Origin of the sequence: Ruthenibacterium lactatiformans (assembly GCF_000949455.1) — a bacterium.
Lineage (GTDB): Bacteria > Bacillota > Clostridia > Oscillospirales > Ruminococcaceae > Ruthenibacterium > Ruthenibacterium lactatiformans.
In genome coordinates, this window is record NZ_JXXK01000012.1 from 55467 (window position 1) to 102066 (window position 46600).

At 62.2% G+C, this 46600-nt stretch carries 43 protein-coding genes (1 of these 43 running past the window's edge); 5 read left to right on the plus strand and 38 right to left on the minus strand.

What is annotated here, in order from left to right:
- From TQ39_RS09840 to TQ39_RS09885, 10 genes are all read right to left on the minus strand, one after another.
- Positions 1 to 681 carry the 5' portion of a Gfo/Idh/MocA family protein gene (locus TQ39_RS09840; RefSeq protein ID WP_050005412.1) on the minus strand. It extends 531 nt beyond the left edge of the window, so the window shows 681 of its 1212 coding nt (coding positions 1-681); it begins with the start codon at positions 679 to 681; its stop codon lies off the left edge, out of view.
- 149 nt (positions 682 to 830) lie between these two features.
- Positions 831 to 1688 carry a 16S rRNA (adenine(1518)-N(6)/adenine(1519)-N(6))-dimethyltransferase RsmA gene (gene rsmA / locus TQ39_RS09845; RefSeq protein WP_050005413.1) on the minus strand — a complete coding sequence of 286 codons (858 nt, stop codon included), beginning with the start codon at positions 1686 to 1688 and terminating at the stop codon, positions 831 to 833.
- A gap of 139 nt (positions 1689 to 1827) precedes the next feature.
- Positions 1828 to 3171: a S41 family peptidase gene (locus TQ39_RS09850; RefSeq protein ID WP_009322510.1), complete on the minus strand. Its 1344-nt coding sequence runs from the start codon at positions 3169 to 3171 to the stop codon at positions 1828 to 1830.
- 42 nt (positions 3172 to 3213) lie between these two features.
- Positions 3214 to 4371 carry a murein hydrolase activator EnvC family protein gene (locus TQ39_RS09855; protein ID WP_050005414.1) on the minus strand — a complete coding sequence of 386 codons (1158 nt, stop codon included), beginning with the start codon at positions 4369 to 4371 and terminating at the stop codon, positions 3214 to 3216.
- A gap of 25 nt (positions 4372 to 4396) precedes the next feature.
- The gene (locus TQ39_RS09860; protein ID WP_050005415.1) at positions 4397 to 5359 is read right to left on the minus strand and encodes a permease-like cell division protein FtsX; all 963 of its coding nucleotides are present in this window, start codon (positions 5357 to 5359) and stop codon (positions 4397 to 4399) included.
- Positions 5356 to 6081, minus strand: coding sequence for a cell division ATP-binding protein FtsE (ftsE, locus tag TQ39_RS09865; protein WP_009322507.1), 726 nt, complete (start codon positions 6079 to 6081; stop codon positions 5356 to 5358). Before ftsE ends, TQ39_RS09860 begins: the two co-directional genes overlap by 4 nt.
- A gap of 162 nt (positions 6082 to 6243) precedes the next feature.
- Positions 6244 to 7329, minus strand: a complete 1086-nt coding sequence (locus tag TQ39_RS09870; RefSeq protein ID WP_009322506.1) for a PucR family transcriptional regulator — start codon at positions 7327 to 7329, stop codon at positions 6244 to 6246.
- 275 nt (positions 7330 to 7604) lie between these two features.
- Positions 7605 to 8309, minus strand: coding sequence for a pseudouridine synthase (locus tag TQ39_RS09875; RefSeq protein ID WP_050005416.1), 705 nt, complete (start codon positions 8307 to 8309; stop codon positions 7605 to 7607).
- 140 nt (positions 8310 to 8449) lie between these two features.
- Positions 8450 to 10831 carry a trypsin-like peptidase domain-containing protein gene (locus TQ39_RS09880; RefSeq protein ID WP_050005417.1) on the minus strand — a complete coding sequence of 794 codons (2382 nt, stop codon included), beginning with the start codon at positions 10829 to 10831 and terminating at the stop codon, positions 8450 to 8452.
- A 313-nt stretch (positions 10832 to 11144) separates the two neighbouring features.
- The gene (locus TQ39_RS09885; protein WP_050005418.1) at positions 11145 to 11870 is read right to left on the minus strand and encodes a DUF4830 domain-containing protein; all 726 of its coding nucleotides are present in this window, start codon (positions 11868 to 11870) and stop codon (positions 11145 to 11147) included.
- Positions 11871 to 12100: 230 nt separating this feature from the next.
- Here TQ39_RS09885 and TQ39_RS09890 point away from each other — a divergent pair, with 230 nt between their 5' ends.
- The gene (locus tag TQ39_RS09890; RefSeq protein WP_040909799.1) at positions 12101 to 12874 is read left to right on the plus strand and encodes a type III pantothenate kinase; all 774 of its coding nucleotides are present in this window, start codon (positions 12101 to 12103) and stop codon (positions 12872 to 12874) included.
- A 129-nt stretch (positions 12875 to 13003) separates the two neighbouring features.
- Here TQ39_RS09890 and TQ39_RS09895 read toward each other — a convergent pair whose 3' ends face one another.
- From TQ39_RS09895 to TQ39_RS10020, 26 genes are all read right to left on the minus strand, one after another.
- Positions 13004 to 13453, minus strand: a complete 450-nt coding sequence (locus tag TQ39_RS09895; RefSeq protein WP_009322497.1) for a CD1247 N-terminal domain-containing protein — start codon at positions 13451 to 13453, stop codon at positions 13004 to 13006.
- A gap of 149 nt (positions 13454 to 13602) precedes the next feature.
- On the minus strand, positions 13603 to 14160 hold the full coding sequence (gene efp, locus TQ39_RS09900; protein WP_009322496.1) for an elongation factor P: 558 nt from the start codon (positions 14158 to 14160) through the stop codon (positions 13603 to 13605).
- Between the two features lie 186 nt (positions 14161 to 14346).
- On the minus strand, positions 14347 to 15417 hold the full coding sequence (locus TQ39_RS09905; RefSeq protein WP_069955731.1) for a M24 family metallopeptidase: 1071 nt from the start codon (positions 15415 to 15417) through the stop codon (positions 14347 to 14349).
- Between the two features lie 44 nt (positions 15418 to 15461).
- The gene (locus TQ39_RS09910; RefSeq protein ID WP_050005420.1) at positions 15462 to 16001 is read right to left on the minus strand and encodes a YqeG family HAD IIIA-type phosphatase; all 540 of its coding nucleotides are present in this window, start codon (positions 15999 to 16001) and stop codon (positions 15462 to 15464) included.
- A 158-nt stretch (positions 16002 to 16159) separates the two neighbouring features.
- Positions 16160 to 16336, minus strand: coding sequence for a 30S ribosomal protein S21 (gene rpsU, locus TQ39_RS09915; RefSeq protein ID WP_009322493.1), 177 nt, complete (start codon positions 16334 to 16336; stop codon positions 16160 to 16162).
- A gap of 119 nt (positions 16337 to 16455) precedes the next feature.
- Positions 16456 to 18861, minus strand: a complete 2406-nt coding sequence (leuS, locus tag TQ39_RS09920; RefSeq protein ID WP_050005437.1) for a leucine--tRNA ligase — start codon at positions 18859 to 18861, stop codon at positions 16456 to 16458.
- Positions 18862 to 18912: 51 nt separating this feature from the next.
- Entirely contained in the window at positions 18913 to 19266 is a 354-nt protein-coding gene (gene rsfS / locus TQ39_RS09925; RefSeq protein ID WP_009322491.1) for a ribosome silencing factor, read from the minus strand.
- A 48-nt stretch (positions 19267 to 19314) separates the two neighbouring features.
- Positions 19315 to 20712: an LCP family protein gene (locus TQ39_RS09930; protein WP_050005421.1), complete on the minus strand. Its 1398-nt coding sequence runs from the start codon at positions 20710 to 20712 to the stop codon at positions 19315 to 19317.
- A gap of 112 nt (positions 20713 to 20824) precedes the next feature.
- Positions 20825 to 22168: an LCP family protein gene (locus tag TQ39_RS09935; RefSeq protein WP_050005422.1), complete on the minus strand. Its 1344-nt coding sequence runs from the start codon at positions 22166 to 22168 to the stop codon at positions 20825 to 20827.
- Positions 22143 to 22739, minus strand: coding sequence for a bis(5'-nucleosyl)-tetraphosphatase (symmetrical) YqeK (yqeK, locus tag TQ39_RS09940; RefSeq protein WP_242853482.1), 597 nt, complete (start codon positions 22737 to 22739; stop codon positions 22143 to 22145). The genes TQ39_RS09935 and yqeK overlap by 26 nt, the downstream gene beginning before the upstream one ends.
- Before the next feature lie 84 nt (positions 22740 to 22823).
- Positions 22824 to 23444, minus strand: coding sequence for a nicotinate (nicotinamide) nucleotide adenylyltransferase (gene nadD / locus TQ39_RS09945; protein WP_050005423.1), 621 nt, complete (start codon positions 23442 to 23444; stop codon positions 22824 to 22826).
- A gap of 14 nt (positions 23445 to 23458) precedes the next feature.
- Positions 23459 to 23755, minus strand: a complete 297-nt coding sequence (locus tag TQ39_RS09950) for a YhbY family RNA-binding protein (protein WP_009322484.1) — start codon at positions 23753 to 23755, stop codon at positions 23459 to 23461.
- Positions 23756 to 23850: 95 nt separating this feature from the next.
- Positions 23851 to 24549 carry an RdgB/HAM1 family non-canonical purine NTP pyrophosphatase gene (gene rdgB, locus TQ39_RS09955; protein ID WP_050005424.1) on the minus strand — a complete coding sequence of 233 codons (699 nt, stop codon included), beginning with the start codon at positions 24547 to 24549 and terminating at the stop codon, positions 23851 to 23853.
- A gap of 13 nt (positions 24550 to 24562) precedes the next feature.
- Positions 24563 to 25474, minus strand: a complete 912-nt coding sequence (gene ftsY, locus TQ39_RS09960) for a signal recognition particle-docking protein FtsY (RefSeq protein ID WP_050005425.1) — start codon at positions 25472 to 25474, stop codon at positions 24563 to 24565.
- 47 nt (positions 25475 to 25521) lie between these two features.
- Complete coding sequence (gene smc, locus TQ39_RS09965) at positions 25522 to 29079, minus strand: chromosome segregation protein SMC (RefSeq protein ID WP_050005426.1); 3558 nt, start codon at positions 29077 to 29079, stop codon at positions 25522 to 25524.
- Positions 29080 to 29137: 58 nt separating this feature from the next.
- A complete protein-coding gene (gene rnc / locus TQ39_RS09970) occupies positions 29138 to 29812 on the minus strand; it encodes a ribonuclease III (RefSeq protein WP_009322480.1) in 675 nt (224 codons plus the stop codon).
- A gap of 89 nt (positions 29813 to 29901) precedes the next feature.
- Complete coding sequence (plsX, locus tag TQ39_RS09975) at positions 29902 to 30918, minus strand: phosphate acyltransferase PlsX (RefSeq protein ID WP_009322479.1); 1017 nt, start codon at positions 30916 to 30918, stop codon at positions 29902 to 29904.
- 103 nt (positions 30919 to 31021) lie between these two features.
- The gene (trmFO, locus tag TQ39_RS09980; RefSeq protein WP_009322478.1) at positions 31022 to 32326 is read right to left on the minus strand and encodes a methylenetetrahydrofolate--tRNA-(uracil(54)-C(5))-methyltransferase (FADH(2)-oxidizing) TrmFO; all 1305 of its coding nucleotides are present in this window, start codon (positions 32324 to 32326) and stop codon (positions 31022 to 31024) included.
- A gap of 4 nt (positions 32327 to 32330) precedes the next feature.
- Entirely contained in the window at positions 32331 to 34433 is a 2103-nt protein-coding gene (gene topA, locus TQ39_RS09985; RefSeq protein WP_050005438.1) for a type I DNA topoisomerase, read from the minus strand.
- Between the two features lie 268 nt (positions 34434 to 34701).
- Positions 34702 to 35811: a DNA-processing protein DprA gene (gene dprA / locus TQ39_RS09990; protein ID WP_050005427.1), complete on the minus strand. Its 1110-nt coding sequence runs from the start codon at positions 35809 to 35811 to the stop codon at positions 34702 to 34704.
- Positions 35812 to 35813: 2 nt separating this feature from the next.
- Positions 35814 to 36590: a TrmH family RNA methyltransferase gene (locus TQ39_RS09995; RefSeq protein ID WP_009322475.1), complete on the minus strand. Its 777-nt coding sequence runs from the start codon at positions 36588 to 36590 to the stop codon at positions 35814 to 35816.
- Between the two features lie 157 nt (positions 36591 to 36747).
- Positions 36748 to 37104 (minus strand): 50S ribosomal protein L20, encoded by a 357-nt coding sequence (gene rplT / locus TQ39_RS10000; RefSeq protein ID WP_009322474.1) that lies wholly within the window; start codon positions 37102 to 37104, stop codon positions 36748 to 36750.
- A 60-nt stretch (positions 37105 to 37164) separates the two neighbouring features.
- The gene (gene rpmI, locus TQ39_RS10005; RefSeq protein WP_009322473.1) at positions 37165 to 37368 is read right to left on the minus strand and encodes a 50S ribosomal protein L35; all 204 of its coding nucleotides are present in this window, start codon (positions 37366 to 37368) and stop codon (positions 37165 to 37167) included.
- A 14-nt stretch (positions 37369 to 37382) separates the two neighbouring features.
- Positions 37383 to 37889 carry a translation initiation factor IF-3 gene (gene infC / locus TQ39_RS20865; protein ID WP_040909792.1) on the minus strand — a complete coding sequence of 169 codons (507 nt, stop codon included), beginning with the start codon at positions 37887 to 37889 and terminating at the stop codon, positions 37383 to 37385.
- A 349-nt stretch (positions 37890 to 38238) separates the two neighbouring features.
- Positions 38239 to 40524: a glycoside hydrolase family 2 protein gene (locus TQ39_RS10015; protein ID WP_009322471.1), complete on the minus strand. Its 2286-nt coding sequence runs from the start codon at positions 40522 to 40524 to the stop codon at positions 38239 to 38241.
- Between the two features lie 100 nt (positions 40525 to 40624).
- Positions 40625 to 42043, minus strand: a complete 1419-nt coding sequence (locus tag TQ39_RS10020) for an MFS transporter (RefSeq protein ID WP_050005428.1) — start codon at positions 42041 to 42043, stop codon at positions 40625 to 40627.
- Positions 42044 to 42171: 128 nt separating this feature from the next.
- Here TQ39_RS10020 and TQ39_RS10025 point away from each other — a divergent pair, with 128 nt between their 5' ends.
- Genes TQ39_RS10025 through TQ39_RS10035 form a run of 3 tightly spaced genes read left to right on the plus strand, consistent with a single transcriptional unit; the run spans position 42172 to position 44861 of the window.
- Positions 42172 to 43383: a helix-turn-helix domain-containing protein gene (locus tag TQ39_RS10025; RefSeq protein ID WP_050005429.1), complete on the plus strand. Its 1212-nt coding sequence runs from the start codon at positions 42172 to 42174 to the stop codon at positions 43381 to 43383.
- A 48-nt stretch (positions 43384 to 43431) separates the two neighbouring features.
- A complete protein-coding gene (locus tag TQ39_RS10030; RefSeq protein WP_050005430.1) occupies positions 43432 to 44010 on the plus strand; it encodes an FUSC family protein in 579 nt (192 codons plus the stop codon).
- Positions 44011 to 44066: 56 nt separating this feature from the next.
- Positions 44067 to 44861, plus strand: coding sequence for a DUF134 domain-containing protein (locus tag TQ39_RS10035; protein ID WP_050005431.1), 795 nt, complete (start codon positions 44067 to 44069; stop codon positions 44859 to 44861).
- A gap of 73 nt (positions 44862 to 44934) precedes the next feature.
- On the opposite strand, the gene TQ39_RS10040 is transcribed toward TQ39_RS10035, so the two are convergent.
- Both TQ39_RS10040 and TQ39_RS10045 read right to left on the minus strand, forming a co-directional pair.
- Entirely contained in the window at positions 44935 to 45537 is a 603-nt protein-coding gene (locus tag TQ39_RS10040) for a DNA-3-methyladenine glycosylase I (protein ID WP_050005432.1), read from the minus strand.
- 45 nt (positions 45538 to 45582) lie between these two features.
- Positions 45583 to 46017, minus strand: coding sequence for a cytidine deaminase (locus TQ39_RS10045; protein ID WP_050005433.1), 435 nt, complete (start codon positions 46015 to 46017; stop codon positions 45583 to 45585).
- A 150-nt stretch (positions 46018 to 46167) separates the two neighbouring features.
- Here TQ39_RS10045 and TQ39_RS10050 point away from each other — a divergent pair, with 150 nt between their 5' ends.
- Positions 46168 to 46569: a hypothetical protein gene (locus TQ39_RS10050; RefSeq protein ID WP_050005434.1), complete on the plus strand. Its 402-nt coding sequence runs from the start codon at positions 46168 to 46170 to the stop codon at positions 46567 to 46569.
- Positions 46570 to 46600 lie beyond the last annotated feature (31 nt).

Below are 46600 nucleotides of genomic sequence, written 5' to 3' on the forward strand. Positions count from 1 at the left end.
CAGATATTCGTGCAGCCCCGCGGCCTTGGACGCCACTGAAACAAGCGTCAGCATGCGGTTGCCGCGGTTGATGTCCAGCACGTTTGCAATGGGGCCCAGCTCGTGGGTGGGGTAGTTTTCGCAGTTCCGGTACAGGTAGTTGCGGAAGCGGTAGTGCCGCATCTCGCGCCCGGTGGAGACCTCCTCCCGCAGGTCGTGGCGGTAACCTCCCTGGCAGTGCACCACCTCGCCGAACAGGCCCTGGCGCACCATATTCAGCACCATCAGCTCGTCGCGGCCGAAACAGCAGTTTTCCAGCATCATGCAGGGTACGCCCGTTTCCTCGTGGGTGCGCACCAGCTTCCAGCAGTCCTCCACAGAATATGCGCCCGCCACCTCCACGGCCGTATACTTGCCTGCGCGCATGGCGTCGCAGGCAAGGTTCAGATGGGATTCCCACGACGCCATAATGACCACAGCGTCGATTTCCGGCATGGCCAGTACCTCGCGGTAATCCGCCGCAGCGCGGGGCGCGGGCTGGCCCGCTGCCGTCACAAGCTGCACGCCCTTCTCCCGGCGGTCCTCATAATTGTCGCACACGGCCAGCACACGAACGCCCGGCTGGGGCAGGATACAGTTTTCCAGCAGGTTGGAGCCGCGGTTGCCCAGGCCGATAACACCTACATTCAATACTTCTTTCATAAATGGATACTCCCTTTCCGTTTCAAAAGCGGCCCGCACAGGCTCTGGGCCGTTATTTCCTTCGTCTGCACAGGTATTCGGAGCCTGATATTTCATATCATAGTACCAGTATACAAAGAAGAACAGCAGTTTTCAACAGGGCAAACCGGTCACCGAAACGCAAACAGCGCGTCGGAAACGTCGGCGTAATTCTGCAGCGTCAGCTGCTCGGGCCGGGCCGTGGGCGGCACGCCTGCCGCAGCCAGCGCCTCGGCCACCGCCTCCTTGGGCAGATGCAGCCCCGCGCTGGCCGCGTTGGCCGCCGTCTTGCGCCGCTGGCTGAACGCGGCGCGGATGACACGGAACATCGCTTCCGCGCTGCGGGGCGTGACCGGCGGCGCTTCGTGCAGACGCAGCTGAATGACGGCGCTCGTTACCTTGGGCGGGGGATAAAAGCTGCCCGGCTGTACGGTAAACAGCGTGCGGGGCGCGGCGTAATAATGCACCGCATATGTGACAGCGCCCGCCGCGCGGGTGCCGGGCGCGGCGGAAAGGCGATCCGCCGCCTCTTTCTGCACCATTACCGTGATATGCTCGATGGGCAGCCGCTCCTCCAGCAGCTTCATGACGATAGGGCTGGTAATATAATAGGGCAGGTTTGCACATACGGCCACACGCAGGCCCGGGAACTCGTCCCGGATGAGCGCCGCAAGGTCCACCTTCAGCACGTCGCCCTCCACGACCGTCACGTTTTCATATTCTGCCAGAGTTTCCGCCAGCAGCGGCGGCAGACGCTTGTCCACCTCCACCGCCACTACTTTTTTTGCGCGCCGCGCCAGCTCCTTGGTCAGCACCCCCATGCCGGGGCCGACCTCCAGCACGCCGAAGTGCTCGTCAATCCCCGCCGCCTCGGCGATCTTGGGGCAGATGCCCGGGTTGACGATAAAATTCTGCCCGAATTCCTTGGAGAGCGAAAAGCCGTGCGCCGCGCACAGCGTTTTGATGGTGGAAATATCCGTCAGATTCACGCGCTGCCTCCTCTTTTTTCTTGGCGGAACAAAAACGCACCGCGCCCGCCGGGCTGTGCGCCCCGCAGCGCGGTGTGCGTTGTTCCGCCGCCCCGGATACAGGGGCGAGACTCCATTTACAAACAGTTCCGGCCCGCGCTTATGCCGCAGGCTCGGCGGCCGACGAAGCGTCCGTTCCGGCCGGTTCGCTCTGTAAAGAGGAACCCGCGCCGCCCGCCTCCGAAGCCGAGCTGCTCTGTGACGGCTCCAGGCTGGCCTGGATGTCGTTGCGGCCCGTAAGCGTATCCACCACTTCAAACGCGCGCAGGATCTGCGGATCGGTATCCACGGTGAAGTTGTAGAAATTCGCCTCCTCCTCGGCGGAGAGAGACGCCTCCACATCCGGTGAAATGCCTGTCCCGTTGAAGGTGGCTCCGTTCTTGCTCAGCAGCAGGCCCACCGTATACGAAAATGCCGAGCCGTCTGAAAGAGCCACCGGACGGCACTGGATGGTGCCCTTGCCCGCTGTGCGCGTACCGACGACGCGTCCTTTTTCAAATTCCCGAATGGATGTGGCAAACAGCTCCGCCGCGTAGGACGTGTTGCCGTTCACCAGCACCACCATGGGCAGCTCCACCTCGCTGGCGTCGGAGGTCTCCAGCGTGGTGACGGTTCCGTCCTTGTTCTGCTGGCTTGCGATAGGGCCTACCGGGCACAGGTAATCGATCACATGCATGGCGTTCGTCAGGTTTCCGCCCGTGTTGTTGCGCACGTCGAACACCACGCCGTCCACGGCGACGCCCTCCTCCTGCCAGCGTTCAAAATATGCTTTCAGCTCGTCCACTGTCTTGGAATTGAAAGCGTTGATCCAGAAATATGCGGTCGTGGTACCCTCCGGCACCTGGCCCTCCACGGAGGGCACGTCGAACTCGCGGCGCTGGATCTCCACCGTGTGCTCGTCCTCGCCCGTGGCGTTCACCACCGTGAGCAGCACCGACGTGCCGGATTCGCCCAGCAGCTGGCTGTTCACCTGCGAGAGGGAAAGCGTTTTAACGTCCAGCTCCCCGACCTTGGTGATGTAGAAATTCTTCTGCAGGCCGGATTCCTCCGCCGGGCTGTTGGGGTACACCTTAACAATGCGCGCATAGCCGTTGGCGTCCTTGATCACATCCGCGCCCACGCCCATGACCACGCCGTTCTGCTGGTTGAGATATTCCAGATACTGCTTTGCGGTATAATAGCGCGCGTCCTTGTCGCCCATGCCGGTAACGTAGCCCGCCGCGATATAATCGTACAGGGTGTCGTCCACGATCTCGCCGTAATAATTCTCCCGGGCGCTCTTGTCCATCTCCGAGAGCTTGTTGTACATGATCTCTTTTTCGCGCACGCCGCTGACGGTCCGGTTGAACAGCTGCATGCTCAGAATCATCGTCACAACGAAGGTGACCGTCATGGCAATGATGGCGATGGCCACCGCCAGATTTACGGTGATCTTTTTATTCATAGCTTCGTCTCACTTTCCTTGCGCGGGTGCCGAAACCGCTGTTCAGCCCCACGGCGGCCCCAGATACGGCCGCGAGCTCACCGCCGCGCCGTTAAGAGTCGTCTCAAAATGCAGGTGGTTGCCCGTACTGTTGCCCGTGCTCCCCACATAACCGATGAGCTGGCCCTGCGTCACGTAATCGCCGTCGTTTACAGCGCGCGCCGACATATGGCCGTAAATGGTAGCAAGGCCGGAGCCGTGGGATATCTTTACGGAAATTCCGTAGGTCCAGTGGTTGTTGGTGCTCACCACGCCGTCCGCAGCCGCATAGATGGGCGTGCCCGCCGGGGCCGGCACATCCATGCCGCGGTGCACGTCCCACTTGCCGTAGATCCAGCGTCCCACGCCGAAATCGGAGGAAAGGTTCGTATACCCCGGGATAGGCCAGGCAAAGCCGCCCTGATTGTACTCGAAATCCACGTTGTTTGCCGCCGTCCACTGCCGCCATTCTTCCTGCGCCTGCTCGTACTGCCTCTGGGTTTCCGCCAGAGCCTCTTCATTTGCGGCAAGGTCCGCCTCAGCCGCGCTGATGGCTGCATCCGCCTGCTGGATGGCATTGGAATACGCCACGGCGGTGTCTGTCAGCTCCTGCTCGCGGGCGGCAAGGTCCGCAAGCTGCTGCTCCAGCTCGGCGCGCTGGGCCTCCAGGGCCGCCTGCTCGTCCCGCAGCTGCTGTACGAGCTGGGTATCATGCTCCGATATCTGCTGCAGGTTTTCGGCAAACAGCAGGATCTGGGAAACGTCGTCGATGCCCAGAAGAATTGCAAGGTTCGACTGCCGGCTCATCTCGTACATGCCCTTGAGGCGGGATTCGAACATGCTCTTATTATACGCCACATTGGCCGCTTTTTCCGCCACCTCGGCATTTTTCAGCTCAATGCTCTGCTGTTGGGCCGCGATGTCCTCCTTGATGGCGGCAAGCTGCGCCTTCAGGTTATTGGCCTGTGCCTGATAATACTGCTTGGTCTGCTCGGATTTTTCCTTGCTGTTCTCCACGGCGCTGATGTTGGATTTGATGTCCTCCAGCTCCTTGCGCAGACGCTCCAGCTTCTCCGCCGGCGTTTCGGCATAGGCAAAGATCAGCGGCACGCCGATGGTCATCACCATCAGTGCGGCAAGCACCAGACATACGACGCGGACCAGTTTTTTATGCTTTTCCATAGAAAACTCCTGTGTTCAAAAAAGATCACACCTTCAGGTGCTTGCGGATGCTGGACGCGCAGCCCACGCCGCCGATGGCGACGCCGAACAGCACAAACCCGCCCAGCAGCGGCCAGATGATATCCATGAACGGCCACATGCATTTGGTGAACTCGTTCAGCCAAAGCGCCTCCGGCTGCAGCAGCGCCTGCTCCAGCCCGTAATACGCACCGCCCACAACGACCGTGGCCAGCACGCCCGAGATAGCGCCCACCGTCATGCCCTCCACAAAGAACGGCAGCCGGATGAACGCATTCGTCGCGCCCACGAATTTCATGATATTGATCTCCTTGCGGCGGGCAAATACCGTCAGGCGGATGGTGTTGCTGATGACCACCACGCTCACCACGCCCAGCACGGCCACAAGGCCCCAGCCGATGTAGTTGACGATGCGCTTCAGGTTCACCAATGTACTGGAAAGCTCGGAGGGCGAATTCACTTTGTAAAACACGTTCGCATCGCTGGCGGTGCCGTCCTCGGCCGTGGCCGTATACGCGCCCATGGCCTTGATGCGCTCCACTGTGGGCGCAAGGTCCGCAACGTCTGTCACCGACACGCGGAACGAAGCGGGCAGCGGATTTTCGGTGTTCCCTTCTCCGGCATAATCGTTCATGATATCGCCGTAGTCGCCCAGATACTCCCGCATTTCCTCCACGGCCGCAGCCTTGGGGACGTATTCGCAGGCAGCCACGTTCCCGTCGGCGGGGATCTGCGTTTTCAGCGCCTCCACGGTCTCGGCGGGGGCGGCGTCATCGATGAAAAAGACGATCTCGTTGAGCGTTTCAAGATAATCCACATAGCTTGTCACGTTGACGGACAGCAGCGCCGCCACGCCCGTGATCATCAGGCATGCCACCAGCACGCCGATGGATGCCAGCGTCATCAGCCGGTTGGCCACCATGCTGTGCCATCCCTGCTTGACAAGATACTTAAAGCTGGACCATTTCATACCTGCGCGGCCTCCCTCCCGTACCGGCCGAGGCCGTCGTCGACCACCTCGCCGTGGTCGATCATGATGGTGCGCTTGCGGAACCGCGCGGCCAGCTCGCGTTCATGGGTGACGACCACGACCGTGGTGCCCACGCTGTTGATGGCCTGCAGCAGCTCCATGATCTCCACAGACAGCTCCGGGTCGATATTGCCGGTGGGCTCGTCCGCAATGATGATGGGCGGGGAATGAACCAAAGCCCGCGCCAGCGCAATGCGCTGCTGCTCGCCGCCGGAAAGCTCCTGCGGCAGGCTGTGCGCCTTGCCCGCGAGCCCCACCAGGTTCAGCACATAGGGCACGCGCCGCTTGATCTGCCGCTCGGGGATATTCGTCACACGCATGGCAAAGGCCACGTTCTCGTAGGCCGTCATCGTGGGAATAAGGCGGAAATCCTGGAACACCACGCCCAGCCCGCGGCGCAGGTAGGGAATTTCCCGCTGACGGATGCTGGAAAGGTCGCGCCCGTTGACGAAAACCTTGCCCTCGGTGGCTGCCTCCTCGCGCAGGATCAGCTTGAGGAACGTGCTTTTGCCCGCGCCGGAATGGCCCAGAACGAACACGAATTCGCCTTTTTTGATGGAGAGATTCACGTTGTGGAGCGCCACGATGTCCTTGCTTTTGGCGTCCAGCCCGGTGTATATCTTCTTCACGTTTTCAAAACGGATCATATCGGTAGTTGCCATATCATTCTCCTATGGGGGTCACGGTTGAGTGCGTGCGCGCAAAGCACCGCCCTGCGCAGGGAATACGCGCCTGCCGCCCGCGATATTGCACCGCGGGCACGGCATATTCCAAAAAGGCGCCGCTGCGGCGAAAGCAGGCTTTGCCGCAACGGCTCTTTTTTCTTAATACTTCGCGGGGTTGGCGCTCAGGTATTTCTTGACCATCAGCGCCACCTTGAACACAATGGCGTCGTCGAATTCCCGCAGGTCCAGGCCCGTCAGCTTTTTGATTTTTTCCAGACGGTACACCAGTGTGTTGCGGTGCACGAACAGGCCGCGGCTCGTCTCCGAAACGTTGAGGTTGTTTTCAAAGAAGCGCTGGATGGTGAACAGCGTCTCGGCGTCCAGGCTCTCGATGCTGCCCTGTTTAAACACTTCTTTCAGGAACATCTCGCACAGCGTGGTGGGCAGCTGATAGATCAGGCGGGCGATGCCCAGATGGTCGTAGCTGACGATCGCCTGCTCGGTGTCGAACACCTTGCCCACCTCCATGGCGATCTGTGCCTCCTTGAAGCTCTGGGCCAGGTCCTTCACATTGGCAATGGGCGTGCCGATGCCCACAACGGCCTTGATGTAATGCTCGCCGTTGAGGGTGTCCACAATGCTGGCGGCCAGCTTTTCGATGTCGTGCTGGTCGATGCCGCGCTTGATCTCCTTGACGAGGACGGTGTCGTTCTCGCTGATGTTGAACACGAAGTCCTTCTGCTTATCGGGGAACAGGCCGCTTACGACGTCGTAGGCGGAAATGTCCGCGCCCGAGGTAACGCGGATGAGCAGCACCACGCGGGACACGTCCGTTGCGAAATGCAGCTCGCGCGCCTTGGCATAGATATCGCCGGGCAGGATATTGTCCAGCACCACATTCTTGATAAAGTTCGCCTTGTCGAACTTCTCGTCGTGGTACTGCTTGATGTTCTGCAGGCTGATGGCCAGCAGCGCCGCATAGCGCAGGGCGGGCTCGTCGGTTCCCTCCACCAGAACGGCATAATCGTTGCGCTTGTTCGAACTGAACAGATGATAGGTGTAGCCGTCCCGCACGAACGCGTCGCCGGCTGTCAGCCGGTCGGACGCGATGCCGTCCCGCACCTCGCCGATGCGGTTCAAGTCAGAACAGGAGATGATGGTGCCCGTTTCATCGACAACGCCCACCATGCGGTCGATCGCATCTTTCATCTGATAGACAACGCCCTGAAAAACTCTGTTCGCCATAATACCCTTTTCCCTTCTGTGCTGCGGCGCTCTGCATGCGCTCAGTTGTGAATTTTAACAATAAGGTGTCGCTTTAGTCTCTATTTTACACAATAGTTCTGACTTTTGCAACATATTTCAACAAAATAAACGTCATTTTATTGTGTAATTTGGGAAACAGGGCGCAAACACTGCATTTATCGTACATTTTTCATGTGAAAAATGTTTTAAAAACCTGTGAACAGCGCGCCGAAAATGCAGTTTCCAGCATTTGGCCCGGAATTTTTTCCTGTTTTCTAGCCGCCGAGGATACGCGCCACCTCTGCGGGCGAAAGCTCGCGGAAGCCGCCCGGCCCCAGCGCGGCGTCCAGCGCCAGGCCGCCGATGGCCGTGCGCCGCAGCTCGTTCACGCCCGCGCCGTATACGCCGAACATGCGCTTGATCTGATGATACACGCCCTGGCGCAGCACCACACGCGCGCTGCACGGGCCGTCCGGCCCCGGCGAAAGCTCCGCGGGCTGCAGCCGCTGCCCGTCCGCCAGCCGGACGCCCGCCGCAAAACCAGCCGCCATCTCCGGCGTGAGGGGCGTGTCCAGCAGCACCTCGTAGGTTTTTGGCACATGCCGCCTGGGCGCGAGGATATCATGGGCGAATGCGCCGTCATCCGTCACCAGCACAAAGCCCGTGCTGGTCTTGTCCAGCCGCCCGGCGGGGAACAGGCTGCGGCGGGGGTAGGCCCTGCCCACAAGGTCCACCACAGTCACGTCGTTTTTGTCCGCGGACGCACTCACCACACCCTTGGGTTTGTCCAGCATGATGTACACATACTGCTGCAGGACGAGCGGCTGCCCGTTCAGCGTGACAGCCGCGCCGGCCGGCACCTGAGCGTCCGCGCTGCGGCACACCGCGCCGTTCACGCACACCAGCCCTTTCTGAATGGCCCGCCGTACGTCCGAGCGGCTCTGCTGGGCCGCGCCCGCCACATACTTATCCAGACGCATGCCGCGTCCCCTCCCCCCGCGCCGGGCCCGGACCCGGCTTTTTCTTATCAATTATTATACGGTCCAGTATAGCACAAAAAAGGCCGAAACAGGTAGTGTTTCCCGTTTCGGCCCTGGGGGAGCGGAGGCCGCCGCTCCGCTCATTGGCGGTAATAGTGATAGCTGCGGCCGTCGCTTTCAAATGTGATCACTATTTCGTTGTAAGAAATATAGTCCCATGCGGCAAACCGTGTGCCACTGGAAGCATAGTACATGCCATCGCTCTCAAAATTGTATTTACCGCTCGGAACATAACGATACCAGAAATCAAACTCGTTGTTTTCCATTGCATATTCAAAAACATCGCCATCCACCGCGACCCATGTTCCATCCAAAAAGTAGTCTATAAGATATCTGTCCATACATATAGGTTCCACATCAATATACTGGTCGCTCCATTCGAGCATCTCCAATGCATTTTGGACTTCCCGTGTCATTTTATAATAGTTTTCAGATAAAACAGTGTGCGCCTTACACGCTTCCACATAAACAAAAGCGTCTTCGTAGTTTTCATAATCCGGTATGATCTCCAGCCACTCCATTGCCGCACTGAAACGATTTTCCCCGTAGTGCTCCAATGCCGTGTCGTAAATTTCCGGTATCTGCGCCTGCGCCTGCCGGCTGCTGTCTAAAAAGCCGCCCAGATTGTTGTACAATTTGTATTTCGTAAAAGGCGAGCCCACCGTCTGCGCACGGATATATGTGTTGCACTTTTCCGCCAGCTCCCCGCTGTCCGCGTAATCCCCAAGCTCCCGGAACGCCTGCGCCGCCTCGCTCAGCTCCCCGCGCTCCACCAGCACCCAGGCCGCCGTATATTGCCCCCGCTGCTCGTCCAGTTCCCACAGCCACGGCGCGCGCTCGTACCATTCGTAAGCCTGTGTATACTGTTCGTAAGCCTGCGCGGTTTCAATTTCGTTCCACGCATACAGCGAGTACCCCAAAAAGCCGCCGCCCAGCAGCACCAGCGGCAGCCCCACGGCCAGCGCAATTTTCCATCCGCGCTTTTTCCGGCGCGGGGCCTGCGGTGTGCAAACGGCAGAGGGCGCATATCCCGTACCCGGCGTACCGCCGCTCCCCTGCGGGGCAAACGGCCCAAGCGGCGCAGCTTCCTGCAGGGCCGCGCGCTGCGCCTGCGGCAGCTCCTGTGCAGGCACTGTCTGCGCCGGCTGTGCGGCGGCAAGCTGTGCTTCCACCTGCGCCAGCTCCTGTGCAAGCTGCGCCGGGGCGGCAATGCGGTAAGCCTCGTTCAGCGCCATGGCCCGGTTCAGCAGCGGGACAAGCGGCGTTTGCTCCTCAAACACCAGCTCCGCGCCGCCCGCACGCGCGATCACGTCCTGCGGGGCGCGGCCCTCTGTAAGCGCATACAGCACGGCCCCCAGAAAATAGACTGCAGCGGCCATACCCGCGCTTCCGTTGTAACATTCCGGTGCGGAATACCCGGCGCACACGGAGGCGCCGGGCCTTTTGCCCGCGCCGTGCGCACGCTTCAGCTCCAGCGTACCGCTCCGCACAAGGATATTTTCCGGATGCAGCGCCCGCGAGACCTCCGGCATCGAAGCCAGCCGTTGCGCCAGCTCCCGCACCGCCCGCGTTGCCCGGAGCCTGTCCATCCGTCCGCCGCCGGCCAAAAACACAGGCAGCGGAACAGCCTTTTCCCGCATGGGCTTCCCGGACGCCGCTCCCCGGCGGCGCAGCCGCAAAAGCAGCGCCGCACACACGCCCAGCGCCGCCGCCACAGCCAGTACAACCAGCAGCACGCCCGCAAAACCGGGCGCCGCCTTGCGGTACGGGATATCGTTTTGCTGCAGAACGGTGAGCAGCTCCCGCACATGAATGCTGCCGTTCACATTCTGGCCCTTCAACATTATAAACGTATTGATCCCGACAAGCCTGCCGCCCGCATCCACAAGCGGCCCGCCGGAGTTGCCGGGGCTGATGGGCGCGTTCGTCTGGATCGCCCACGTGGTTTGAAGACCCTCCGCCCTGCTTTGCCGCACCGCGCTCACGATGCCGTCCGTCACCGTGATGCTGTCCACGCCGGTGGCAAATTCCCGGCTGAAATCATCCGCCGCGCCCGGATATCCCAGCGCGTATACCGCCAGCCCTGTTTCAACCGCGTCCGAGCGGAGCGGCAGCCCGGGCATGCCGCGCAGGGGCTTGTCTGTTTTTAAGATACAGATGTCCTTTCCGGGCAGATCTACGTAGACCCGGGCCGTCGTCCACCTTGTATCGTCCACTATGACCTCAATCGTTTCCGCGCCTTCGATCACATGGTGGTTCGTCACCACATAGACGGAATTTTCGGACAACGCAAAGCCGCTGCCCATCGCCCCTTCCGTCATAATGCGCACCACGCTCTCACGCGCGTTCAGCACCGCCTTCGGCACATCCGACGCGGCAAGCGCGCACACGCCCAGCGCCGCCGCCAGCAGCATTGTGCCCAAAACGGCCCACAGCCGCCTGCGTCCCCGTTTTTTCAACATCACAGTTCCCCCGCTTCTTCTGCTCTGGTTTCATTGCACCATATTTCTTAGCTTGCACCCGCTGACCGGACATAGTACACCATGACGCCGCCGCAGGCGGCTTCAACAAAACTTTGGCCGCCAGGATTTTGTATGCCTTGAGGTTCTCACGCTCATGCGCGGCAGAGCGTCGGTGCATGAAGCATGCACGGCCGCACAAGCGGCTGTCCAAATCAATTATACCAGAAGCAGCCGCTGAAAAGAAGCCCGTCAAACAAAGCGGCATGCCGAAAAAGGGCATGCCGCTTTGTACAGAATCAACTGCGTTTTGCGCTTATTCCGTGGGAAACGCCCCTGGCTCGATCTGCGCGTCGGCGTCCGCCTGGGCCTGCGCTTCGGCGGCCGCGTCCTCCGTCGGCCCGGCCGTATCCGCACCTGCCTGGACGTCTGCAGCCGCGTTTGCACCGCTCACGCCCGCGCCCGCGGCGGCTGCGGAATCATCCGCCGGAAAGGCGGCGCCAAAGCCCGCGTTTGCCGCCACTTCTTCGTCTGTCAGCGCAAGGCTTGCCCCCGTGGGCGCCGCCGCTTTCAGCGGAAGCACCTCGCCGGAGGGCTTTTGCAGGATATACGCGCCCCTGGCCTCGTTTTTGTACACGAGCACCACGCCGTAGGATTTCTGTGTTTCGGTGCTCTGCGCAGGAATGAGCACCACCCATTTGTCTACCTTTTTATTTTTGACGCGGGAGAGGTCCAGCCCGCTTTCCTTGATCACTTCATTGAACGCCTTGAAGTTATCGTCCCACTTGCGCGGCACGGTGACGGTGCTCACCTCCGCGGTAGTGGGGTCCACTTCGACGCCATACCCCTGCAGGAACGTCGCCACGTCCTGCGCGCCGGTGATCTGCTGCGAAAGCGCGCCGCCCTGCGCGGCCGCATCCACTGCGTCGCCCTTGTTGCGCACCACGCCCACGGTAATGGCCGCGCCTGCCAGCACCACGCCGCAGACGGCCACCACAGCCAGTTTCCGCAGCCCGCCCTTGCGTAAAGTACATACAAACATTGCACGTTTCCCTCCTTACGATTTTCGGGGCGGTGTGCCGCCCCAACCCCTTCCGCGCGGCACGCGTTCCGGGCCGGCTGAACTGGTTTCTACTGAAATTCTATGAGGGGGAGCGTATGTTTAGCACAGACGTTTGCGGCGGACATGCCGTGAATTTTTCTATTGACAAAACCCGCGCGGACGGGGCATCATATATTTATAACAACAAACCGGAAGAAAGGGCTGCACGTATGGTACTGACAATAGACATCGGCAACACCAACATCGTTTTGGGCGGATACGAAAACGGGGCGCTGGGATTCTGCACCCGCATCTCCACGGACAAAAGCCTGGAGGCGGACCAGTACGCGCTGGAGCTGTCCGGCATCCTGAACCTTTACAAGGTGGCGGGGGAAAACATCGAAGGCGCCATCATTTCCAGCGTGGTGCCGCAGATCACCGACACAGTGGCGCGGGCGCTGCGCATGTTTGCGGGCGTGGAACCGCTGAAGCTCACGCAGGAGCTGCCCACAGGCGTAGGGGTGAACATCGACACACCCTCGGAGCTGGGGGCCGACCTGCTGGCCGGAGCCATCGCCGCAAAAGCGCTGTATCCGCTGCCGGCTATCGTCATCGACATGGGCACGGCCACAAAGATCACGGCCGTGGACGAGCAGGGCACGGTGCAGGGCGTGAGCATCATGCCGGGTGTTTTCATCAGCCTGGACGCGCTGGTGAACGGCACGAGCCTGCTGAAGGGCATCGCCACCAACGCGCCCGTGCGGGCCATCGGCAAAAACACCGTGGAAAGCATGCAGAGCGGCGTGGTATTTGGTGCGGCAAGTATGCTGGATGGCATGGTCGAGCGCTTCGAAGCCGAGCTCGGCCCCGCAAAAACGCTGGTGGCTACCGGCGGTGCGGCGGGCATTGTTGTGCCGCACTGCCGGCACAGCGTGCAATATGTGCCCACACTCATTCTGGACGGCCTTTATGCCGTGTACTGCCGCACACACGCGGCCCTGTAAAAAACGGGCGTAAAAAGCACGGGCGCGCCTTCTCCCTTTTGCGCCTCCCCCTGCATGCCCACAAAACAGAAAAGCCCCTCTGCGCGGCGCGCAGAGGGGCTTTTCCGGCGTTTTGTACCGGGGATACGTTTATTCTTCGTCCTTGCCGCCGCAGCAGCCTTCACAGCCTTCGCAGGCGTCGTCGTCCTCGCTGAAGTCGACCTCAAACTTCGTGCCGCAGTTGGGGCAGGCCAGATCGTCATTGGCCAGCATATCCTCATCCACGCACACAACCTCGCCGCACTGCGGGCAGGTGATCTCATACAGGCCCGCCTCGTACTCCTCGTCGTAGTCGTCCTCGTCTTCGTCCCCGCCGTCCTCGTCGAACAGGAAGTTTTCCACGTCCTCCAGGTCCTCGCTCATGGCGTCGACCTCATCGTACAGCGTATCCACATCCTCGTCGATGTTGGTGACCTCCTTGGCCATCTCCTCCAGCACATCCACAACAGCGGCAAGCAGCTTGCCCTCCTTGGTGGCAGTGTCAAATTCCATGCCCTCCATCATCCCTTTGATGTAGGCGACTTTTTCTTTCAGTTCCATGGGTCATACCCTCCTATGCTTTTATTCTTTCATTGCAATGCAATGAAAAGCGTCTTCAGGCGGCATCCGCCGCGTTCCGGCCCGGAGGCCGTTTTTTAGTATCAAACAGGCAAGGCCGTACCTTGCAGCCTTGCCTGTTTTTGCAAAAGTTATGCGCGCTCCATATACTCGCCGGTGCGGGTGTCGATGCGGATCATATCGCCCTCGTTGATGAACAGGGGCACACGGATCTCCGCGCCGGTCTCCAGCGTGGCGGGCTTGAGCGTGTTGGTGGCAGTGTTGCCCTTGAAGCCCGGGTCCGTCTTGGTGACCTCCAGGACCACAAAGTTCGGAGCCTCGACGCCGAACACCTTGCCCTTATAACTCAGCACCTTGCAGACCTCGTTCTCCTTCACGAATTTGAAGGCGTCGCCCAGCTCGCTCTCATTGAGGGGAATCTGCTCGAACGTTTCATTGTCCATGAAGTAGTACAGGTCGCCGTCCTGATAGGAATACGTCATTTCGCGGCGCTCGATATACGCGGTGGGGAACTTGGCGGTGGGGTTGTAGGTGCGCTCCACCACAGAACCCGAGATGACGTTGCGGATCTTGGTGCGCACGAAGGCCGCGCCCTTGCCCGGCTTTACATGCTGAAATTCAACGATCTGGAAGACGTTGCCGTCCTCTTCAAACGTGATGCCATTGCGGAAATCGCCAGCAGAAACCATAGAATGAATCCTCCAATATTATCCCGGCCGCCCCGGCCTTTGGCCGCCGGGCATACCAGTTCATTTTATCTATTCTGATTTTACACAATATGCGCCTGTTTTGCAAGGGTTTTCGGCCATTTTAAGCCATTTTCCCCCAAGACGGCCGCGCTTTCCCCGCCGGGCGGGCAGCTGCCCGCCCACGCGTCACAGCACGATCAGCTCCTTCGGGCTTTTTCCCACGATCTCGCAGCCGTCCGGCCGCACGAAGGTGGTGTCCTCAATGCGCACGCCGAATTTTCCCGGCAGGTAGATGCCCGGCTCGATGGTCATGACCATGCCGGACTGTATGATGTCGCTGCAGGTGGGGCTGTAACGGGGGTTTTCATGGATCTCGATGCCCACGGCGTGGCCCAGCCCGTGGCCGAAGCAGCCCTCGTAGCCCGCGCCGTAGATGATATCCCGGGCAACCTTGTCCACCTCGCAGCCTTTGTAGCCCGCTTTGGCGAATCCGCAGCAGGCGAGCTGCGCCTTCAAAACGGTATCATACACCTTTTTCTGCTCGTCGGACACATGGCCCACCGCCACCGTGCGCGTCATATCGGTGCAGTATCCGTCCACGTTCGCGCCGAAGTCCATGGTGACGAAGTCCCCCGCCTCGATGCGTTTGTCGCCGGGCACGCCGTGCGGCAGGCTCGTTTTTGCCCCCGAGACAAAGATCGTGTCGAACGCCAGCTTGCCCGCGCCGTGGCTCTTCATAAACACTTCCATCTCCAGCGCGGCGTCGATTTCCCGCACGCCGGGCTTGATGTAGCCCAGCATGTGCTCGAAGCAGGCGTCGGTGATGACCTGTGCGCGGCGGATGGCGTCGAATTCTTCCTCGGACTTGACGGCCCGGATGCCGTCGATGGCGTCAGAGAGCACGGCGCCAGTGTCCACCTCCACGCCCGGCAGCGCGGCGCGCACACGGTCCGCATAAGCCAGTGTGGCCTTGTTTTCCAGATACAGATGCTTAACGCCGTGCGCGGCCAGGATGTCCCGCACCTGCTCCAGTGCCTTTCCCTCTAAGATGACCTCGGCTTCCTTTACCGTCGCTTCGGCGATCTCGATGTAGCGGGAATCGATGATGAAGTAGGTTTTATCCGGCAAAATGAGCACGGTGCCCGCGTCCCCGGAGTCAAAGCCCAGAAAATAAAAGCGGTTCACATCCGTGGAGACAAGCGCCGCTTCAAAGCCCCCGGGCATGGCGGCAAGCAGTTTATCGGTACGTTGTTTCATATCGGTCCAACCTTCTTATTCCAGTATTGGCGGCCGGGACGCTTCTATGCGTCCGGTGGTTTGCGGTCTTCCTCTTTTCCGTGGACACGCCCGCCTTTTTTATAATACCGCGCCAGCACGGGTTTTTCAAGCGCGCGTTTCAGGCGTATGGTCGCTTTGGTGTCCTGCCGCATGGGCTGCACCAGCAGAACCGGGATGCCGTACAGGTTCGCGCCCAGCGCGTCCGTAAAGATCTGGTCGCCCACCAGCGCCACCTCGCGGCGGGATACGCCCATGGCCCGGCGCGCCCGGCGCAGGCCAAACGGCGACGGCTTACAGCAGAACGCCTGATACTCCAGCCCCACGCGCTTTGCAAAGGGAGCCACGCGGCCGGGCATATTGTTGGAGGCGATGGTGAGCTTCACGCCTGCGGCGCGCATGGTATCCAGCCACGTGGCCACGTCCGGCGGCAGCTCCTGGCTGCCGTGGGCCGTGAGCGTGTTGTCCACGTCCAGAATGAGCGCGCGAAGCCCCCGCGCGCCCAAAAACTCCGGCGTGATGCAGGTGATGCGCTCAAAAACGATCGTCGGTGTAAACAGGGGCATTTTCGGTTCCTCACTTTATCAGTTGTGCTCCGTGCGGACGTGCATGTCCGGCGGGCACGGCAGCCGCCGGGCCGCCTTTTCCCCCGCCCTCTTTTGGTGCAAAAAAAGCGGGCCGTAAAGGCCCGCCTGTTCGCTTACTTGCCGCGTGTCCGCTATTCTTATTTGAACTTGCGCTTGCGGGCAGCTTCGGACTTCTTCTTGCGCCTGACAGAAGGCTTTTCGTAAGCCTCGCGTTTACGCACTTCAGCAAGCACACCGGAGCGTGCGCAGGAACGTTTGAAACGACGCAGCGCGCTGTCCAGCGATTCATTGTCTTTCACTCTGATTTCCGACATCTTTGTCCCTCCCTTAAACCTGAGGTAGGCGCCGGCCCCCCTCTATGCGGGAAACTGACTATATTTGATTATACAATGCAGACGGCTCGTCTGTCAACAGATAATTGTGAACATCTTTCCTACCTTACAGCAATATTTACAAGTTTGCCCGGCACGTAGATCTCCTTGCAGATGGTTTTGCCCTCCAACGCTTTCGCAACATTGGGCTCCGCCTTTGCGGCGGCAATGGCGTCCTCTTTGGCCGCGCCCGTGGCCACCGTCAGCTTGGCGCGCAGCTTGCCGTTCACCTGCACGGCGATCTCCACCGTGTCCTCCACGCATTTCGCCTCGTCGAATTCCGGCCACTTCGCGTGGGCAAGCTGCCCCTCGTAGCCGCACTGCTGCCAAAGCTCCTCGGTGATGTGCGGGGCAAACGGGTTCAGCAGGATCAGCAGCGTTTTGAACTCGCCGCGGGTGATGGATTTTTTGTCATAGATCTCGTTGAGCAGGCTCATCATGGCGGCGATGGCGGTGTTCATTTTGAGCACCTCGATATCCTCCGTCACCTTCTTGATGGTGCGGTGCATCGCGCCTTCCAATTCCGCCGAATAGCCGTCGCCGTCCACAAGAATATCCGCCAGGCTCCACACGCGCTCCAAAAAGCGGCGGCAGCCCTTGATGGACGCGGTGTTCCACGGCGCGCTCTTTTCAAAATCGCCGATGAACATCTCATACAGGCGCATGGTGTCCGCGCCGTAGTCCCGCACGATATCGTCCGGGTTCACCACGTTGCCGCGGCTCTTGGACATCTTCTCGCCGTTTTCGCCCAGGATCATGCCGTGGCTGGTGCGCTTCTGGTACGGCTCCCTGGTGGGCACCACGCCGATGTCGTACAGGAACTTGTGCCAGAACCGGCTGTACAGCAGATGCAGCGTGGTGTGCTCCATGCCGCCGTTGTACCAGTCCACAGGGCTCCAGTATTCCAGCGCCTCCCGGCTGGCCAGCGCGTCGTTGTTGTGCGGGTCCATATAGCGCAGGAAGTACCAGGACGAGCCCGCCCATTGGGGCATGGTGTCCGTCTCCCGTTTGGCGGGGCCGCCGCAGCACGGGCAGGTGGTGTTCACCCATTCGGTATGGCGTGCCAGCGGGCTTTCGCCGTCGCCGGTGGGCTCAAAATCCTTGATTTCCGGCAGCACCAGCGGCAGCTCGCTCTCAGGCAGAGGCACCCAGCCGCATTTTTCGCAATTCACCATAGGGATCGGCTCGCCCCAATAGCGCTGGCGGCTGAACACCCAATCCCGCAGCTTGAAGTTTGTCTTGGGCGTGCCCAGGCCCTTTTCGGCCAGCCATTCGGTGATGGCCTTTTTCGCCTCGTCCACGCTCATGCCGTCCAAAAAGCCGCTGTTCACCATCACGCCCGTGGCACAATCGGTGAAAGCCTCCTTCGTCACATCGCCGCCCTTGACGACCTCGACGATGGGCAGATCGAATTTTTTCGCGAAATCATAGTCGCGCTCGTCGTGGGCGGGCACGGCCATGATGGCGCCCGTGCCGTAGCTGATAAGCACATAGTCGGAGATGAAGATGGGGATCTCTTTGCCGTTCACGGGGTTCACGGCGCGCACGCCCTCCAGCCTTACGCCTGTTTTGTCCTTTGCAAGCTCGGTGCGCTCGAAGTCGCTCTTCTTCGCAGCAGCCTCCTGGTATTCCCGCACGGCGTCCAGGTTGGTGATCTTGTCCGCCCATTTTTCAATGCAGGGATGCTCGGGCGAGATGACCATATAAGTCGCGCCAAACAGCGTGTCCGGGCGGGTGGTGTAGATGAGCAGCTCGTCGCCCGCCGTGGTGGAGAACTTTACCTCCGCGCCGTGGCTGCGGCCGATCCAGTTCTTCTGCTGCGTCACCACGCGGTCGATGAAGTCCAGGTCCTCCAGATCATCGATGAGCCGGTCCGCGTAAGCGGTGATCTTCAGCATCCACTGGCTTTTGACGCGGTGCACCACCTCGCCGCCGCAGCGTTCGCACACACCGCCCACAACTTCCTCGTTGGCCAGCACCACCTTGCAGGAGGTGCACCAGTTGACGCTCATCTCTTTTTTGTAGGCAAGGCCCTTTTTATACAGCTGCAGAAAGATCCACTGGGTCCATTTGTAATAGCTGGGGTCCGTGGTGTTGATCTCCCGCGTCCAGTCGAAGGAAAGGCCCAGGCTCTTGAGCTGGCTTTTGAAGCGCGCCACGTTGTTTGCCGTCACCACCTCGGGGTGGATGTGGTTTTTCATGGCGTAGTTTTCCGTGGGCAGGCCGAAAGCGTCCCAGCCCATGGGATACAGCACGTTATAGCCGCACAGGCGCTTCTTGCGCGCCACGATGTCCAGCGCGGTATAGCTGCGCGGATGGCCCACGTGCAGGCCCTGGCCGGAGGGGTACGGGAACTCCACCAGCGCATAGTACTTGGGCAGCGAAAAATCCTGCTTGGCCGCAAAGGTATTCTCCGCATCCCAAATGTCCTGCCACTTTTTCTCGATCGCTTTGTAATCGTACTTCATTTTATATGTCACATCCAAAAAAGATTTGCAGATTCCGGGCGGCGCGCCGCCTTATTCCTCGATGAAATCCATGGGCACGTCTTCGCCGTCGGCCCACAAATGGTCCAGATCGTAATAGTCCCGCGCGTCGGGGCTGAACACATGGACGATGACGTTGGCATAATCCAGGATAAACCAGTTCTGGGTGTTGAAGCCCTCTGTACGGATGGGCGCGACACCCTTTTCCTTGAACTGGAACTCCACCTCCTCGGCCAGGCTTTTCACATGGGTGGAGGACGTGCCGCTGGCGATGACGAAATAATCCGCCAGCACCGTCAGGTCGCGCACCTTCAGCACCTTGACGCGGGTAGCCTTCTTGCTGTCGAGCAGCTTGGCGATCTGCATCGCCAGTTCTTTTGATTCCATGAACACTCTCCTGTTTCAAATAGGGTAAAAACGTTCTTTCTTCCACTATTATGCCGCGGGCTGCTGCACGGATGCAGCGTTTGCCTGCTGGGCGGCCTGCTGGGCGTCTGCGGGCGCGTTTGCATCGCTGCCGCCCACGGCGTCCACCTCGCCCATGCGGCGCACCTCCGCGCCGATAACCTCGCTGCGTGTGCCCCAGTCCGGCGTGCCGATCTGCTGTGCCGCCAGCGGGTCGTCCGCCGGGCGGAAATATTCGTTCAGAAATTCAGCGGTCTCCGCCTTGGCGCACACCATCACGTCCTGGCCGTTGTACAGCTCGCCTCGGGCCACGGGCAGGCGGCCGATGATGATATTTTCGCTGGGGATGCTCAGCACGCTCATGCCCAGCTGAACGAGCTCCATAAAATTGAGGCTGGTGTTGATGTATTTCTGCACCACGGGCGTCAGCTTGATGATATCGCCCACCGTGGCCGTCCGAACGCGGCGGAACAGCGCCGAGTAGAAATACTGCTGGTTGGCCAGGCGGTCGATGTCGCCGCGCGGCGTGGCCGAGGTGTCCTTGCGCTGGCGCAGGAAAAATTCGCACTCCGCGCCCATCAAAACGCGCCAGCCCTGTTCCAGCCGGCTGCCGTCATATTCCATGGTCACGGGCACATACACCTCGATGCCGCCGAACACGTCCACGATCTCCCGCAGGGAGTCCATATCAATGGTGACATAATCATCAATGGGCAGGCCGAACACCTTTGTGATGTACTGGGCCAATGTATTGACGCGGTTTTCCTTATCGGCCGAATTGGCGAAAATGCCGTTGATCTTGCCCGCCGAGCCGCCGATCTCGCCCACCAGCGTGTCGCGGGGGATCTGCAGCATGGTCATCGTATGGTCCGAACCATTCACCCGTACATACAGGATCATATCCGTCTGGCCGATGGGGTCGCGCTTGACGGCGTCCTCGGTGCTGTAATCGATGCCCAGCACAAGGATGTTCATGGTGCCGGACAGCTCGTCGGGCACCAATGCGTCCGCACCGCTCTCCGGCGGCGCCAGGCTGCCCATCTCACCGGTGTTGAAGATACTGCCCACATACCAGTATATCCCGCCGAAAGCAAGGCCCAGCACCAGCACGATGCACAAAAGCACCTTGGCGGCGGTTTTACCCGTGTTTTTCTTTCTGCGCCTGCGCGCGGAGGTTCCATATCCCGGCGCGGAGGAATGCCCCGCCGCACCGTTTCTGCCGCCCTGGGCGGGCCTGCGCGCCGCACCCTGCCGGGAGGCGGCGGCCCCGCGCGCCACGGAGGTACCGGATGAGCGCCCGTGCACCGGCGCGCGCTGTGCGCCGCCGCGTACGGCCGCGCCCCCCGCCTGCCTGGGCTGCGCCGTGCGCCGCCCTGCCGGGCGCGCGCGGGAAATATCAATATCACGGGGTCCTCGCTGTCTGTTCAAATCGTGTACCTCCGGTGTCTTTCACTTTCCGGGGCGTCCCGAAAGCCGCCCTTCCCTTGCAGGCGCACGGCTCCGCCGCAGCCCGTGCCCGGAGCACGGCCGTAAAAACCGCTCATTTCCGGGGCTCCTCTGCACCCACGGCTTCCACGTCGCCCATGGTGCTCATCTCGGCGCTTGCCGCACCGCCTGTGGTGGGCCATTCCGGCGTGCCGATGTCCGCGGCGGCAATGGGGTCGTCCGCCGGGCGGAAATATTCATTCAAAAGCGCGGCGGTCTCCTCTTTGGCCGTCACCACAACGCTGTGCTCGCCCGCATAGAGCTGGCCCGACCCGTAGACCGGGAGCCTGCCGATGGAAATATCCGCGCTGTCCATGCCGCTCACCTCAATGGCAATGCTCATCAGCTCCAGCGTGGAAATATCCGTTTTGATATACTTCTGCGCCACGGGCAGCAGCTTAACGATGTCGCCCACAGACGCCGTTTTGAGGCGGCGGAACAAGCCTGCATAGAACTGCCGCTGCATCACGAGACGGTCAAGGTCCGAGCGGGGCAGGCCCTGCCGGTAGCGCAGGAAAAATTCGCAGTCGCCGCCCAGCAGCGTGCGCCAGCCCTGCAGAAGCTCGCCCTCCAAAGCGCCCGTCTTTTCGTTGTAATACCGCATATTCTGCGGCACATAGACCTCCACGCCGCCAAAAGCGTCCACCATTTCCGTCAATGCATCCATATCGATGGTGACATAATCGTCGATGGGCAGCCCGAAATTCGTTTCGATGTACGTTTTCACCGCACCCAGGCCGTTTCCGTCCCCAATGTCCACATTTTTGGCCAGGATGCCGTTGATCTTGCCTGCGGCGCCGCCCGCCTCCCCCACAAACACATCCCGGGGGATCTGCAGCATGGTCATGGAATGGGCGTTTCCGTCCAGGCGGACATATAAGATCATATCCGTATTTGGATGCTTTTCGTCACGGGCAACAGGGCCCTCCGCCTCGTAATCCAGCCCCAGCACCAGAAGGTTGCGCACGCCCGCGAAATCCGGCGGGACAATGCTGGGTTCCGCACTGGTGCTGACGGGGGACGAAACATCGTCAAAGCTGCCCAGGTCGCTGCGGTCGATCAGGCTGTCCACATACAGGTACGCGCCGCCTGCCAGGGCCGCAAGCACCAGCAGTACGGCGAGCGCCGCGATACCGGCTCTGCGCCGGCCTGTCCGTTTGCCGCGCGCTCCGGCAGGCCGGGTTCCTGCTTGTCCCCCCGCACCGGCATGCGCTTTCGCGCCGCCGGGCCGCGCAGACGATGCGCGCGCTGTGCCGTGCTGCTTTTGCGCGTCCTGCTGTCCCGCGTGTTCTCCCACCCCATGAGGGACCGGCTGCGAGCCCTGCGGCGCCGGGGCCGCTCCCTTTTTCGGGCGGGCGCGGGTGATGTCGATCTCACGGTTCTCCTGCGGTCTGCTCACTGGTCCTACCTCCGTAATACCGCGCGCGCAAATCCGCGTAGGCAAGGAGGGATTCCTCGTCCACGGGCTTGCCCCCGGCCTTGAGCCATGCAATGGAAAGGCCGAGCCCCTCGATGGCGGTGCGGTCCAGGTCCGCCAGCGCGTGGCGCCGCAGCTGCTCCGCCTCGGGATAGGTGCGCTCGTAGCTTGCCATGTCGGCAAGGTAGATGATTTTATCCAGCTTCGTCATGCCGGGCCTTCCGGTGGTATGGCAGCGGATGGCGGAGAGGATCTCCCCGTCGTCCACGCCGTACTGCGTCTGTGCAAGGATCGCTGCGGCCGCGCCGTGCCACACCGGGGCGGGGCGCTGGGCTGCATTACCAGCTATTATAGCATTTTCTGTAAATATCTGCAATAATCTGTCCCGCGGCAGCTCCTTTGCGATATCGTGCAGCAGCGCGGCCAGCGCTGCTTTCTTTTCGTCCGCGCCGTGGGCCTTCGCCAGCTTCACGGCCAGCTTGCGCACATTGCAGGTGTGCTCATACCGCTTTGGGGAAAGATTTTTCTTTGCAAGGCGTTTCGCCTCGTCCACGGAAATCAAAATCAGGTCGCCTCGATTTGCGCCCGCAGCGGCCCGGCCGAAGCGTGCGCTTCAAATGTCCTGCAGCCGGGCGCGTCAGGCCTCCCCGGCCGCGGGCGTATAAAGATGGTGCCGCGCAATGTACGCCGCCACGCTTTCGGGCACAAGGCCGTCCAACGGCCTGCCCTTTGCCGCCAGCGCGCGCACCTCGGTGGAGGACACGGGAAACACGGGCGCTTTGGCAAACAGCACCGTGCCGCCCTCGGCCGCAAGCCCGGCCGCGTATTCCCGCACCGGAGCCGCGTCCTCGCCCGTGCGCAGGTGCGCCACAAGAACGACGCGGCGCAGCAGCTCCCTGTACGCCGCCCAGTTGCGGAACCAGAGCAGCATATCGCTGCCCATGGGAAAATAAAGCTGTGCGCCGGGATACCGCACGTTCATCTGCCGCACGGTATCAATGGTATAGCTTTTGCCGCCGCGCGCGATCTCCGTGGTATCCAGCACCAGCTCCGGAAACAGCGGGCGGAAGCACTCGCACATGGCGAGACGGTGGGCGGCGGATGTGCCGCCCGCGCGCTTATGGGGCGGCGTACCCGCCGGCTCCACCAGCACAAGGTCCGGCCGCACCGCTTCGATGGCCCCGGCCAGCAGCGTCATATGGCCGTTGTGGGGCGGGTCGAACGTGCCGCCGAACAGAATGATCTTCTGCGGTCCCATGGCTCGCCCCTATCTTATTTCAGCAGATCGGCATATTTGCTTTCCTTTTGCTTCTGCTTGTACAGCACAAATTTGGAGCCGATGGCCTGTACGCAGTCGCTGCCCGTTCTCTCGGCCAGGATGGCGGCGGCTTCCTTTGCAGAATAGGCGCTGTTTTCCAGCACCTTCATTTTGATGAGCTCCCGCGCGGCGAGGCAGTCCGCCGTGCTTTTCACCAGAGCGTCGTCGATCTCGCCCTTGCCCACCTGGAACACGACGTCGAGGCCGTTGGCCTGTGCGCGCAGGATCGCGCGCTGTTTGCTTGTCAACATATACTTTATCCCTTTTCTGTATCAGATTTGCAGCGAACGGTTCACGACTTGCCGCGCGCGTGTTGGAAAAGCCCGGCGCGCCCGGCATTTACGCGTCAGCCCTCCGCCTTGTCCGCCACCGTGATGCATGCGTTCCCGCACGTCATGCCGATGACGCTCCCATCCGCAAGGAAACGCGCCAGCTCTGCTTCCATGCGCTCCATGGCGCGGCCCCGGTGGCTGATGGCGTCTTTTTCCGCGGCCGAAAGCTCGGCGTAGGAGCGGCCCTGCGTGTTTTCCGCCGTTCCCCCGCCGCCCGGCACGCCCACCTCGTCCGGGATGAACAGCGGGTCGTACCCAAAGCCGTTCGTCCCTCTGCGCACAAAGCCCACGCGGCCCGGGCACACGCCCTCAAACACGGCGCAGCGCCCGCCGGGCAGGCACACGCAGATGCTGCTGACGAACCGCGCGGCCCGTTTTCCCTCGGGCACGCCCGCCAGTTCCTCCAGCAGTTTGTCGTTGTTGGCCTCGTCGTCGCCGTGGCGGCCGCAGTAGCGCGCGGAATACACGCCCGGCGCGCCGTCCAGCGCGTCCACGCACAGGCCGGAATCGTCCGCGATGGTGGCTGTGCCCGCAGCCTCGCAGATGGCCCGGGCCTTGATGCGCGCGTTTTCGGCAAACGTTGTGCCGTTCTCCTCGGGTTCCAGCGTCACGCCGGCCTCGCGCTGGCTCCGGACGGTGTGGCCCATGCGCTCCAGAATGCGGCGCATCTCGGCCATCTTTCCGGGATTGTTGGTCGCTGCAATGAATTCCATGCTCCGTCCTCCCTCATTCCTCGCGCAGGAACAGCGCGTCCACAAAGGCGTCCGGGTCGAATTCCATCAGGTCGTCCATGCCCTCGCCCACGCCCACAAAGCGCACGGGCAGGCCCAGCTTCGCCTTGATGCTGATGACCGCGCCGCCCTTGGCCGTGCCGTCCAGCTTCGTAAGCACGATGCCCGTGGCCCCGGCCGCGTCGATAAACTGGCTGGCCTGGCTGATGGCGTTCTGCCCCGTGATGGCGTCCAGAACCAGCAGCGTCTCCACGCTGGCGGTGCCGCATGCCTTGTGCACCACACGGCTGATTTTGGAAAGCTCGTCCATCAGATTTTTTTTGTTGTGCAGGCGGCCCGCGGTGTCGCAGATGACCATGTCGTACCCCCGGGCGGCGGCACTCTGCACCGCGTCGAAAAGAACGGCGGCGGGGTCCGCCCCTTCATTGTGCTTCACGACAGGCACGTCCGCGCGTTCGGCCCAAACGCACAGCTGCTCGGCGGCAGCGGCACGGAAGGTGTCGCCTGCGGCCAGCATCACGCGCTTGCCCTGCTGCTTGTACAGATGAGCCAGCTTTGCGATGGAGGTCGTTTTTCCCACGCCGTTGACGCCGATGACCAGCACCACCGCGGGCCTGCCGGAAAGCTGCATCTCCCCGTCGGCGCGCAGCATCTCGCGGATGATGCCCTTGAGGGCCTCCAGCGCGTCCGCGCCTGTCTTGAGGTGCTTGCGGCGCACCTCCTGGCGCAGCTCCTCCACCAGCCGCATGGCCACATCCGCGCCCGTATCCGCCAGGATGAGCTGCTCCTCCAGGTCGTCGTACAGCTCGTCGGTGATCTCGCCCGCATTCACAAGGCCCGCGATGGAGCCGAAGATGGAATCCCGCGTTTTGCGCAGTCCCTCGCCCAGTTTTTCAAAAAAGCCCAATCGTATCCACTCCGTTCATAAATATCCGCAAGGATTGCCCCGCTCCGTCAGGAAACAAGGCTCGCGTCCACATGCTCCAGGTCCAGCTTGAGCACCTTGGACACGCCGTCCTCCTGCATCGTCACACCGTACAGCACGTCGGCCTCTTCCATGGTGCCGCGGCGGTGGGTGATGACGATGAACTGTGTCTCGCTTGAAATGCGCCGCAGATACTGTGCAAAGCGCGTGACGTTCACGTCGTCCAGCGCGGCCTCGATCTCGTCCAGCACACAGAAGGGCGCGGGATTCACACCGAAAATGGCGAAATAAATGGAGATGGCCACCAGCGCCTGTTCGCCGCCCGACAGCGCCGACAGGTTGCGGATGATCTTGCCCGGAGGCGCCACCTCGATGCTGATGCCGCTGCCCAGCACATCGGCCTCGTCCTCCAGATACAGCCGCGCCGTGCCGCCGCCGAACAGCTCGGCAAAAATACGGCCGAAGTTGCGGTTGATGGCCGCAAAGCTCTCGCTGAACATGGCGCGCATCTCGTCCGAAAGGCCCGCGATGAGCTTTTGCAGCTCGGCCTTGCTGGTTTCCACATCGCCCACCTGGGCGCGCAGGAACTCGTACCGCTGGCTTACCTCGGCATATTCCTCGATGGCGCTCACGTTCACATTGCCCAGAGCCTTGATTTTGCCGCGCACCTCGGACACCTGGCGGCGCAGCTCGGCCCCGCTCTCAAACGGCACGCACAGCTCCTGCGCGGCGGAGAGCGTCAGCTCGTATTCTTCCCAGAGCTTTGCCACCGTCTGCTCGTACTCGGCGTCCTTCTGCTCCTTCTGCTCGGTCAGGCGGGCGATCTCACGTCCCAGCGCCTCGCGCTCGTCCGTGATCTTGCGCACCCGCGCCGTCTGCTGGGTGATGCCGCCTTCCTTTTCCATGCGGCGGCGCACCGCTCCGGCCTTGGCCTCTTCCCGCTTTTCGATCTCGTTCCGGCTGCCCGCAATGGCTGCGCGGATGGTCTCGATCTGCGCGGCGCGCTCGGCGTTCTGGGCCGTCAGCGTCTCGATGTTTGCGGCAAGCTGTCTTGCCCGCGCGTCGCTCTCATCCGTGCGGCTCTCCAGCTGGGCAATGGCCGCGCGGTGGCTCTCGATATCCTTTTGAGCGGCCAGCGCCTTCAATTTCAAGTCGGAAAGCTCGTCCGCAAGGCGCGTGCGCGTTTCCAGGAAGGTGTCGTCGCTGCCGGAGATGGCGCGCAGTTCCTCCTCCAGCGCGGCGCTGTCCCGTGTAAGCACCTCCATCTCGGCAGCGGCGTCCGCCCCCGCCTTTTCGCTCGCCGCGATCTGCGCGGCAAGCTGGGCGCGCTCGGCGGAAAGCATTTCCCCCGCGGCCCGCGCCTGGGACAGCGCGGCGGCGATGCGCCCGCTTTCCACCTCGCCGCGGATCTTGTCGCCCCCCGCGGTGATGGCCTCGCTCTCGGTGGCGGTCAGCTCGGCGGAAAGCGCGTCCACCTCAGCCTTCGCCCTGTCGGTTTTTTCCTCCGCGGCGTCCCGCTGCTTTTCCAGCGTCTCCACCTTTTTCTTCAGCTCGTCGATCTCCTGCTTGCGGCTGAACAGCCCGGCGGAGCGGGAAACGCTGCCGCCCGTGAACGAGCCGCCCGCGTTGACGACCTGGCCGTCCACCGTCACCACACGGTTGCGGTAATCCAGCGCGCGGGCCGTGCGCGACGCCTCGTTGATGTCGTCCACCACGACGATGCGTCCCAGCAGGCTGGAAACGATATTTGCATATTTTTCGTCATACGTCACAAGGCTGCTGGCCAGCACCGCGCCCTCGGGCAAACGGCCGTTGAAGCTGCCGGGCTTGACGGTGTCCAGCGGCAAAAATGTGGCGCGCCCCGCGCGCTCGTCCCGCAAAAAGGCCATGGCCGCCTTGGCCGCCGTCTCGTTTTCCACAACGATGTTCTGCAAAGCAAAGCCCAGCGCCGTTTCAATGGCCACCTCGTACCCCGGCTTGACGGAAAGGATGGTGGACACCGGCCCTGTGATCCCGCGCAGACGGCGGTTCGCCGCCGCCTTCATCACGGCCTTGACGCTGCTCTGGAAGCCGTCCATATTGCGCTCCAGATCCTTCAGCATGGCGATGCGCTGCCGGGCGGCCTCGATGGCGCGCAGGAGCTTCTGTTCGTTCTCGTCCGCCTGCGCCAGCGCGCCGCGGCGGCTTTCCACCTTGAGCGTCAGGCCGCCCTTGATGTTCTCAAGCCGTGTCAGCCGCTCCACCGCGTCCTGCAGAAAAGCGTCCGTCTCTGCCTTCTGCTCCTCCAGGTCCCGCGTCAGGGCGGCGTTGGCCGCGCCCTCGCTCTCGGCGGCGGCAAGGCGTTTTTTTGCCGCCTCAACCGACGACGCCGCGCCCGCGGCCGCGACCTTTAAATCCGTAATGCGCGCGGCCATGGCGTTCAGCCGGCCCGTTACCACGCCGCGCCGCTCGCCGGAAGCCGCGCTCCTGTTCTGCAGCTCCTCCAGCAGGGCTTCCAGCTCCCCGGTGCGCGCGGCGTATGCGGCCGCCTGCCGCTCGCAGGCGGCGATGCCCTCGCCGTGGCCCCGCACCTCGGCGGCGATGGCCTCGCGGCCCAGGCCGCTCTGGCCGATCTCCTCCTTCAGCGACGCAATGGTCGCATCGTTGTGGGCAATGTCGTTTTCAAGCACCGCGATGCGGGAATCCGCCCCGGCGATCTCCTCCGTTATGGCCCGTATTTCCGCGTTGCAGCGGTCGGCTTCGGTGATCAGATGCTCGATCTCCGCGCGGGTGCTCTCGGTCTCGGCGTCAATGGCCTCGATCTCCCGCCCGGCGCGGGCATAGTCCGCGCCCGCGATCTCAATTTTGCGCTGCTGCTCGCGCACCGTGTCCCGCGCTTTCTGCACGGTGTCCACCCAGAGCGTTACCTCCAGGCCCTTGCGGCGCTCGGCCAGCTCCAGATACTGCTTTGCCTTTTTGCTCTCCCGCTCCAGCGGGCCCACGCGCTCCTCCAGCTCGCCCAGGATATCCCGCAGGCGCACCAGATTTTCCTCGGCGGAGGCCAGGCGGCGCTCGGCCTCATTTTTGCGGTAGCGGTATTTGGCGATGCCGGACGCTTCCTCAAAAATTTCCCGGCGCTCGTTTGATTTTGCGCCCACGATCTCCGCGATGCGGCCCTGGCCGATAACGGAATAGCCGTCGCGGCCCAGGCCCGTGTCCAGGAACAGCTCATAGATGTCCTTGAGGCGCACATTCTGCCCGTTTACGGAATATTCGCTGTCGCCGGAGCGGTAATACTTGCGGCCGATCGTCACCTCGTCGTTGTCCACGTCGATGCGCCTGTCGGTGTTGTCCACCACAAGGCTGACGCTGGCAAAGCCCATGGCACCGCGCTGCTGCGTGCCGCCGAAAATGACGTTCTCCATCTTGCCGCCGCCGCGCAGCTGCTTGGCGCTTGTCTCGCCCAGCACCCAGCGGATGGCGTCGGATATATTGCTTTTTCCGCTGCCGTTGGGGCCCACCACAGCGGTGATGCCTTTGCCGACGGTAATGCGCGTGCGGTCTGGAAAGGATTTAAAGCCCTGTATTTCAAGCGCCTTCAAAAACATGGAAAAACTCCTTACTTACGAGTATAGGGACATTTTGCCCGGCGCGGCAGGCCCCGCGTCAATACCCCATCAGGGCCAGGGCTTCCTTCGCCGCCTGCTGCTCGGCCAGCTTTTTGCTGTGCCCCTCGCCCTTGCCGATGCAGTTGGAATTGAGGTGCACCTCCACCACGAAATGCTTGTTGTGGTCCGGGCCGGATTCGTCGGTCACCACATAGCGCAGGCGCTCCTCCGGGTTCTGCTGCACGATCTCCTGCAGCTTTGTCTTGTAATCCTCTTCGGCGGCGGCGTCCGTGAGCGCGCCGGTGACAAACGGCAGGATGAACGCCCGCGCCGTTTCCATGCCGCCGTCCAGGTACAGCGCCGCGATGACCGCCTCGAACGCGTCGGACAAAATGCTCGGGCGGCAGCGTCCGCCGCCGCGCTCCTCGCCCCTGCCCAAACGCAGATAATCGCCCAGGGATATCTGCTTTGCAAATTCAAACAGCGCCGCCTCGCACACAAGGCTGGCGCGCATGCGCGTCAGTTCGCCCTCGGGCATGTTCTTGTGCGTGAACAGGTATTCGGCCACCACGATGGACAACACCGAGTCGCCCAGAAATTCCAGCCGTTCATTGTGGCGCACACCGTGCTTCGCCTCGTTGGCGTAGGAGGTATGCGTCAGCGCCGTCACCAGCAGCGCCGGGTTCTTAAAATGATGATGAAGAGCCTCTTCCAGCTCGTGTGTCTCGCGCATCGTTCCAGATCCTTCCTTTGTTGCGGATGGCGGCCGTCCCGCCGGGGCTGTTTTGCGAAAGCGCGCCGCGCGCGCCTTTCCGGCGGCCGTTACGCCCCGGCTTCCTCTGTCTGGGCCACGGCGGCCAGCTTTTCGCGCATGCTCTCCACCGCGCCGCTTTCCACGCACAGCTTTGCCTGCCGGACGGCGTTTTTGAACGCCTTTGCATTGGACGAGCCGTGGGCCTTGATGACGGGCTTCGTCACGCCCATCATCAGCGCGCCGCCGTGTTCGTCGGCGTCCAGCTTTTTCTTAAAATCCTTCATGCCGCCCTTTACCATCAGATAAGCCAGCTTGCTTTTCAGGTCCGCCATGAACACGTTTTTGATCTCGCCCACCAGCATCTTGGCCACGCCCTCGGTGAGCTTCAAAATCACATTGCCCGTAAAGCCGTCGCACACAACAACGTCCACATTGCCCTGGGGCACGTCCTTGGGCTCAACATTGCCGGCAAAACGGATGTTTTTATTATACTTCAAAAGCCGGTGCGCCTCAACATAGGCCGGGGTGCCCTTTGTCTCCTCCGCACCGTTGTTCACAAGGCCCACGCTGGGGTTTGCGCGGCCCATCACTTTCTCCATGTACACGCTGCCCATCGTGGCAAAGGCGCTGAGCATCTCGGGCCGGCATTCCACATTTGCGCCGGAGTCCAGCAGCAGATAGGGCTGCTTCGCGCCCGGAATGACGGTGCCGATGGCCGGGCGCTTCACGCCCCTGAGCCGCTTGACGATGAGCGTTGCTCCCGCCAGCAGCGCGCCCGTGGAGCCTGCCGAAACGAAGGCGTCGCCCTCGCCGGCGGCCAGCATGCGCAGGCCCACCACCATGGACGAATCCTTTTTGCCGCGGATGGCCGCCGTAGGCTCGTCGCACATCTCAATGGTCTCGGAGGCGTCGGCCACGGTAATGCCCGCCATATCGATGCCGTTCTCCCGCGCGCAGGCCTCGATGTCCCGCCTGCGCCCCACGGCCGTGATCTGCACGCCGTATTCCCGCACGGCCGCGGCCGCGCCCAGCAGAATTTCCTTTGGGGCGTTGTCGCCGCCCATCGCGTCGATGATGATGTTCATAACGTTCCCTCCCGATTGACTCTCATGATTTTTTGCGCTCTGCTCAATAATCAAAGTATAAGGGAGCGCGTATTGGTGCGAAAGCAACCGCTTTGTTTTGCGCTCAGCCCAGATACCGCTCCATGGCGGCCACGGCCCGCTGCGCGACGGCAAGATACCGCTGGCGTTTGTCACGGATGCGCGTTTCAGGCGCGGGCAGAAGGCCCATGTTCGCGCCCATAGGCTGAAAATCCTTCGTGGGCGTTGTGATATAACGCAGCAGCGCGCCGCACATCGTGTCCGCCGGCGGCGGCGTGAACGCGCGGCCGGACAGCCGCGCTTCCATGCTTCGGGCCGCAAGCAGGCCGCAGGCCGCGCTTTCCATATAGCCCTCAAAGCCCGTGATCTGCCCGGCAAAAAACACGTTGGGGCACGCCTTCAGCGAAAGATCGGTTCCCAGCAGCGCCGGGCTGTTTAAAAACGTGTTGCGGTGCATCACGCCGTAGCGCACGAACTCGGCGTGCTCCAGCCCGGGGATCATGCGGAACACACGCTGCTGTTCGCCGAATTTGAGGTTTGTCTGGAAACCCACCAGATTGTACATACTGCAGGCCGCGTCCTCGGCCCGAAGCTGCACGTTCGCCCAGGGGCGGCGGCCCGTTTTGGGGTCCGTCAGGCCCACGGGGCGCAGCGGGCCGTAGCGCATGGTGTCGGCGCCGCGCTTTGCCATCACCTCGATGGGCATGCAGCCCTCGTACACGGAAGGCTCGCCGTCAAAATCGTGCAGGGGCGCGCGTTCCGCTCCCGCCAGCGCGGCATGGAAGGCCTCGTAGCCCGCTTTGTCGAACGGGCAGTTGAGGTAATCCGCCGTGCCTCGCCCGTAGCGCGACGCCGCGAACACCCTGTCCCGGTCGATGCTGTCCGCCGTGACGATGGGCGCGGCGGCGTCGTAAAACGAGAGCGCGCCCCGCCCCGTCAGGCGGGCGATGTCCTGCGCCAGCGCGCCCTCGGTGAGCGGCCCGGTGGCCGTCAGCACCAGCGTGTCCGGCTCGGCTTCGCCCACGGCCTGCGCCTCGCCCGTGCGCAGCGTGATATTGGGGTTTCCCTTCACAAGCGCCGTCACGCCGGCGGCAAAGGCCTCGCGGTCCACAGCCAGCGCGCCGCCCGCCGCCACGCGGCAGCCCTCGGCCACGGGCAGCAGTGCGCTGCCCAGCAGTTTCATTTCCGCCTTCAGCAGGCCGGAGGCGGAATCCAGCCGGTCGGCCTTGAGGGAATTGGAGCACACAAGCTCCGCGAAATCCGCGTTTTTATGCGCGGGGGAAAATTTATGCGGCTTTTGCTCCCACAGTTCCACGGCGTAGCCGCGGCCCGCGAGATACAACGCGGCCTCGCATCCCGCGAGGCCCGCGCCCAGGACCCGGATGTGCATGCTCTTACTCCTTTTTTTCGGCACCCAGCGCGCGGGAGTAACCGCAGCCCTCTTTTTCGCACAGCAGGATACCGTTCTTTCCGCCCTTTTTGAACAGGGTGGAACCGCACTCCGGGCATTTTTCGGTGGTGGGCTCGTTCCATGTCATAAAGTCGCAGGTGGGGTTTTTCTCGCAGCCGTAGTACACACGGCCCTTTTTGGAATGGCGCACCAGCATGCGGCTGCCGCACTTGGGGCACAGGCCGCCGGTGTCCTTCACAAGGCGCTTGGTGTTTTTGCATTCGGGGAAGCCCGGGCAGGCCAGGAATTTGCCGTAGCGTCCGCTTTTGATGACCATTTTCCGGCCGCACAGCTCACAGACCTCGTCTGTCTCCTCATCGGGCACCTTGATCCTTTTGCCCTCCATCTTTACTTCGGCTTCCTTGAGCGTTTTGTCGAAATCGGTGTAAAAATCGTCGATGACCTCGTGCCAGTCCGTCTTGCCGTTTTCAATGGTGTCCAGCTCCTCCTCCATATGGGCGGAGAACTTCACGTCCACGATGTTGGGGAACTGCTCCAGCATCAGCTCGTTGATCACGCGGCCCAGCGTGGTGGGCGCCAGCTTTTTCTGGTCCCGCTCCACATAATCGCGGTCGATGATGGTGGTGATGATGGGCGCATAGGTGGACGGACGGCCGATGCCGTTTTCCTCCAGCGCCTTGATGAGCGTCGCCTCGGTGTAGCGCGCGGGCGGCTGGGTGAACTTCTGCTCGGGCTTCAGCTCCCGCAGCTTCAGCACCATGCCCTCCTCCAGCGGCGGCAGCGCGGTCTCTTTCTTCTCTTTCTCGTCGGTGGCTTCCTCGTACAGCGTGGTAAAGCCGTCGAACGTCACCACATAGCCGCTGGCACGGAACAGGTAGCCCGCCGCGGTGATGTCGGCAGAGACGGTGTCCTGCTGGCAGTCGCTCATCTGGCTTGCGATAAAGCGGCTCCAGATCAGGCGGTAGAGCTTAGCCGGGTCGCCCGAAACGCTCTTTTCCACCTCGGCGGGCGTCAGAGCGGGGTTTGTGGGCCGCACCGCCTCGTGGGCGTCCTGCGCGGCCGTGGCGCTTTTGCTTTTGTAGGTGCGCTTCTGGGGACACACATATTCCGGGCCGTAGGTCTCGGTGATGAACTCCTTGGCCGCGGCCTGCGCCTCGTCCGCAATGCGCAGGCTGTCGGTACGCATGTAGGTGATCAGGCCCATGGTGCCCTGCCCCGCAATGTCCACGCCCTCGTACAGCGTCTGGGCCGCGCGCATGGTGCGCGTTGCCGTAAAGCCCAGCCGGCGGCTGGCCTCCTGCTGCATGGTGGAGGTGATGAACGGGGGCGCGGGCACCTTTTTCCGCTTGCCCTTGCTGATGGAGGCCACGGTATAAGCCGCGCCGTCCAGGGCCTTGACGATCTCGGCGCTCTGCCCGGCGCTCGTCACGGCCAGCTTCCGGCCGCCCGCCAGCGCCGTGAGGCGCGCGGTGAATTTTTTTGTGGAGGACGGGGGGCTGAGCAGCGCGTCGATGTTCCAGTATTCCTCGGGCTTGAACGCCTCGATCTCCTTTTCCCTGTCCACGATCAGGCGCACGGCCACGCTCTGCACACGCCCCGCGGAAAGCCCCCGGCGCACCTTTTTCCACAAAAAGGGCGAGAGCTTGTAGCCCACCAGGCGGTCCAGCACACGGCGGGCCTGCTGGGCGTTGAACAGGTCCATATCAATGGCGCGCGGCGCGGCCATGCCCTGCGTCACGCCCTTTTTGGTGATCTCGCCGAAGGTGACGCGGTTTTCCGCCGCAGTGTCCAAGCCCAGCAGATTGGCCAGATGCCAGCTGATGGCCTCGCCCTCACGGTCCGGGTCGGTGGCGAGGAACACTTCGTCGCTCTCCTTGGCCAGGCTCTTAAGCTCCTTGATGATTTTTTCCTTGCCCTTGATGTTGATATACTGGGGAGCGTAGCCGTGCTCGACGTCAATGCCAAGCTGGCTCTGGGGCAGGTCGCGGATGTGGCCCATGGAGGCCGTCACCTCATATCCGCCGCCCAGGTACTTGCGGATGGTCTTGGCTTTCGCCGGGGATTCTACGATCACGAGTTTTGACATTGTGTTACCGTCCTTTTCCGGGATTTGGCCGAGTCCGGCAGACAGCCGGGGCAGCTTCCGCCGCGGGAGCAGCCGTCCTGCGGACATGCTTTTGGGCGCCGCCGGGGCGCTCCGAATACGGCCGGGCGCCCTCCGGCGCCCCTTGCGGGCCTCCCTCGCGCGGCCCGCGGCTCTTTCTATTATGCGATAATAAGAGAAAAAAAACAATCCAAATCTATGCGGCCTCCCCGAGGGGCATGCCCTTCAAACAGCACAGGGCCGTCATTTTCTATTTCAGCTGGAACTGCCGGCCCGCAAGCTGCCGGGAAAAGCCCGCAAGCTCCAGCTCCGTCAAAGCCGCCATCGCCTTGGGCGGCGGCAGGCCCGTCTTTGCGCACAGCGCGTCCAGCGGCAGCGGCGCCGCGGCGCTCAGCGCGTCCCGCATCCTCTGTGCGTCCAGGCTCAGCGGCGCGCCGTCCGGCTTTGCTTTTTCCGGCTGCTCCGGCTGGGCCAGACCATACCACAAAAGGATATCCGCGCCCGATACAGCGGGCACCGCGCCCTCGCGCAGAAGCTGGTTCGTGCCCTCGCACAGCGGCGAAAAAATGCTGCCCGGCACGCTGAAAACGTCCCTCCCGGCGGCCAGCGCCGCGGCCACGGTGTTCATGGTGCCCGAACGGCGGCGCGCTTCGGCCACGCACAGCCCGCGGGACAGCCCCGCAATGAGCCGGTTGCGCTGCAGAAAATAACCGCGCTGCGGCGGGGTGCCCGGCGGATATTCGCTGAGCACCAGGCCCTGCCGCTCGATGACGCCCTTAAGCGTGCGGTTGGCGGCGGGGTAGCACTGATCGTGCCCGAAGGCGATGCACGCCACCGTGGGCGCGCCCGCCTGGACGGCCGCCTTATGGCTCTCGCTGTCAAGCCCTGTGGCAAGGCCGGAGACAAGCGCTACGCCCGCCCGGGCCAATTCGCCCGCGATGGACGCCGTCGCCTCCACACCGTAGGCGGAGGGGCGCCGCGTTCCCACAATGGCGAATGTAAAGCAGCGGTTGGGGATGCCCGCGTCGCCCCGGTAATACAGCACGGGCGGCGGTGCAGACACTGCGCGCAGCAGATTCGGATAATCTTCGTCGGCCCACGTCAGTACGTTCACGCCATGCCGGGCGCAGTCGTCCAGACGGGCGGTATAATCCTCCGGCCGCGCGGCCCGCAGCGCGGCCAGCTGCGCCGGCGTGAAAACCATGGAGAGGTCTTCCTTCCAGCACGCCTGTGCCAGCGCACGCGCGTCCGGAAACATGCTCAGCGCCATGCCGCTGTTCGGCGCGCCGGGGCCAAGCGCCGCGGCCATCCAAAGCCACGCAGTCTTTTCCTCCAGCACCTGTGCGCGTGCACCGCCCATCGCTACACCTCCCTGAAATGCCACAGCAGCACGCCACCCGCGACGGCGGCGTTCAGCGATTCCACGCCCGCCGCCATGGGGATGCGCACGGCTTTGTCGGCCGCGGCTACGGTCCCGGGCAGAAGACCGTTGCCTTCGTTGCCGATGAGAAGCGCCGCCCCGGGCAGGCGCTGCGTGTCCACGCGCTCCAGCGGGACGGAATTCTGCAGGGCCGCCGCAAAGCTTGGGATACCGCACGCTTTGAACGCGGCCAGCGCCTGTCCGGTTTCATCTGCAAAAATGATGTCTACCTTGGCCAGCGTGCCCATGGAGGCCCGCGCCGCCTTGGGGGAGAATGGGTCGGCGCAATTGCCGCACAGCACCGCGCCCGCGAAGCCGAACGCCGCCGCGCTGCGCAGCAGCGCCCCCACATTGGCGGGGTCCTGTATGTGCTCCAGGCACACATAGCGCCCGCCGCCGCGCACCGCCTCCAGCGTTTTTGTCCGGCGGGGAAACACACAGAACAGCCCCTGCGGGGCCTTTGTGTCCGAGAGCTTTGCCGCCACGGCGTCGCTCACCAGAAAATGCCTGCCGCCCAGGGCGGCAAGCTCCGGGTGCGCATCCAGCAGCTTTTGGGTGCAGTAGACCTCCTCCGGCGGCAGACGCTGGGCAAGGTCCGTGCACAGGCGCAGCCCCTCGGCAAGAAAGCGCCCCTCGGCCGCGCGCCGCGCGCCGCTGTCCCGCAGCTTGCAGGCGCGCTTCACTCGCTCGTTGTCGCGGCTGGCGATCACTTCCGTCATGGCGCACACCCTCCTTTTTAATATCCCCGCCTCAGGCGTGCTGACGTAAGAAAACACGCCTGAGGCGGACCGTTTTGGGGCCTGCAAAGCGTTTTTTCACACAGGCCAAAATACAAAGCGACGCCCGTGCACGTTGTGCCCGGGCGTATCGCTGTGCTTATTTCGCGGCGTTCTTCGCGGTCTCGACAAGGGCGGAGAAGCTCTTCGGATCATGGATGGCCATTTCGGAGAGCATTTTGCGGTTCAGCTCAATGCCGCTCTTCTTCAGGCCGTTCATGAAGGTGGAATAGTTGACGCCCTCGGCGCGGCAGGCCGCGTTGATGCGGGTGATCCACAGGCTGCGGAAATCGCGCTTTTTCTGTTTGCGGCCCACAAAAGCATAGTTGCCGCTCTTCATGACCTGCTCTTTGGCCATTTTAAAATGCTTGGATTTGCTGCCCCAGTATCCCTTCGCCAGCTTCAGGGTCTTTTTTCTTCTTTTGCGCGTCATCATAGCGCCTTTGATACGTGCCATATTTCACAATCTCCTTTAAATGTAAGCTGTTTGATAATCGGTTGCCAAGCCCCTGACAGCTTAGGCGTACGGCAGCATGCGTTTGATTACGGCCGTATTCGTCTTGTCGGCATAGGAAGCCTTGCGGTAGGCGCGTTTCAGCTTGCGGGTCTTGCCATGGCCGTTCAGCAAATGGCTGCGGAACGCATGGCCGCGCTTCACCTTGCCGTTTTTCGTCAGCTTAAAGCGTTTTTTCGCACCGGAATGTGTTTTGATCTTGGGCATTTTATAGTTCCTCCTTAATTTTGCTTCGCGGGAGCGGGGGCAAGGAACATCTGCATGCTCCGGCCCTCCAGTTTGGGCTGCTTTTCCACAACGGCTTCCGGCAGGGCTGCGGCGAACTTCTTCTGAACCTCAAGGCCCAGGTCCGTATGCGCCATCTCACGGCCGCGGAAACGAATGGACACCTTCACCTTATCGCCCTTGGACAAAAACTTCTTCGCCTGGCCGACCTTGGTGTTGAAGTCGTTCGTGTCGATGTTGAGGGAAAGGCGGATCTCCTTGATGTCGACGATCTTCTGGTTTTTCTTCGCTTCCTTGTCGCGTTTCTGCATCTCGAAGCGGTACTTCCCGTAATCCAGGAATTTGCACACGGGCGGCTGCGCCTGCGGTGCGATCTTCACGAGGTCCAGATTTTTTTCTTCCGCTTTTGCAAGCGCGTCGCGCGTGGACATGATGCCGAGCTGGCTGCCGTCCGCGTCGATGACACGCACCTCTCTGTCGCGAATGCCTTCATTGATTTCCATTTCTTTTTTGCCGCTAATCGTAAAGCACCTCCAAATGTTTCGGTTGCGGCGGGGGCTGCCCGCCTGTGAAAAAAAGTACGGCTTACGTGGAAGTAAGCCGCACTGCACAAACAAACTCGCGCGCCCAGCGGCGCGTTCCTTCGTATGGACCCGGCGCCCTTTGGCGCGCAAGGTGAGCGCGGCGTCCGCCACAGCTACTTTATTTACCTGTATAGTATAACGCCCCGCTGCGCACAAGTCAAGGGGCAAATTTGCTTTTCCGCCGATTCTCTGCGGCGGGCGCATACGCCGCAGAGCCGCCGTGCCGGGGCATCCCGGCACGGCGGCTCTGCGCGCGTGCGGCACGCGCTTACTTTTTGATCTTGTTCAGCATCTCGTTGAGCGTGATGAGCATGCGCTTGCCCTGCTCGGGGTCCGCGCCGGCCTTGCCGCCGATGCCCATGCTGCTGGCCATGCCTGCCATACCCTCCAGGGTCATGTCCTTCACCATGCCCAGCATGCTTTTTTTCAGCTTCATCTTTACCGTGGCCTGCATGAACTGCATCAGCACATTGCCGGCCTCTTCGTTCTTCATGATGTCGCCGATCTTATCCTTGACGGAGAAGTACCCCTCGCGCACCACAATGGTGTCCACGTCCTTGTAATCGTCCACATTGAACCAGTTGGCCGCGCCCGCGTCGTCGCCTGTATCGTCCGGGTCAACATAAATATACGCCTGGTTCGGCTCGGCCACCTTTTCAATGGACATCGCGTCGGCGCACGCGCCCGCCCTGGCGCTGATCTGCGTAAAGCCGTCGCTCATGGGCACATGCTCGAACACGAACACCTTGCTGCCCTCCTGCTCGGCAAACAGCCTGCCGTCCACATACAGTGCGACCTTGGGTAGGTTGGAATACACCTTCACCGTGGTTTCTTCGCCGGTGCGCTGGGCATAGCGGCGGCTGCACAGGTGTACAAATTCTTCGTCGCTCCAGTATGCCTTGTACAGGTAAAAAGCGTCCTTGCGAATTTTGCGGTCCAGCGTCATCAGGCCCTTGTTGTTGCGGCCCTTTACGCCGCCCTCGTCGCGGGCGTCACAGCCAAAGTCAAACATGTTCCACACATGCGTGGCCCACAGCCAGGGGCGCTCGTCGATGACCTTCGCCAGATGCTCGTGGTACACCGCCTGGTATTCCTCGGTGTAGTCCTTGCACTTGGGCGTGTCGCTGTGGTAGCTGACAATGCCCTCCGCGCCGTACTCGGAGATGCCCAGCGGGCGGTCCGGATGCAGCGCGTGGAATTTATCCAGCCATTGCTCGTTGTTTTCCAGCTCGCCGCCGTACCAGCCGAAATAATGGTTATAGCTGAGCACGTCGGTGATATGGTGCATATCGTTCTCCATCGGCACCATGGAAACGTGGGCGATGGTGGTCATGCGGGTCTTGTCCATCTCGTGCGCCAGGGCATTCAGGTCCCGCAGGTTGTCCAGCAGGCCCGGGCGCTCGCCGCCGATGGTGATCTCGTTGGAAATGCCCCAGAAGCAGATGGAGGGATGATTGTAGTTCTGCACGATCAGTTCCTTCATCTGGCTGCGGCAGTTCTCGTGCGCGCCGGGGGCGGGGTTCATCACAGAGATGAACGGGATCTCGGCCCACACCACAAGGCCCGCGCGGTCGCACGCGTCATAGAAATACGGGCTGTGCTGGTAATGCGCAAGGCGCACGGTGTTCGCGCCCACCTCGCGGATAAAGGCCACGTCCTCCTCGTGCTGCTCTTTCGTCAGCGCGTTGCCCTGGCCCAGACGGTCCTGATGGCGGGACACGCCGCGCAGCGGCGTGAGCACGCCGTTGAGGAAAAAGCCCTTCTGCGGGTCCACCGTATAGGTGCGCACGCCCAGGTTGGCGGACACATTGTCGATGGTCTCGTTGTGAACGGTGAGCAATGCCTCCACGGCGTACAGGTACGGGTCCTTCACGCCCTGCCACAGGTGGGCGTTTTCAATGCGCACCTCCGCGTGCACCCGTTCCGCAGCCGGACGCACGGCGCCGGCCACGATGACGCCCGCGGCGTCGCGGACGATGAACTCAACGCTCTGGCCCTCGACGGGGTTTGTGATGAACGCGTCCAGAGAGACAACGGCCGCGCCGTCCTCCACCGCAGCGGACACGTCAAAGCCCTTTCCGCCGCAATAGTCAAGGTCAAAGCGGGAGTCCTCCACGGTGATGAGGTTCACGCCGCGGTACAGGCCGCCGTAAAACGTGAAGTCCGCCGTCTGGGGATACACGTCGTCGCGCTGGGTGTTGTCCACCCAGATGGCCAGCAGGTTCTCGCCGTCGTGCAGCGCGTCCGTCACATTGGCGCGGAACAGCGAATAGCCGCCCTTATGGCTGGCCTTCTCCACACCGTTGACGATGATCTTGCCCACGCTGGAAGCCGCCTCGACTTCCACATACACGTTTTTGCCCGCCGGCTTCTCAATGGTCTTGAGATAGCAGCATGGGCCGCGCCAGTAGTCGCTGCCGCCGTCCTGGCCGTCCAATGCGTTCCAGCAGTGGGGCAGGTCCACGCGGGCAGCGCCGGCGGGAATGGCTGCCGGGGCCGTTTCGCAGCCTTTGACAAAGGCCCAACCCTCGTTGATGGGTAGGATGTGTTTCATATGTTTTCCCTCTCTTTTCTGATGATATATATGTGTCCCGGAAAAACCGGGCGGAAAGCTGTATCGTATGCGGCGCGGGCCGTGCGCCCGGCCGGGGCCGCTACGGCTCCTGTGCCGCTTCGCCGCGCCGTTCGCGCAGCACGGCGGCGTTTTCCTCCACGCGCTTTTTGGTGAGCGGATAGGCCAGCAGCAGCACAAGGAACACGCCGAGATAGCTCAGGCCGGGCACCAGCGTGGAAATGGTGTAAATGCCCTCGCGTACAGGCTGCGTCTGCACCACATGGCCCGTGCTGCTCACATAGCCGATGGCCGCCAGTGCAAAGCCGACCACGCCGCCCGCCAGCGCCTGGCCCAGCTTGCGCGCAAACGAGTAGACGGCGTACACGGTGCCGTCGTCGCGGCTGCCGGTGCGTACCTCCTGATAATCGATAACGTCGATGATGAACGCCCAGATGACCATATTGAAAAAGCCCACGCCCACGCTGCCCACCAGCATCAGGCCGATATAGGCCCACACCGAGCGCAGACGCAGCGCCCACATCAGCAGGTACGCCGCGGCGGCAACGCCCACGCCCACACAGCCGGCCTCTTTTTTGCCGAACCTTTTGGACAGCTTTGCCGCAAAGGGCGCCAGCGCCAGCATGGGCAGCACGCCCGCGAACCCTACAAGCGAGAGCATGTCCGCACTGTTGAAATAATCTTTGAACAGGTACATGTTCATGCCCTGGCCCAGCAGGCTTGCCAGAAGCAGCAGCAGCGCGGCGCCGATGACGGCTGTGAGGGCGCGGTTGCCCGCCAGCGCCTTTGCCAGCGAGGCAAAGCTCTGCCGTTTGGCCTCCCTGGGCGGCGCCGCCTGCACACGCTCACGGCACAGCGCATAGCAAAGCAGATAGCAGGCCACGGCGCACACGCCGTAGACAACGGCGATCACCGTGAAGCGCTCCGGGATAACGGTCTGCGTGCCGTCCGCCGCGGTGCGGAACAAAAACAACGGCGTCGCCGCGGCGATGATCAGGTTCGCCAGCATGGCGCCCACGCTGCGGAACGTGGAAAGCGACGCGCGCTCGCCTGCGTCGGCGCTGAGCACCGACGCCATGGAACCGTATGGAATATTGATGGCGGTATAACAGATACTGCCCCAGAAAATATAGGTGGCGAACATGTAAGCCACCTTGCCCGCATAGGGCCAGCTGCGTGCAAAATAAAGGTACATCAGCACGCTGGCCAGCGCCACGGGCACGCACACGCGCAGGATCCACGGCCGGAACCGGCCGCCGCGGGACGGCGGAAGCGTATCCACCAGACGGCCCATGCCCACGTCCGTGAACGCGTCCACGCAGCGCGCCACCACGAACAGCACGCCCACCAGCCCTGCGCTGACGCCCAGCACATCCGTATAAAACAGTGTCAGATAGCTGCCCGCGAAAATAAATGTGAAGTCGTTGCCGAAATCCCCGAACAGATATCCCAATTTATCGCGGAACCCGAACGGGCGCTCATTTTGAGGCTGCAATGCCATATGCAAACTACTCCTTTATCAAGATAACATATACCAAGGATGCCCCGTTAGGAAGATTTTATTGACATTTGTACAATTTTTGGGTAACATTCAAATATCATAAAAATTTTACAGGAGCTTTATCATTCATGGCAGACGTTCCCTTTGCGTTCATCCGCGATATGATGGCCGCCGCGCTGGGCGTGGAGGCGCATCTGCTGCGCCCGCCCTACAAGGACGCGCAGGAGTTCGACTACCGGCTGTCCCGCATTCTGCGCGCGGATTTTGATTACAAGGACATTTTCAGCGCAAGCGCCATGCACGGGCTGGAGGAAGGCACCGTGTACTATGTGCACAATACGCTGGAGCTGAACTATGTTTTCATGCCTGTGCCCGGCCCAAAGCCGCGCAGCGTGCTGCTGTTCGGCCCTTTTCTGTATGAGGCGGCGTCCGGCCCGTTCTTTGAGCGTGTGCTGGCGCAGAACCGCATCGGCAAGGGCGACGCCGCCGCGCTGCGCACATTTTACGGCACCGTACCCGAGGTGGCCGAGCCCACGATGGCTGCGGCGGCACACGCCGTGGCATGCCAGCTGTACGGCGCGCACGACCCCGCCCGCGTAGTGCACCGCACGCTGGCTTCCACCGTGACGGGCCGGGCGCAGCCGGACGAGGCGTTCCAGTTTTCCATGGAGCTTCTGGAGCGGCGCTACCGCGATGAAAACGCGCTGCTGGCCGCCGTGTCCCGCGGCGATTACGACGCGGCCGTGCGCCATCTGGGGCGGTTCTCCATCAAAAATTTCACGCCCCGCACCGGCGAGCTGCTGCGGGACGTCAAAAACATGCTCATCGTCGTCAACACGCTGCTGCGCAAGGCCGCGGAAAGCGGCGGCGTACATCCGGTGTATATCGACCAGCTCTCCGGCGCGCTGGCGGTGAAGATCGAACGCGTGGCCGACACCGTGGAAGCGAACCGTCTGGGCCTGGAGATGCTGCGCCGCTACTGCCGCCTGGTGCGCAACGACGCGCACAGCGGCTGCTCCCAGGCCGTGCAGAAAACGCTCAGCTACATCAGCCTGCACCTTTCCGGCGAGCTTTCGCTGCGCTCCATTGCGGCGGCGCTGGGCTTCAACGCCACATATCTCTCCGCTCAGTTCAGCCGGGAGCGCGGTGAAACGCTGACAGCCTATATCCATACGCTGCGCCTGCAGACGGCCCGCCGTCTGCTGGACGAAACCGACCTGCCCGTGGCCGAGGTGGCCGCACGGGTAGGCATGGTGGACGTGGCGTACTTTTCACGGCTGTTCAAAAAGAAATACGGCCTTTCGCCGCTGCGCTACCGCGCGCGCCCCGCAGAAGGGTAGAAGGCAGCAACATGCATTTTTCATTTCCCGGCGCTGCTGAAGGTGGGCATGCGCATCTTCAAAACACTGGGCGCCGTGCTGCTGGTCTGTGCGGCATACGGGCTGCTGGGCGGGCGTAACCCCTGCTTCGCCTGCATCGGCGCGGTGTTCGGCATGGGCAGCTTCTGGCGCGAGGGCGTGCGCCACGGCGGCAATCGCTTTCTGGGCACGCTGCTGGGCGGGCTGGTGGTGATCCCGTTTTACTGTCTGTACACAAACCGCCCCTTCGGCCTGCCGGGGCACCTTTACCTGGTCCTGGGCCTCTTCTGCGTCATTTACATCAATCTCCTGTTCGGCGCGCACAGTGCCATCCAGCCCGCCGCCGTGGTGTACTTTGTGGTGATGTTCACCGTCACAAAGGACAGATACGTCTCCTATACCATCGCGCGCATCCTTGGTACCGGCGTCGGGGTGTTGGCCGGCCTGGCCATCAACCGTCTGTTCCCCGCCCCCCGCGACGCCCGGGACACGGGGGATGCAGAGGCCATGCGGGAGGATGCGTCCTCCCATGCCCGGCGCGCTAAAAAAACGCACCCGGCGCGCCGGCACTGGGGCGGCTTTTCCGGAAAAGGGCGCGCAAGTTATTGACATATGCCATTTATAATGTTATACTGGCCGCAGAACCAAACAAAGGAGGCTTTGCCATGCCGCGTCCTGTAAAGCGCCGGCGCGTCTGCGAGCCGCCGCGCAACGCCCGCTTTGGCCCGCTGGACGGCGCGCCTGCCGAAAGCGTCGTCCTGGCAGTAGATGAATACGAGACCATCCGCCTGATCGACCTTTTGGGCCTGACGCAGGAGGAATGCGCCGGGCAGATGGGTGTGGCGCGAACCACAGTGCAGGCCCTGTACGAGGCCGCGCGCGCCAAGCTGGCGGACATGCTGGTGAACGGGCGGCTGCTGCATGTGAAGGGCGGCCCCTATGAGCTGTGCCCCCGGGCGGGCGGCTGCCGCGGCAAGCGGTGCGCACAGAGCGCGGGCGGCTCGGCCTTCTGCGCACGGTATCAAACCATATCGGAGGATGCAAATATGAAGATCGCTGTCACCTATGAAAACGGGCTGGTATTCCAGCATTTCGGCCACACGCAGCAATTCAAGCTGTACACGGTGGAGAACGGCAAGATCACTTCCAGCGAGGTCATGGACACAAACGGCAGCGGCCACGGGGCGCTGGCGGTGTTTCTCAAAACGCACGGCGTGGACACGCTGATCTGCGGCGGCATCGGCGGCGGTGCGCGCACAGCGCTGGCCGAGGCGGGCATTGCGCTGTACCCCGGCGCGCGCGGCGCGGCGGACGCACAGGCCGAAGCGCTGCTGGCCGGCACGCTGGCCTATGACCCGGACACCACCTGCGCCCACCACGAGCACCACGGCGAGGGCCACGAGGGCTGCCACGGCCACCACGGCGAGGGCCACACCTGCGGCGGGCACTGCGGACACTGACCTCCTTTCGGCAAACAAACGCCGCTTTCCCAAAACACGTTGGGAAAGCGGCGTTTTTGTTTTTATGCCGATGTCAGGGAAACGCGTCAGGCTCTTGCGCGGCCATGAGCGGCTCCTGCGCACAGAAGCCGCATTCTTTTCCGTGCGCGTTGAGCACCCCGATCGCCTGCAAATAGGAATATATGACGGTGGAACCCACGAACTTCATCCCCCGCTTTTTCAGGTCCGCCGCGATCCGGTCAGACAAAGGCGAGGACGTGCGCACGTCGTAGCGTTCCACGATCGTCTTTCCTGCTGTAAACCCCCAGATATATGCGTCAAAGCTGCCGTATTCCTGCTGAATTTTCAGAAACACACGGCTGTTTCCGATGCTGGCCCGTATTTTCAGCCTGTTGCGGACAATGCCGGGGTCGGCCAGCAGCCGGGCGAGCTCTCCGTCTTCGTATCGGCTGATTTTCTCCGCGTCGAAGCCGTCGAAGGCGCGCCGGAAGCCCTCCCGCTTATTCAGGATGCACTCCCAGGAAAGCCCCGCCTGAAACCATTCCAAAAACAGCATTTCAAACAGCACTTCATCCTTGTGCTGGGGCACGCCCCACTCCGTATCATGATACCGGATGTACGCCGGGTTTTTCAGATTGACCCATTTGCAGCGGTTGGCTGCGCCTTTGTTTCCCATCACGACGTTCCTTTCTCTGCGACCCGCGCGCCCGACAGTCTCCGCTCACCTGCCGAAACGCTCCAGTTCCTCCTCCGGATAGGCAGCGGTCCAATGGTACGGCTGCAGTTCTCCCAACGGTACGAACCGCAGTGCGCCATCCGGTGTGGTAACGCCCACCTTTACTTCCGCACCCCAGTAGCGCAGACGTTCCTGGCACACGCCGCAGGGGGAAAGGACCTTGAACGGGCCGTGCTCGTCATCCCGCACCACACACAGGCAGTGTGTGGCTTTCACATTGTATTTGTGCGCCTCACACATGGCCCCTACCTCAATACACAGCAGCACGCTGGAGTTGGCGTTTTCCAGCGCCACGCTGGTAAAGCAGCGTCCATCCTCGGCGCGCAGCACGGCCGCGCCACCCCAACCCGTGGGATATCGTTCTTCAATCAGCGCAACAGCGCGCGCATACATATCGCGTTCGATCTCCTGCTCCGTCATGGGATCATCCCTCCTGTCTGTTGTTTCATGGTAGCACATCCCGCCGTTTTCCACAAGGCGGACAGCCTCCCCTGTTTCGCGCAAAAACGATGGACTGCGGCGCGGTTTCGTGCTATCATCACAGCAAAGGCATAGGAAAGGAGCCTGACCATGGAACAAAATGAAATTCTGGAAGAGACACGCCGCACCAATGAGCTGCTGCGCGGCCAGCTGCTTTGGATGCGCGCCGCCGCCGCGCTGCTGGCCGTGCTGCTGGCAGCCGTGGTGGTGTGCCTGGGCAATACGATGAACAGCATGGGCCGCATCTCCGCGGCGCTGGAAGGCGTGGATCTGGCCGCTGTGGCCGAGCAGGTCTCGAAGCTCGATATGGACGCCGTAAACCGCGCCATCAGCACACTGGACGGTAAGATCAGCCAGATGGACGTACAGGCGTTCAACGACGCCGTCGCCAAATTGAACGGCGCAGTGGATGCTCTGCAAAGCGCTTCGGACGCTGTAAAAAGCTGGGGCGAAGGCGTCTCCGGCGGCCTGGCGGGCCTGTTCGGCCAGTAGGTCTTCCGCCAAAACCAAAACAGGCGCGGCC

Excerpts from the sequence above, each read along its gene's own strand:
- TQ39_RS09850 (WP_009322510.1), bottom strand. The coding sequence starts at position 3,171 with ATGAATAAAAAGATCACCGTAAATCTGGCGGTGGCCATCGCCATCATT.
- TQ39_RS09855 (WP_050005414.1), bottom strand. The coding sequence starts at position 4,371 with ATGGAAAAGCATAAAAAACTGGTCCGCGTCGTATGTCTGGTGCTTGCC.
- TQ39_RS09860 (WP_050005415.1), bottom strand. The coding sequence starts at position 5,359 with ATGAAATGGTCCAGCTTTAAGTATCTTGTCAAGCAGGGATGGCACAGC.
- ftsE (WP_009322507.1), bottom strand. The coding sequence starts at position 6,081 with ATGGCAACTACCGATATGATCCGTTTTGAAAACGTGAAGAAGATATAC.
- TQ39_RS09870 (WP_009322506.1), bottom strand. The coding sequence starts at position 7,329 with ATGGCGAACAGAGTTTTTCAGGGCGTTGTCTATCAGATGAAAGATGCG.
- TQ39_RS09875 (WP_050005416.1), bottom strand. The coding sequence starts at position 8,309 with ATGCGTCTGGATAAGTATGTGGCGGGCGCGGCCCAGCAGAGCCGCTCG.
- TQ39_RS09880 (WP_050005417.1), bottom strand. The coding sequence starts at position 10,831 with ATGTTGAAAAAACGGGGACGCAGGCGGCTGTGGGCCGTTTTGGGCACA.
- TQ39_RS09885 (WP_050005418.1), bottom strand. The coding sequence starts at position 11,870 with ATGTTTGTATGTACTTTACGCAAGGGCGGGCTGCGGAAACTGGCTGTG.
- TQ39_RS09890 (WP_040909799.1), top strand. The coding sequence starts at position 12,101 with ATGGTACTGACAATAGACATCGGCAACACCAACATCGTTTTGGGCGGA.
- TQ39_RS09895 (WP_009322497.1), bottom strand. The coding sequence starts at position 13,453 with ATGGAACTGAAAGAAAAAGTCGCCTACATCAAAGGGATGATGGAGGGC.
- efp (WP_009322496.1), bottom strand. The coding sequence starts at position 14,160 with ATGGTTTCTGCTGGCGATTTCCGCAATGGCATCACGTTTGAAGAGGAC.
- TQ39_RS09905 (WP_069955731.1), bottom strand. The coding sequence starts at position 15,417 with ATGAAACAACGTACCGATAAACTGCTTGCCGCCATGCCCGGGGGCTTT.
- TQ39_RS09910 (WP_050005420.1), bottom strand. The coding sequence starts at position 16,001 with ATGCCCCTGTTTACACCGACGATCGTTTTTGAGCGCATCACCTGCATC.
- rpsU (WP_009322493.1), bottom strand. The coding sequence starts at position 16,336 with ATGTCGGAAATCAGAGTGAAAGACAATGAATCGCTGGACAGCGCGCTG.
- leuS (WP_050005437.1), bottom strand. The coding sequence starts at position 18,861 with ATGAAGTACGATTACAAAGCGATCGAGAAAAAGTGGCAGGACATTTGG.
- rsfS (WP_009322491.1), bottom strand. The coding sequence starts at position 19,266 with ATGGAATCAAAAGAACTGGCGATGCAGATCGCCAAGCTGCTCGACAGC.
- nadD (WP_050005423.1), bottom strand. The coding sequence starts at position 23,444 with ATGGGACCGCAGAAGATCATTCTGTTCGGCGGCACGTTCGACCCGCCC.
- TQ39_RS09950 (WP_009322484.1), bottom strand. The coding sequence starts at position 23,755 with ATGTTGACAAGCAAACAGCGCGCGATCCTGCGCGCACAGGCCAACGGC.
- rdgB (WP_050005424.1), bottom strand. The coding sequence starts at position 24,549 with ATGGAATTCATTGCAGCGACCAACAATCCCGGAAAGATGGCCGAGATG.
- smc (WP_050005426.1), bottom strand. The coding sequence starts at position 29,079 with ATGTTTTTGAAGGCGCTTGAAATACAGGGCTTTAAATCCTTTCCAGAC.
- rnc (WP_009322480.1), bottom strand. The coding sequence starts at position 29,812 with ATGCGCGAGACACACGAGCTGGAAGAGGCTCTTCATCATCATTTTAAG.
- plsX (WP_009322479.1), bottom strand. The coding sequence starts at position 30,918 with ATGAACATCATCATCGACGCGATGGGCGGCGACAACGCCCCAAAGGAA.
- trmFO (WP_009322478.1), bottom strand. The coding sequence starts at position 32,326 with ATGCACATCCGGGTCCTGGGCGCGGGCCTCGCGGGATGCGAGGCCGCG.
- topA (WP_050005438.1), bottom strand. The coding sequence starts at position 34,433 with ATGTCAAAACTCGTGATCGTAGAATCCCCGGCGAAAGCCAAGACCATC.
- dprA (WP_050005427.1), bottom strand. The coding sequence starts at position 35,811 with ATGGGCGGTGCACGCGCACAGGTGCTGGAGGAAAAGACTGCGTGGCTT.
- TQ39_RS09995 (WP_009322475.1), bottom strand. The coding sequence starts at position 36,590 with ATGACGGAAGTGATCGCCAGCCGCGACAACGAGCGAGTGAAGCGCGCC.
- rplT (WP_009322474.1), bottom strand. The coding sequence starts at position 37,104 with ATGGCACGTATCAAAGGCGCTATGATGACGCGCAAAAGAAGAAAAAAG.
- rpmI (WP_009322473.1), bottom strand. The coding sequence starts at position 37,368 with ATGCCCAAGATCAAAACACATTCCGGTGCGAAAAAACGCTTTAAGCTG.
- infC (WP_040909792.1), bottom strand. The coding sequence starts at position 37,889 with ATGGAAATCAATGAAGGCATTCGCGACAGAGAGGTGCGTGTCATCGAC.
- TQ39_RS10015 (WP_009322471.1), bottom strand. The coding sequence starts at position 40,524 with ATGAAACACATCCTACCCATCAACGAGGGTTGGGCCTTTGTCAAAGGC.
- TQ39_RS10020 (WP_050005428.1), bottom strand. The coding sequence starts at position 42,043 with ATGGCATTGCAGCCTCAAAATGAGCGCCCGTTCGGGTTCCGCGATAAA.
- TQ39_RS10025 (WP_050005429.1), top strand. The coding sequence starts at position 42,172 with ATGGCAGACGTTCCCTTTGCGTTCATCCGCGATATGATGGCCGCCGCG.
- TQ39_RS10030 (WP_050005430.1), top strand. The coding sequence starts at position 43,432 with ATGCGCATCTTCAAAACACTGGGCGCCGTGCTGCTGGTCTGTGCGGCA.
- TQ39_RS10035 (WP_050005431.1), top strand. The coding sequence starts at position 44,067 with ATGCCGCGTCCTGTAAAGCGCCGGCGCGTCTGCGAGCCGCCGCGCAAC.
- TQ39_RS10040 (WP_050005432.1), bottom strand. The coding sequence starts at position 45,537 with ATGGGAAACAAAGGCGCAGCCAACCGCTGCAAATGGGTCAATCTGAAA.
- TQ39_RS10045 (WP_050005433.1), bottom strand. The coding sequence starts at position 46,017 with ATGACGGAGCAGGAGATCGAACGCGATATGTATGCGCGCGCTGTTGCG.
- TQ39_RS10050 (WP_050005434.1), top strand. The coding sequence starts at position 46,168 with ATGGAACAAAATGAAATTCTGGAAGAGACACGCCGCACCAATGAGCTG.